The organism is Nocardia puris (assembly GCF_036051655.1).
Lineage (GTDB): Bacteria > Actinomycetota > Actinomycetes > Mycobacteriales > Mycobacteriaceae > Nocardia > Nocardia puris.
The window spans coordinates 1836637-1894307 of the sequence record NZ_CP107943.1 but is presented as its reverse complement, the minus strand read 5'-3'; the positions used below and the strand labels follow the sequence as shown (position 1 = coordinate 1894307).

Here is a 57671-nt window from a genome sequence, read left to right as displayed (position 1 = left end):
GCCGTCGCCGCACCCGCTGTCCTCGGAGTGGCGGCGATCGTCGCCGCCTCCTGGGGTCTCAGTTCGGCTCCGCGCACCGCGGACACGCAGCTCACCACCTCGGTCACGGAATGCCGTGACATGGTGACGATCTCGGTGGCGGGCCGCAACGACACCCCCGTCGAGGGGACCACGCGGATGCTGGTCGACGCGAACGGCAACCCGCTGCCCGCCGCCATGGCGGGCGACCACAACAGCCGCTGGGTGGACCCGGTGGTCAACGCGCCCGCCGACGACGTGGACCCCGGCTCCTACGCCGCGGTCTACATCGCCTACCCGGCGAACATGGCCACCTACGAGGACGCCGTGAACAAGGGCGTCGAGAACACCCGGCAGGTGATGCGGGAGATCTCGGCGGCCTGCCCCGACACCAAGTTCGCCATCGTCGGCTACAGCGAGGGCGCCGACGTGGTGCGCCGCGTCGCGATGGAGGTCGGCAACGGCGAACCGGACGCCGACGGCACCTACGAGGTGGTGAACCCGGACAACGTGGTGGGCGTGGTCATCCTCGCCGACGCGGGCCGCTCCTCGGGCGACGGGCCGTTCCCCGGTTCGGAGGACCCGCACCGCAACCCCGACGGGTTCGACCAGGCGTACCAGAACGGCTCGAACCCGGTGCCCGGCCAGGGCGCGCTGCCGGGGACCAGCGGCGACTTCGGCAAGCTGAACGGCAAGGTCGCCTCGTTCTGCTCCGACGGCGACCTCACCTGCTCGGCGCCGGAGAACATCTCGCTGCTGCAACTGGTCGTGAACGTGGGCAGGCAGATCAACGTCGACGCGCTCGAACGCGAGGGGCTGACCCCGGCGACCGGCCAGGATGTGGCCGTCACGCTGGGCCGCATCGCGCTGGCCGCGTTCGCCGACATCGCCGCCCAGGACAACTGGATGGCCAGCGACGAGACCTTCCTCGAGGTGCTGCTGCGGGTCTCCGATCCCGAGTACAAGCCGGGGGAGCAGCCGAAGGAACAGCCCGCGGCCGACGCCATCGCGGCCGATGACATGTCGCCGCTGGCGTACCTGCCGCAGAAGATCTTCAACGAGATCATCGGGCTCATCGTGACCAACCAGAACACCATCCCGGTCATCCTGAGCGACCCGTACAAGCAGACGCTGGGCCCCGACCACGAGGGCCACCACTTCGACTACTGGCGCGACGCCGACCCCGACAACGGCAGGCCGCTGACCTCGGCGGAGTACGCCGCGGCGTGGCTGACCCACCTGGCCAAGCAGGCGCAGGCGGGCAAGGAGGTCGACAAGAGCACCAAGCCCGACTCCTCGGATGTGGCCGCGGTGTTCGAGGCGGCGGCCGCCACCTCGGAGCAGCCCGCTCCGGATACCACGCAGAGCGCGACCCCGACGACCACCACCACGACAACAACGACCAGTGGTGAGCCCACGACGACCACGCCGGAGTCGACCACCGCGACCCCGTCCGAATCGTCCACCACCACGACCACTCCCGAGGTGACGCGGACGACGACCTCGGCCCCGTCCGAGATCGCGGACCCGGTCACCACCACCCCGCCCACCACGACGACGACCACCACGTCGGAATCGGCGGCGCCGACCACGACCGAGTCGACGACCACCACCACGGCACCGGCTCAGCGCTGAGCCGACCCGAGACCGCCCCGCCGGGATTCCGGCCGGGCGGTCTCGCCGTTTCCGGGCCGGCCCGTTCGGCGCTGCCCACCCTGGCAGGCAATCCGGCGGACCGTGCTGGGCTTTCCACTCACCGGTGGTTGCCCGACCAGCCCCACCCCGACAACGCCTACGCTGCCCGCATGGGGAACATCTCTGCGGACGAAGTCGGGGCCGCTTACGACGAAGTGGCCGAGTTGTACACCGATATGGCCCGGGACATCATGGCGGCCAAGACATTCGACCGGGCGATGCTCGACGCGTTCGCGGAGCTGGTGCCCGGCGGGCCGGTGGTGGAGCTGGGGTGCGGGCCCGGCCGGATCGCCGCCTACCTCGCGGCGCGCGGGCTCGACATCTGCGGCACCGACATCTCGGCGCGCATGATCGAGGTGGCGCGGCGCGAGTACCCGGGGTTGCGCTTCGAGGTGGGTTCGCTGGCGGAACCGCCCGCGGCGCCGGGCACGCTAGCCGGCATCGTCGCCTGGTATTCGCTCATTCACACGGCACCGCCGCAGGTTCCCGACATCCTGGACGGATTCCACCGCGCCCTGCGGCCCGGCGGCTACCTGCTGCTGGCATTCCAGGGCGCCGACGACGGGGTGGTGGAGTTCGACCACCGGGTGGCGCGCGCCTACCGCTGGTCACCCGATCGGCTCGGCGAACTGGCGCGGGACGCGGGGTTCACCGTCAAGACCAGGATGGTGTGCGCGCCCGATCCGGACGACCGCTTCGATCAGGGTTATCTGCTCGCCGTAAAACCTCCGGAGTCGGCCGGATCCACGCCGGGGACAACTCCTAGCGGGTAGTTTTGGTGCACCACACAGAATTGGCCACGGGTCGCACCCGGAGCCGGTAAGTTTGGTACAGCCGCGCAGGATCACCCCGGCGCGGCCGTTGCGGCGACAGCGAGGTCGGCAGTCCAGTACCCGCCAGTTCACTCCGTCGTCAGGGGGCGACACATCATGAAACTCATCGCACCGATCGATGCCATTTTCCTACTGGCCGAATCCCGCGAACACCCGATGCATGTGGGATCGCTGCAACTGTTCGAACCGCCGGAGGACGCGGGCCCCGATTTCGCGGCGCAGACCCATCGGATGCTGTTGTCCTGCAACGAGATACATCCGACGTTCCGCAAGCGCCCGGCCACCGCGCTCGGCTCGCCGCAGCTGGCCTGGACCCTGGCGGACGACGTCGACACCGACTATCACGTGCGCCGGGTCGCGCTGCCCGGGCCGGGCACCCAGGACCAGCTGGTCGACCTGATCTCGGGCTTGCACGGCACGTTGCTCGACCGGCACCGGCCGCTGTGGGAGGTGCACGTGATCGAGGGCCTGCGCGACGGCCGGTTCGCGATCTACTCCAAGATGCACCACGGCCTGATCGACGGCGTCTCGGCGCAGCGCCTGGTGCAGCGCACCCTCACCGAGGACCCGAACGCGACCGAACCGCGCATCCCGTGGAATCTGCCGCGCTCGGGGCGCCGCCGCGAACGCGAGGCGGGCGGCGGATTGCTCGGCGCCGCAAAGACTCTCGCGCAGGCAGCCGGTGGCGTGCCCGGACTGCTGCGCGCCGCGCGCACGGCACTGGTCGAGCAGCAGGCCACGCTGCCGTTCGCGGCCCCGCGCACGATGCTCAACGTCCCGATCGGCGGCGCGCGGCGCACGGCGGTGCGCTCGTGGCCGATGGAACGCATCAAGCAGGTGCGCAAGGCGACCGGCACCACCGTCAACGACGTGGTGCTGGCCATGTCGGCGGGCGCGCTGCGCACCTACCTCGCCGAACACGACGCGCTGCCCGACAAGCCGCTGGTCGCCATGGTGCCGATGTCGCTGCGCTCGCCCGACGACACCGCGACCGACGGCGTGAAAGTCGGTGCGCTGCTGTGCAATCTGGGCACCGACCTGGCCGACCCGCTGGCGCGGCTGCGGGTGGTGAGCGAGTCGATGCGCAGCAGCAAGCAGGTGTACGACGGATTGTCGCCGTTGCAGTCGATGGCGCTGTCGGGGTTGATGGTCTCGCCGATCGCGCTGAATCTGATCCCCGCGCTCATCCCGTGGACCACGCCGCCGTTCAACGTGGTGATCTCCAACGTGCCCGGCCCCCGCGAGCAGATGTACTGGAACGGCGCGCGGCTGGACGCGAACTTCCCGCTGTCCATCCCGTTCGACGGGCAGGCCGTGAACATCACGCTCACCACCAACGGCGGCAATCTCGACTTCGGCCTGGTGGGCTGCCGGCGCACGGTGAGCGATCTGCACCGCATCCTCGATCACCTCGAGACCGCGCTGGCCGAGCTGGAAGCCGCCGTCTGATCTGACTCCCCCGCGCACTATTGCCGGAAAACTAGAACGTGTTACTGTCGAGGTGACCGCCGGAGCCGACCGGGGACACCCCGCGCCACGATGGGGCGAGAATCGTGGTCAAGGGACGATTCGGCCGGCTCCGGCGGCGACAGCTCGCGCCGGGACCTGCGCGAGCACCATGCAACCCGTTCTACAACGAGAGCGGCCCGCGCCGAACCCTCACCGCCCGGCAGGAGACAGCATCCGATGCGTACCGAAATCTGCGACCGGCTGGGGATCGAATTCCCCATCTTCGCCTTCACCCACTGCCGCGATGTGGCGGCTGCGGTCAGCAACGCCGGCGGGCTCGGTGTGCTCGGCGCGGTGGGCTTCACCGCCGAACAGCTCGAGGTGGAGCTGGCCTGGCTCGACGAGCACGTGCACGGCGTCTACGGCGTCGACCTGGTGATCCCGTCCAAGTACGAGGGCAAGGGCATCGACGACCTCACCCCCGAACAGCTGGAAGCCAAACTGGCCGAACTGGTTCCGCAGGGCCACCGCGATTTCGCGGAGAAGATCCTGGCCGACCACGGCGTGCCGCCGCTGCCCGAGGGCGAACACCACAACCAGCTGCTCGGCTGGACCGCCACCACGGTCGCCCCGCAAATCGAGGTGATCCTGCGCCACCCCAAGGCCAAGCTGGTGGCCAACGCGCTGGGCACCCCGCCCGACGATGTGATCGCCCAGATCCAGGGCTCGGGCCGGCTGATCGGCGCGCTGTGCGGTTCGGTCAAGCACGCGCTCAAGCACAAGGCGGCGGGCCTGGACTTCGTGGTGTGCCAGGGCACCGAGGGCGGCGGGCACTGCGGCGAGGTCTCCTCGATCGTGTTGTGGCCGCAGGTGATCGACGCCGTGGGCGAGCTGCCGGTGCTGGCCGCGGGCGGCATCGGCGACGGCCGCCAGGTCGCGGCGGCCATGGCGATGGGCGCGGCGGGCGCGTGGACCGGTTCGCTGTGGCTGACCGTCGAGGAGGCCAATGTGCCGCCCGCGCAGATGCAGAGCTACATCGACGCCACCAGTCACGACACCGTGCGCTCGCGCGCGTGGACCGGCAAGCCCGCCCGGATGCTGCGCAACGACTGGACCGAGGCGTGGGAGTCGGCCGACAACCCCGATCCGCTGCCGATGCCGCTGCAGATGATGGTCGCGCTCGACGGCGTCAAGCGCGGCCACCGCTATCCCGAGGCCGCCAAGGACGTGAACTTCAACCCGGTGGGCCAGATCGTCGGGATGATGAACAAGGTCGAACGCTCGGCCGATGTGATGGCCCGGCTGGTCCAGGAGTACGTGGACGCCTGCGAGCGGCTGAACAAGCTCAACAGCTGAGCGCCGCTCAGCCGCCGAAGCGGATCTCGGTCTTCTTCAGCACCGGATCGGTGACCCCGCCCGAGCAGGCCAGCTGGTCGGCGTCCCAACCGGCCAGCTGGGAACCGGCGGCGTAGACCGACTGGAAGAACTCGAGTGCCGCGCCGACCGGGTCGTCGGCGCGGCGCGCCTCGTCGTAGGCGTAGTACGCGGCGTGCCCGGAACCCGACGTCACCCAGCGCGCGCCGGCCGGGCTCAGGGCGCGCCCGGTGAGCCCTTCGGGTTCGGGCGCGACGTAGGAGTAGAAGGTGGGTTCGGGCACGTTGTCGTCGCCGAACCAGAAGCCCGCGCTGATCACTTCTCGCGAATACGCCTCGCGGGTCACCGAATCCACCGACGCGGGCATCTCGATGTGGCGCGGTGAGAAGCGCTGCACGGCGATGTCGAAGGTGTGCCAGAAGACCTGGACGGGGCTGATCTTGCCGGAGTAGGTGGCGCTGAACTCCTCGAGGATCCGGCCCACCTGGCTCTGCACGCGGAACGCGGCGAGCGCCTGCTGCGGGTCGTAGCTCGCGTGTTCGGTGTCCTGTTCGAACGGGCGGTCGGCGTCGGGCAGGTCGAAGGGGTGCGGGTTGGGGATCACCACGTGGATGTCGAGGGCGCTGAGCGCGGCGAGCACGTCCTCGTAGAACTCGGCGACGGATTTGCCGGGCAGGTCCACCCGCACCTGCGCGCCGTCGTCGGTGGCGACGATCAGCGCGTGATCGAAGAAATCGAACGCGCAGGTGAACACGGGCCCGCTGCGGGCGGTGCCGAGCGGGACCGTGGTCCAGCCGCGCGCGGTGAGCCGGAAGGTCATATGCCACCAGTGATTGCGGCGGATGCCCTTGGCGAGGGCGACCTTGCCGACGACCTGGGCGAAGCGGTGCAGCGTCTCCTTGGTGGAGCGCCACGGCGCGAGGGGGAGGGCGGGCAGCGGTTCGACTGGCGCGGTCATACCGGCCACGGTACGGCCATCGTCGGCGTGGGCGTCGGCGAATCGCGGGCGCGCCCGCACGGCGTCGTGTGCGTCGATGCCCACGATCGACGTGCCCCGAGGGAGCGAGCCGCGTGCGACTCGCTTCCCTTACCGCAGGTGAGAGCGTCGCAGGTCAGGCGGTGGCGGCGTGCGCCTGCGCGGCGGGCAGGCCGCCGAGCAACTCCTCGAACTTCGCGACGACCTTCGCGTGGTACATGCCGAACAGGTCCTCGAACAGCGCGAGCTGCGCCTCCGACGGACCGGACCCGGATTCCCACACCGCCACCAGCGCGCGCCACACCAGCACGTGCAGGTCGGCGGCGCCCGCGAAGTAGGCCTCGATCGCCTCGGGCACCTCGAGCACCATCTCGCCGATGGAGTTGAGGATGGCGCGCTGCATGCTCAGCCCGAGCGCGGTGAGCAGCCCGCGCACCAGCGCGACCTCGAGCGCGAGGATCTGGCGGTAATCCGGAACCTCCAGCCGCGCAAGCCTTTCCAGCTCGTCGATGGCGGCCTTGAGTTCGGCCGGATCGATCGTTTGCTCGCTCGCGGTGTAGGCCAGCAGCGCCTCCATCACGATGCCGCGCTCCACGTCCACGATGTCGTGGAACATCTCGATCGCCACGTCCGGCATCGGCACCGAGAATCGGAAGAGGTGGCGGTACACGTCGATGCCGCCCGCCTCGCGCACGTCGCGAATGGTGAAACCTTTACCGCGCCGCGCCTCGACGAATCCGTACGATTCCAGCCGACCCAGGGTCAGCTGTGCCGTCGCGCGATTCATATCGAATTCTTCCGCGACCTGACGGACCGACGGCATCAAATCCCCCGGCTGATATTCCCCCGCGGCAACGCGGCGCGCCAGTTCGTCGGCGACGTCGGCGACTACCGTTTGGGACCCCATCGGATGCCACCTTTCGACTCTGTACACAATACGTCCCAGACAGTCTAAGCCCTCACCCGGCGCTCCGCACCCGGGTCGCGGCGATCCGCCCGCAGTGTGACTTGTCTCATGGGTCGGCGGCGACCGGCGTTGGTACCGATGATAATTCGACGTGGACTTTCGTTATCACGGGTAACACTCGCGGCGGGGCGGGCGGGTGCGCGCGAACCTCGGGAACCGGGACGGCCGGGGCCCGCCAGGGGGCGCGGGGCCGTCACCCGCGCGGACCGGGGCTCAGTCGGGGCTCGAGTCGGGGTGGGGTGTCGCGTCGCGAGTGGGGGAATGGTGATGCCACTACCGGCAATTTGCTGGCAACACGTGTGCAGTCGGTGCGGCGGCGTCAATTCGAGGCGCGCGGAGCAGCCCGCTGAATTTCGGTTCGCGGTATTTTTCGCTGCCGCGACGGCAACCCGTCCGGATGGAAAGAATGGGCCACGGAATGCTCGAGTGGCCGCATTTCCTCGGCGCTCCGGTATCGCACCGCCGATGGCGTTCGCGCACAAGAACATTCGCTCGCGACCGCGCCGGGCCCGCCGGAACCGCCGCGAACCCCGTCTGAGACGGAGTTTGTTCAGTCGGCCAGCCAGTCCAGCCACGCCGGGGTGACCAGGGCGGCGAACGCCTCGTAGCCACCCGCCGACGGATGGGCGCCGTCGCCCGCCCGCACCTCGCGCAGCCACACCTCGTCGGCGCGCAACTGCTCGTGGACGCGCACGAACGGCACGTGTTCCTCGGCGCATACGGACGCGAACCGGTCGCCCAACCGTGCGATACGGGTGTTGTGGGCGTCGTCATCGACCGGCGGCGGTTCGACCACCAGCGCCGACCAGCCGCGGTCGGCCGCCTGGCCCAGCATCTTGACCAGATTTGCGGCGGACGCGTCGGCGGGCACCCGCCGCACCCCGTCCTCTTCCATCGTGTCGTTCACGCCGAACGAGAACACGACCCGCCCGTCCACCCCGGACGGCAGCCGCTGCGCGCACTCCGCGAACCACCGCTTGGCGATATCCGTGGACGTCTGCCTGCGCACCCCGAGGTTGTACGCAGTCAGCGCGACCCCCGCACCGTGCGCGGCCGCCGCCACCCGCCCGGCCCACCCCGCGCACACCGGATCCCCCACACCGGCGACGAAGGAGTCACCCACGAAACACACCCGCACATCGGATCCACCCACCCCACCATGCTCCCACGCGGAAGAAGCCGCGAGAACACAGCTATCATCGGCCGGGTTGGTCCGGGAGGGAGTGACTGTGGCAGGGGAATCGGTGGGCCGGGCGCCGGCTTGGTTCACGGACTTGTTCGCACACCGGCGGTGGGTGCGCAGGACGGAACCGTTTCCGCACGTGTACGCGCGGGACGTGTTCGTGGACGACTTCTACAAGCGGCTGGCCGAGCACTACGAGCGGGTGCGGGCCGAGCAGGCGGGCAAGTTCAACAAGGTGGCGGCCAATTACGGGGCGAGCGGTGTGCCGCTCACGCAGTTGCGCGACGGCCCGCTCGCGCTGTTCACCTCGCGGGAGTGGCACGACCTGATCGCGGGTATCGCGGGGGTGCGCACCACGGGCGACGTGGAGGGCTCGGTGCACCATCATCCGCCCAAGAGCAAACCGGGTTGGGCCCACAACGATTTGAATCCGGCGTGGTTTCCCGGCGACGCCCCGCCCGCGCGTGGCGAAGTGCGCTTGCCGCATCCCACGGTCGACATCAAGACCGGCGCGCGCGGCACGGGTGTGGCGGCGCGCGAGACGATCCGCGCGGTCGCGGTGCTGTTCTATCTGAACAATCCCGGGTGGCAGGCCGGCGACGGCGGCGAGACCTGTTTCTACGCGAACGTGTCCGACCCGGCGCCCACCTTGGCGGTGCCGCCGTTGGACAACTCGATGGTGATCTTCGAGTGCACGCCGCGCACGTGGCACGCCTACGCGGGCCGCAACCGGCGCGACCGCAACAGCATCGTGATGTGGTTGCACCGTCCGAAGGACGAAGCCGTGCAGCGTTGGGGAGGAGACCGCATTGTCTACTGGTGAACGCCGGGTGTGCCTGCTGACCGGAGCGGGCGGCACGCTGGGTGACGCGTTCTGCCGCGAGTTGTACGGCGCGTACGACATCGTGGCGGTGTGCCGCACCCGCACACCGGCCGCGCCCTCGCAGCACGAGTGGTTCGTGGACCCGTTCGACCCGGACGGCGACGTGCCGGAGAACGCCTCGCGGGTGTTCCTGATCCGCGCCGACCTGACCCAGCCGGGCGAGGTGGAGCGGGTGGTGGATCTGGCGCTGGCCAAGTTCGGCGGCGTGGACCTGCTGGTCAACAATGCCGCGAGCCTGCAACTGCATCCGAACGGCCTCATCGACGGCGACAGCGCGCTGGACGATTTCGATCCGATGTTCGCGATCAACGTCGGGGTGCCGCTGCGCCTGGCGGCGCGGCTGGCGCAACGCAGCTGGCTGCACACCGACGCGAAGAACCGGGAGCGCAAGCGCAATATCGTCAACGTGTCGAGCCTGTCGGGGTCGAACGTCTACCCCGGTGGGCAGGCGCTGTATTCGGCGTCGAAGGCGGCGCTCAACCACCTGACCCGGCATATGGCGCGCGAATTCGGCGAGTTCGGCGTGCGCGTGAACGCGGTGTCGCCCAATAGTTTTCCCGCGCTGGTCCCCACCGAGCAGGTCCTGCGCGCCATCGTGGAGCTGGATGTGGGCACCAAAACCGGGGGCGTGTTCAGCATCGGCGCCGAGCCCGTCGCGACCGAGGCGGTCGCGGGCAAGCACACCCGCGGCTGACGGGTCGCCCCGCCATCGCGGCGCCGTCTCTGGCAAGGTGAACTGCGGCCGAGGCGGCACCGCGCGAGGTCGGTCCGCCGCGGCGTGTTGGTGCCGATCGACCGCGGCGACCTGCTGCATACTCACGACACGGGTGAGACAGGGGGTGGCCGAGCCAGCGCCAACCGATCCGAAAGTGCCGATACGACATGCGAGTCGACGGGCGGGAGATCCCGGTCACGGGGAGTCTCCTGCAGCCGCTGATCCGGCGGACCACGGACATCGTCCGCGTCATGCTCGCGGCGCTGTGGCTCGGCGTGGTGATCGCGGCGTCGGTGATCACGCGGCCGGAGTGGCTGGCACTGGAACAGTCGGTGTCCGATATCGTCGGCTTCCTCACGCCGGACCAGTCCAATCTGGTGTATCTGCTGTACGGCATCGCGATCCTGATCCTGCCGTTCGCGATTCTCATCGAGCTGGTCATCGGCAGGCAGTGGAAGCTGCTCGCGGGCTACGCGGCGGCGGGGATCATCGCAGGTCTGCTGCTGTCCATCACGGGAACGGGATTGTCGGCTCCGCAATGGCATCTGCAGGTGCCCGAGCGTCTCGACACGTTCCTGTCCCAGTTCCTCGACGATCCGCGCTGGATCGCCATGCTGGCCGCGGTGCTCACGGTGTCGAGTCCGTGGCTGCCGACCAAGCCGCGGCGCTGGTGGTGGTTCCTGCTGCTGGCGTTCGCGCCGATCCACCTCGTGGTCAGCACCGTGGTGCCCGCGCGGGCGATGTTCGGCTTGGCGGTGGGCTGGCTGGTCGGCGCGCTGATCGTGTGGGTGGTCGGCACGCCCGCGCTGGAGGTGCCGCTGGAGGCGGCCGTGCGGGTGCTGGCCCGGCGCGGGCACACGGTCACCGCGTTCACGGTGGTGCGGCCGGCCGGGTCGGGACCGCTGGTGCTCGCCGCCGAGATCGACGGGCCCGAGCGGGAACTCACCGTCGAGATGTACGGCAAGAACCAGCGCAGTCACGGCGCGCTGCGCATGGTGTGGCGCTGGCTGACGTTCCGCAGCAGTGAGACGGCGGCGCTGCACGGTTCGATGCATCGCGCCGTGGAGCACCGGGCGCTGATGACGATCGCCGTGGGTGAGACGGGGTTGTCGGGGCAGCAGGTGGTCGCGGTGGCCTCGCTGGATCGCGGCTGGATGCTGTACGCGCACACCGACGCCGACCTCACCCCCCTGAACGAAACCCCGGTCGAGCACCTGCCGCGGGTGTGGAAAGCGCTCGACGCGCTGCACAGCAACACGGTCGCGCACGGGGATCTGCGCCCCGACGACGTCGGCATCGCCGGGGACAAAGTGCTGTTCAGCGGGTTCGGCAGCGCGGAGTTCGGCGCCTCGGACACCCAGCTGCACACCGATATCGCGCAGTTGCTGGTCACCACCACCGCGATCTACGGCAAGGAACCCGCGGTCGGGGCGGCGATCGATGCGCTCGGCGAGCAGACGGTGTTGATCGCGACGCGCAGGCTCATCAAATCGGCCATGCCGTCGGGCATCCGGATGGCGATCCCGGAGTGGGGCTCGATCGTCGGCGAGGCGCGCGACGAGGTGCGCAGGCAGACCGGACAGGACAAGATCGAGGCCGATCAGATCACCCGGTTCTCCCGCAACCAGATCATCCAGCTGGTGCTGTTGATCGGCCTGGTGTACGTGGCCTACCCGTTCATCAGCGCGGTCCCGACCTTCTTCTCCCAGCTGCGCACCGCCAACTGGTGGTGGGCGCTGCTGGGGCTCGGCGTCTCCAGCCTCACCTATTTCGGTGCGGCGGCGGCGCTGTGGGCGTGCGCGTCGGGGTTGGTGAGCTACCGCAACCTGGTGATCATGCAGATCGCCAACACCTTCGCCGCCACCACCACGCCGGCGCGCGTGGGCGGTTTGGCGTTGAGCGTGCGGTTCCTGCAGAAGGGCGGGCTGGGGACGGTGCGCGCCACCGCCGCCGTCGCGCTGCAGCAGGCGGTGCAGGTGATCACGCACCTGAGCCTACTGGTGCTGTTCTCCATCGTGGCCGGGACCTCGGCGGACCTGTCGCACTTCGTGCCCGACCCCACCATCATCTACCTGGCCGCGGGCGTGGGCGTGGGCATCATCGGCACGTTCATGTTCGTGCCGAAACTGCGCCGCTGGCTGAACAATTCGGTGCGCCCGCAGTTGCAGGAGGTGCTGGGCGAGCTGGGGCAGCTGGCCAAGGACCCGAAGCGGTTCTCGATCATCATCGCCGGCTGCGCCGCCATCACGCTCGGCTTGGCCGGGGCGCTGTGGTGCAGCGTGCAGGCGTTCGGCGGCGGCACCACGTTCGTCACCGTCACCATCGTCACGATGATCGGCGGCACGCTGGCCTCGGCCGCGCCGACGCCCGGTGGTGTCGGCGCCGTCGAGGCCGCCCTGATCGGCGGCCTCGCGGCGTTCGGCCTGCCCGCCAGCGTCGCCGTCCCGTCCGTGTTGCTCTACCGCGTGCTCACCTGCTGGCTGCCGGTGTTCTGCGGCTGGTTCACCATGCGCTGGATGACGTCGAAGGAGATGATCTAGGCGCGCGCGCCGGGATCGTCGGCGAGCATCCCGTAGATCACGGTGTCGGTCCACTCGCCCTTGCTCCACCAGTCCTGGCGGAGGTGGGCTTCGCGGCGCATGCCGAGACGTTCGGCCAGGCGGGCCGACGCGGTGTTGCGCGCGTCCATCTGGGCGGTCACGCGGTGCAGGCCATAGGTGCGAAAGCCCAGGCGCAGCACCGCGCCCGCCGCCTCGGCGGCGTAGCCGCGGCCACCGGCGGCGGGGTCGAGCACCCACCCGATCTCGGCGACGCCGCGCTCGGCGTCGGTGGCCCACAGCGCGACGTCCCCGAGCACCACCGAGTCGGCCTCGATGACGAGCGCGAGGGCGTGCTCCTCGGTATCGAGGCCGGTCCTGGCCAGCCGCGCGGCGACCTTCTCCTCGGCGTCGCTCGGGGTCCACGGCTCGTCCAGCAGGAGGCGCGCGACCTCGGGCTGGCCGTAGATCCGTTGCAGCGCAACGGCATCGGCGGGCTCGTGCGTACGCAGGACGAGGCGTTCGGTTTTGATGGGGAGTTCTAGCGAGGACACGCCTCGATAGTACCGATCGGAACCACTCGCCCCGACCGGGGCGAGGCGCGTCGCTCAGTTCAGCGCGATGGTCAGGCCGTCCTTGGTGCAGCCCGCGGCGGCGCACTGCCAGCCCCGCACCGTCCTCGTGTCGGAATCGCTGATGGTGCTGACGAATTCCGTCGCGACGTCGATGGCCTCGGTGCAGCCCACTCGACCGGCGGCGGTGCCGACCGCGATGACGGTGCGGGTGCCGCCACCCGCGTCGGTGACCGGGCCGCAGTTCACGTCCTCGACGCTGTGCCCGGGGTCGGGTGCGGGCGGCTGGTCGGGGTCGACGGTGCGGATCGGCGTCGGCGCGGGCGGCGGCGGAGTCGCCGGACCGGCCTGGCCGCGCAGGCCGATGGTGAGGCCCTGGTTGACGCAGATGTGCGGAATCGTGGTGTCGGGCTGCGGTTCACACGTCCAGCCGTCGACGGTCTGGGCGTCGCCCGTGCGCGGCACGCCCACGTAGTCGGAGGCGACGGTGATCGCCTCGGTACAGCCCGCGCGACCCGCCGCGGAGGCGAACGCGATCACGTCGGCGGTGGCGCCGTTGGACCCGGTCACCGGGCCGCAGTTCACGTCGGCCAGCGGTTCGGGGGTCGGGGTCGGCGCCGGGGCGGGCGGATGCGTCGGACTCGGCGGTGGGAGCGGGGCGGCGCTCGGGCCCACGAGTTTGCGCGCGCTGGTGGGGGTCGCGGTGGCCGACGTGGTGGTCGACGTGGCGTGCGCCGCGTTCTCGGAATCGTCGTCGCTACCGCAGGCGGCGCCACCGGCAACCACCACCGCGGCCAGCCCGACCAGGACAGCACACCGCTTGGAATTCACGAATTCGCTCCTGACCTCGTTCGACAATGCCGAAGCCGAACAGCTTCAGCACGATTCACACGTAGCCGAGAAGTAGCCAGGGGAATTCAATCACAGCGGGAGCGGCCGGGGGACGCTTTCCGGCACAGCGCCGCCCGGCACGCGGCCGGGCGGCGCTGGAGACCTAGGAGCCGTGGTCCTTGCGCAGTTGCACCTTCACCACTTTGCCGCTGGCGTTGCGCGGCAGTTCCGGCACGAGCACCAGATCCTTCGGATGCTTGTAGCGGGCCAGGCTCTCGTTCAGGTACGGCTCGAGCTCCGCGAGCGTGAGGTCGCCCTCGGGATCGGCGAGCGCGACCACGGCCACCGGGACCTCGCCCCACTTCTCGTGCGCGCGGCCGATCACCGCGGCCTCGCGGATCTTCGGGTGCGCGAACAGGACGTTCTCCACCTCGGCGCAGTAGATGTTCTCGCCGCCGGAGATGATCATGTCCTTCTTGCGGTCCACCACCCAGACGAAGCCCTCCTCGTCCTGGCGCACCAGATCGCCGGAGTGGAACCAGCCGCCGGCGAACGATTCGGCGGTGGCCTCGGGCTTGTTCCAGTAGCCCTGCATGAGAGTCGGTCCGCGATAGACGATTTCACCGATCTCGCCGGGCGCCACGTCGTTCATCCCGTCGTCCACCACGCGAGCCTGGATCGTCGGGACGACCTTGCCCACCGAGCCCAGTTTGCGCAGCGCGTCCTTGCCCTCGAGCACGCAGGTGATGGGCGACATCTCGGTCTGGCCGAACACCGCGACGTTCTGCGCGTCGGGGAAGCAGTCGGCCATCGCGCGCAGCACCGTGTCGGAGGCGGGCGCGGCGCCCCAGCTCAGCATCCGCAGCGCCAGATCCCGCTGCTTGACGGTGGGTTCGGCGCAGATGAGCTGCCACTGCGCGGGCACGCAGAAGGCGGTGGTGGCGCGCTCGGCCTCCACCGCGTCGAGGAACTCGGTGGCGTCGAAGGCGCCCAGCGGATGCAGCACGGTCTTGCCGCCGAGCTGGAAATACGGTGCGAGACTGCCCAATCCGGCGATGTGGAACAGCGGCGAGGTACAGAAGCCGATGGAGTCGGGGCCGATGTCCATGGCGCGGATGCAGGTCAGCGCCTGGGCGTTCATGTTCGCGTAGGAGAGCACGGCGCCCTTCGGGCTGCCCGTGGTGCCCGAGGTGTACATGATCAGGGCGGGCGTGTCCTCGGGGATGTCGAGCGGCGTGTGCGGTGCGCCGTCCTCGGCGAGGGCGTCCTCGTAGGCGACCACGTCCTCGGCCGACTGGCCGCCGATCACCACACAGGTGGCCAGCGCGGGCGACTGCGCGCGGACGGCGGCGGCCAGCGGTTGCAGCGGGGCGTCGGTGACGAGGGTCGTCGCGCCGCTGTCGGCGGCGATGTAGGCGATCTCGGGCGGGGTGAGCCGGAAGTTGACCGGCACCGCGATCGCGCCGAGGGCGTTGATGCCGAACACGGCTTCCAGGTATTCGGGGTGATTCAGCGCGAGGATCAGCACCCGGTCGCCGAAGCCGACGCCGCGGCGGGCCAGGGCGTCGGCGAAGCGCTGGGAGCGCTCGTGCAGTTGCCGCCACGTGGTGTCGGCGCCGCGGAAGCGCAGGGCCACCGCGTCGGGGCGCATGAGCGCGTGGGTGGCGATCTGGTTGTTCCAGTGGTTGCGCCGGGACCTGATGGGCTCGTCGAGCGCCTGCGCGCCGGTGGTCATGCCGCCTACTCCTCTCGGGCCCGCCGCCGGGTCGACCACCGTGGTCGGCCGCGCATCGGAGCCTCGGAACGTGGGTGAGAATACCAACTAACTTAATTGATCATCAAGGGATGCGGGGCAGAATGGCGGTTCAGGCCAGCTTCTCGGCTTCTTGGCCTGTCTACTCGTCTTTACCAGGTGATTTGCCGAACACTGTAGGCATTTCCGGCCACATCAGTTTGCTCGAATCTGTGAATCGTCGCTTACTTATGACTTGAGCACGGGAGGATTCCCGTGTCACCATCGGTGGCGTGCGGGCGGAGCAGAACGCCCGCGAGAGCTGAGGAGAGAGCACCGTGCTGCGTACCAGGTTCACCGAGGAATTCGGCGTCGAGCACCCGATCGTGCAGGGCGGGATGATGTGGGTCGGCCGCGCCGAACTCGTCGCCGCCGTGGCCGAGGCGGGCGCGCTCGGCTTCCTCACCGCGCTCACCCAGCCCACCCCCGACGACCTGCGCCGCGAGATCGACCGCACCCGCGCGCTCACCGACAAGCCGTTCGGCGTGAACCTGACCATCCTGCCCTCCATCAACCCGCCGCCCTACGGCGAATACGTCGAGGCCATCATCGACAGCGGCATCAAGATCGTGGAGACCGCCGGCTCCAACCCCGAACCGTTCCTGCCGTACTACCGCGAGGCCGGCATCAAGGTGCTGCACAAGTGCACCAGCGTGCGGCACGCGCTCAAGGCGCAGAAGATCGGCGTCGACGGCGTGAGCATCGACGGATTCGAATGCGCTGGTCACCCCGGCGAGGACGACATCCCCGGCCTCATCCTGATCCCCGCCGCCGCGCGCGTGCTCGACATCCCGATGATCGCCTCCGGCGGCATCGCCGACGCGCGCGGGCTGGTCGCGGCGATGGCGCTGGGCGCCGACGGGGTGAACATGGGCACCAGGTTCCTGTGCACGCGGGAGTCGTGCATCGACCAGAAGGTCAAGGAGCAGATCGTCGCCAACAGCGAACTCGACACCCAGCTGATCTTCCGCACCCTGCGCAACACCGCCCGCGTGGCGGACAACGAGATCAGCCGCAAGGTGGTCGAGATCGAGAAGGCGGGCGGCACATTCGAGGACGTGCGCGAACTCGTCTCCGGCGCGCGCGGGCGCCGCGTGTTCGACGAGGGTGACCTGGACGCGGGCATCTGGTCGGCGGGCCTGGCGCAGGGGTTGATCCACGACATCCCGAGTTGCGGCGAACTCATCGAACGGATGGTGAGCGAGGCCGAGGAGCTGATCCGGGCGCGGTTGGGCGAGCTGATCGCCTGACCCCGGCCGGTCGCCGGGGTCGGCGGCAGGTCGTCGCTCGGCCGACACGCGAGGGTGTGCGGATGTGCTCGGCGTGTCGTGAAACCCTCAGTCGCCCAGCGGAAAACGGCCGCTTGCCGAGGCTCTCGGGTACGGCATAATCGCGGGGGAACCGTGCCGGGGCGCGGGGAGGGAGGACGCGATGCGGCCGAACGGGCGCGACGAGCACAGCGCGGGCGACGTCCGCGGGCGCCGGATCGTGCTCACCGAGGCCGCCGTCACCGCCATCGCCGAGCTGCTCGGCGTCGACCCCGGCGACGTGTCCACCACCACGCCGTTCGCCGAACTCGGCCTGAGCTCGCTGCAACTGGCCCGGCTCACCGCGCAGCTCGAGGACGCCATGGGCGTGGAAGTGTCGCTCGCGGCGCTCTACGACCACCCCGATATCGAACAACTGGCCGAGTTCCTCGCGATGCGATGACCACCCCCGAACCCCCTCCAGTGGCCATCGTCGGGATGGCGTGCCGGGTGCCCGGCGCGGCGGGCCTCGACGCGTACTGGCGGCTGTTGCTCGACGGGCGCGATGCCACGGGCGACCCACCGCCGAACCGCCCGCTCACCCGCCGGGCGGGCTATCTCGACGATGTCGAGTGGTTCGATAACGAGTGGTTCGCCGTCTCGGCCCGCGAGGCCGCGGCCATGGACCCGCAGCAGCGACTCGCCATGGAAGTGGCGGTGGAGGCGGTGGACGACGCCGGAATCGGCTACCGCACCAAGGGTTCCGACGCGGCCGTGGTGTTCGGCGCGTGCGGCTACGACCACGGCATCGCCACGCTGAGCGGCGGCGAGCGGGACGCGCCGTACGCGGTGACCGGGTCGGCGCTGAGCATCATCGCCAACCGCCTCTCCTACGCCCTCGACCTGCACGGGCCGAGCCTGGTGGTGGACAGCGCGTGCTCGTCGTCGCTGGCGGCGGTGGATCTGGCGCTGCGGCTGCTCGCCGACGGGACGGTGCCGTTCGCGCTGGTGGGCGGGGTGAACCTGACGTTGCTGCCGCACACCTCGGATTACTTGGCGCGCAGTGGATTCCTCGCTCCCGACGGGCGATGCAAACCCTTCGATGCGACCGCCGACGGATACACGCGCAGCGACGGGTGCGGTGTGATCGTGTTGCAGCGCACGGAAGACGCTCAGCGCGAGGGGAACCGGATCTACGCCGAAATCCTCGGCGCCGCCGTCGGTTCGGACGGCCGGTCCAACGGGCTGTACGCGCCGAACGGGCGGGCACAGAGCCGCACGGTGCTGGACGCCTGGTCGCGGGCCGGGCTGGAACCGGGCGCGGCGGGGTACCTCGAATGCCACGGCACGGGAACGTCTCTGGGCGACGCGGTGGAGGTCGGCGCGCTGGCGTCCGTGCTGCCGGAGGATTCGGGCGTGTGGATCGGGTCGGTGAAGTCCAATCTCGGGCACCTGGAAGCGGCGGCCGGGGTCGCCGGGCTCATCAAGACGGCGTTGTCGGTGTACCACGGCGTGATCGCGCCGACCATCCACTTCGAGACGCCCAACCCGCTGTTGAAGCTGGAGGAGCGCGGGTTGCGCGTTCCGACCGGCCCCGTCGACTGGAGCGCGGTGCCGCCCGAACTCCGGCTGGCGGGGGTGAGTTCGTTCGGGTTCGGCGGGACGAACGCGCACGTCGTGTTGCGGGGGTACGCGGAGCGGGCGCTCGATCAGGAGGAGTCGCCGGTTGTCCTCGCCGTGACGGGGCGTGACGTGGGGGCGTTGCGGGAGAATGCGCGGGAGTTGGCGGCGCGGCTCGATCCGGTGCGCGTGGGGGTCGGGCGCGCCGACGAGCCCGATCCGGCGCGCAACCCCCTGTCGCCGCCCGCACGCGCGGCGCGAAGCGAACGGTCCCCGGCATTCGCACAGGCGTCGGGGGACGATCCACCAACGGCCTTGCGCTCCTTCGCGGTGGCGACCGCGCGGGTGATTCCGGAGAACGCGCGGGCGGCGGTGGTCGCCGGTTCCGCCGACGAGGCTGTATCGGGATTGCTTGCACTGGCGGAGGATTCGCCGTCGAACGCAGTGTTTGGGCCGGTCACCCGTCGGCGGCGCGGTGGGGTCTTGTTCCTCTTCTCGGGGCAAGGCGGGCAGCACGCGCGGATGGGTCGCGCGCTGGCGGCACGGTATCCGGTGTTCGCGGGGGCGCTGGCGGAGGTATCCGATGCGATCGCGGCGCAGGGTGGGCCGCGAGTGTGGACGCCGCGCCGCGGGTTCGGGCTGGGCGCGGGGGCGGCGACCGAACAGGTGCAGCCAGCATTGTTCGCGTACCAAGTGGCGCTGGCCCGGCTGCTCGACTCGTGGGGCGTGCGGCCCGACGCTGTGGCCGGGCACAGTCTGGGTGAGGTCGCCGCGGCGGCGGTGAGCGGCGCGTTGAGCACGGCCGAGGCGGCGCGGGTGGCTGTGGTGCGCAGCCGGGTGCTGGCGCGTCTCGACGGGCGCGGGGCGATGGCCCTGCTGGAGTCGACGCCCGAGGAGGCCGATCGGCTGGTGGCGCCGATGCGTGAACACGTCGCGGTGGCGGCGGTGAACGGTCCACGGGCGGTCGTGGTTTCGGGGACGCCGCGCTATATCGACACGCTCGTGCGCCGGGCGAGCAGGCGGGGGTTGTTCGCGCGACGGATCGCGGTCGATTTCGCGGCGCACAGCCCGCAGGTGGGGGAGGTGCTACCGGAACTCACGGCCGGGCTCGAAGGGTTGACGCCGGCGGCGCCCTGGGTGCCGGTCTACTCGACCGCGCGGCGCGGAGCGGTACTCGACTCGGCGGCCATGGATGCCGAGTACTGGGCCGACAACGTCTCCGGCACAGTCGAACTCGCGGCCGCGCTCGACAGTGCCGCCGCCGACGGGCTCGGGACCGTCCTCGAATTGTCGCCGCAGCCCGTCCTCACGCCCGCCGCGCGCGAGCACCCCGATTTCCGCGAGAGCGCCTACCCGGTCGCCGCCCGCACCGACGAGGCGGCAGCTCTCCTCGACTGCCTAGCGCACCTGTATATCGAAGGGCGAGCGGTGAACTGGGCCGTACACGGCCGCTTCGACGGGCCCGCTGTCCGAAGGCATTGGCGGCGCCATCGTTTTCCCCTGCTCGGCATCGAGGAACCGGGCGCGCCGCACCTTCCCTATCGCGCCGAACCACTGGATGACCATGTGGTGCAAGGCATTCCGACGGTGCCCGCCGTGCACTGGGTCCGCCGACTGCTGCACACCGCCCATCGCGGCGGCGCGGGCACTCTCGCGGACTTCTTCGTCCACGAGCGCACCGACCTCGCCGCGCTGCCGACAGTCGTCCATCGACTCGACGGTGCGAGCGTCCGCGCGGAAACCACCGACGGTACGGTCCTGGCGGCCGCTCGCCCCGGTCCGTCGCCGACACCGGCCGATATCGTCGCGTGGATGCGCGCGGTCGACGCCAATCGCGCGGCCCGCCACCGGATGCGAGAAATTTCCGGCACCGACTTCTATGCGGCGCTGCACGATAGGGGCCTCGAGTACGGCCCACGGTTCCGGCCCCTGACGCACCTCTTCGCCACCACCGACGCCGCACTCGCCGACCTCGAGGCCGCCGAATTACACAGTGCCGCACCGCTGGACGGATGCTTGCACCTGCTCGCCGCAGCAGCCGGCGACCTTCCCGGCGACGCGCTCCCGCTTCCCATCGCGATGGACACCGCTTGGATCTCCACCGAACCGGGGCACACCCTGCACCAGGCCCACGCCATCCTGCGCACCCGCTCCCCGCACGGCGTCACCGCCGACGTGATCGGCACCGACCAGCACGGCGCGCCAGCGCTGGCGTTCCTCGGCGTCCAGGTGCGGTTCGTGGACGGGGGGCGTATCGCGAAGCGCATCGAACGCCGCGATACGACATCGGGCACGGTGGCGTACCACGAGCCGGCAACGGGCACAGCACCACAATCCGGCACGGCGCGCAGCAAGGCGATACCCGGCACCGGACCACACACCGGCACCGCGCCAACCGCACCACCCATCGCCACCGCACCACGCCACGAGCGGACACCTGGCGCAGCGCCAGGCACCAGCACAGGACAGAGACCCGGACTGTCACCGAACGCGACGCCATACACCGGAACCGCACCACGCGCCGGGCTCGCACCAAACACGTCGCCACTCCTCGACATCACGCCGAGCGCCGCTGCCGCGCACGCCGACACCTCCCCGCAGGTTGGGGCGACACCGAGCACCACGCCGGAGGCGACACACCCGGCGAGCCCCTTCTACACCGAAGCGTGGACACCGGTACCAACCGACGCTGAGACTCAGCAGAGCACGCTCGTCGGGCACGGTCGCTCGGCACCCTCGGTGCCGAAACGTGGTCTGGTCGTGGGGGAATCGCGGCCGGCGCGGGAGATCGCCCGTGCGCTCGAACGCACCTTACCCACGGAACGCCTTGCCCGGGATCCGGATTCGGCGACTGCCGTCTTCGAATCGGTATTGCTGGGACGCCCCGCCTCCGAGCGCACCGCCCTGGTGGTCGTCTGGCCGGAGGAACAGGACGGTCGCACACCGGTGGCTCGGGTGCTGGAATTGCTGCAACGAGCGCGGGCCCGTCCCATCATCGAGTCGATCACCGTGGTGCTGCCCGAATCCGCGCTGCGCGGGGGCGTCGTGGCGCAGGGGATCGCCGGACTGACGCGCACCTTGCAGCTCGAGTCGGGCCGGCACGTGCGTCTGGTGTGGTCCGACGAGGACGCTCGGTCGACGGCGTTGCTCACCGAGCTGATCGTGCGCGGGAACGCACCGGCCGGGGAAGTGCGGTTGCGGGCGGGGACCTGTGCGGTGCGCAGGTTCGTTCCGGTGCCGCCGGATGCCGAGCCGATCGAGATCGACCCGGCGGGCACGTACGTCGTGACGGGTGGGCTCGGCGCGCTCGGCGCGGTCGCCGTGCGCTGGCTGCTCGACTCCGGGGCGCGAGACGTGGTGGTGTTCACCAGATCCCCACGCCCCGTGCCGCCGCTGCTCGATGGCTTCGAGGACCGCATGGTGGTGGTGCGCTGCGATGTCGCCGACCGCAGCGATCTGGACAACGCGCTCGAGGACATTCGTGAATGCGGTTCCACCCTGCGCGGCATCGTGCACGCGGCGGGCGCGCTGGAGGACGCCGCGTTCGACACCGTCGACGCCGGCCAGCTGGCTCGCATGTTCGCCCCCAAACCGGCCGCGGCCGCCGACCTGCTCGCGCTCACCGCCACCGATCCGCTCGACTTCGTCTTCCTGTTCTCCTCCGCCACCGGCGCGTTCGGCGCGCCCGGCCAAGCCGCGTACGCCGCCGCGAACGCGGCCATGGACGCGATCGCCCACACCCCGCACAAGGGCGTGATCACCAGCATCGGCTGGGGCGCCTGGGCCTCGGGTCTGGCCGAAAGCGCGGGCGGGGCAACCCATCTGCGGCGCGCCGGGCTCACTCCCTTCGACCCGGACCGGGGTTCCGCACTGCTCACCGAGGTTTCCCGCTACCGACTGCCCTACCTCCTCGCCCTGGATTACACGCCCACGGACGATTCCTCACCCGTGGCCGCACGACTGCGCGAAATGCTTTCTCCCACCGAGCCGCAACCCGTCGCTCCGATTCCTCCACAGCCGTCCACAGGAAACTCTCGGTCCGAGGCCGGTTCCGGCCGCCCCACCGGCGACGTCGCCGACGCCGTGCGCCGGGTGCTGGCCGCCACACTGGAGCTGACCAGCGAACGCATCGGCCCGGACGACGATTTCAACGACCTGGGCCTCAGCTCACTGCTCGCCATCGAGGTGCGGCGGGGGTTGGAGGAGCGGCTCGGGATCGTGCTCTCGACGGCGGAGGTCTTCAAATATCCGACCGTCGCCGCGCTCGCGGCGGCGCTCACCGACCGGGTCGCCGCGCGCGACGAGCGGTGAGGTCGGCGCAGTGACGGAATGTGGTGAGGCGACATGACAGGATTCGGCGCGGTGCCCGGCGTGGCACGATCGGACACGCTGGCCGAGCGGGTGGCGGTGTGGGCAGGCACCCGGGCCGACGACGCGGCGTTCACCGAACTCGCCTATCGCGGAACGAAATGCGTGCCGACCACCCTCACGTACGGCCAATTGCATCGTGCGGCAGGCGAAGTCGCGCACCGGCTGCGGGTTGCGACCGCACCGGGTGATCGCGTCGCGATACTGACGGCGCACGGACTCGACTACGTGGTGGCATTCCTCGGCTGCCTGTACGCGAATCGCACCGCGGTGCCGCTCTTTCCGGTCTCGGGATCACGGAACACCGACCGGCTGGACGGCGTACTCGCCGACGCGGAACCGTCCGTGAGCCTGCTGTCGGCGGCGGACACGGTCACCGAACCGGCGATTGGCCGTGCGCTCGGCGAAATACTGCGACTACCCGATGATCTCACCCAGTCCACCACCACACCTGTGATCGATCCGATCGGGTCTTTTCCGGCTTACCTTCAATACACGTCCGGGTCCACCAAGGCGCCCGCCGGTGTGGAGGTCGGGCATGATCACCTCGCGGCGGCGCTCGGGCAGCTGTGGGGCGCGATCCCGGCGATCCGGGACCGGCCGATCGTCACCTGGCTGCCGTTCTTCCACGACATGGGCCTGGTGCTGGCGCTGTCCATGCCGCTCTACTCGTGTGTGCCCGGCGTGACGATGGCGCCCATGGATTTCGTCAAACGGCCGATCCGATGGTTGCGGGCCTGCTCGGACTACCGGGCTGGCGTGACAGGCAGCCCGAATTTCGGCTTGGCCCTGGCTATTTCGGCGACCACGCCCGAGGAGCGCGCCGGACTGGACCTCTCCGGGTTGGATGTCCTGTTCAACGGTGCCGAGCCGGTGCGCGCCGAGGTGCTGACCGAATTCACCGAGACCTTCGCGCCCAGCGGATTCCGGCACCACGCGCACACACCCGGCTACGGGCTCGCGGAAGCCACGCTCACGGTGACGGTTTCCGTCCAGGATGCCGAGCCCGTCACGAAGCGCTTCGATCGCGGCGCCCTCACCGAGGGCCGGGCCGTCGCGTCCGACGACGATTCCGTTCCGGCGCTGCCGCTCGTCGGCTGTGGCGCGCCGGCGGGGCAGCACGTGGCCGTCGTCGATCCCGCCGACCGCACCGAAGTCGCGGCGGGGACCGTCGGCGAGATCTGGGTGTCGGGGCCGAACGTGTGCGGCGGCTACCACGCCAACCCGGCCGCCACGGTCGAGACGTTCGCCGCCACCCTCACCGGACGCACCGAAAGATGGTTGCGGACAGGCGATCTCGGCTTCTGGCACGACGGGCAGCTCTATGTGGCCGGGCGACTGAAGGATCTCATCGTCATCGACGGCCGCAACCACTACCCCGCCGACATCGAATCCACGGTCGCCTCCGCCGCCCCCGAGATCCGGCCCGGCCACATCACCGCGTTCGGCACCGACGACGGGCAGCGCGAAGACCTGGTCGTCATCGCCGAACTCGCCACCGACACGGCCGAATCCGCCGTGCTCACCGATATCGCCCGCCGCATCCGCGGCGCCGTCGCCACCGCCCACGAAGTCATGCCCGGCTCCGTCGTCCTGGTCGAACCCGGACGCATCCCCAAAACCTCCAGCGGGAAACTCCGCCGCACCGAATGCCGCAGGCTCTACAACAGCGGCACGCTGCCGCGACTGCTCGCCGTGGGGAAGGTGCCACCCGCCGGGTGAGGTGCGCGCGCAAGCCGATCACGTCGAGTCCGCCGGGAGTACTCCGCGCACCGCCGCACCCGCCCGACCGCGCCGAGTCCACTCCGCGCTTCGATGTTGCGAGTGCGGGCTGGGCGCGACCTGGGCCGAGGAGACGATTGACCCCGGGCGCACGCACCGAGCGGTCTACGCGACCCGCCCGTGGGGCTGTCCACCGGGATACTCTCGCGCCGCGCGGTAACCCTGCCGCGCGATCCCGACCGCGCACAGGCAGGTTCGACAATCGGCTCGCACGAGCGACCGTGCGGTGCGACGCCGCGCGCGAAGCGGTCGGTACCGGCGTAGCCCCGGCCGGGCGGGTCGTTCGTCGATCGCGGCCCGTCCGTCCGATGATGGGGGGATGGTCAGACGATCGGCCGCGCCATGACGTTCTCGATGCTCGCGCTGGCGGTGGTGCTCGGGTTGTGCGGGCCGCTGCTCGCGCTGCGGCGGAGCTGGCATGTGCCGGTAATCCTCGGGGAGTTGGCGGCGGGAGCGGTGTTCGGGGCGACGGGTTTCGGGGTGCTGGACGCGAGCGATCCGGTCTTCACGTTTCTCGCGGATCTGGGGTTCGCGCTGGTGATGTTCGTGGCGGGCACGCATGTGCCGGTGCGCGATCCGCTGGTGCGCACGGCGCTGGGCGTGGGGGCGCTGCGGGCGGTGGTGGTCGGAATTCTCGCGGGCGCACTGGGTTTCGGAATCGCGGCGTGGTTCGAGACCGGGCACGGGGCGATCTACGCGGTGCTGATCGCATCCTCGTCGGCGGCGCTGGTGCTGCCGATCATCGACTCGGCCGGCTTGACAGGGAAACCGGTGCTGGCGCTGACGGCGCAGGTCGCGATCGCCGACACCGCCGCCGTGGTGGCGCTGCCCTTGGTGATCGATCCCGGCAACGCGGGACGGGCGGCGCTCGGCGCTATCGCGGTGGCGGCGTGCGCGGTGGGGCTGTTCCTGGCGCTGCGCGCGGTGGAACGGTCGGGTGTGCGCAAGCGGGTGCACCGGATCTCGGAGGACCGGCTGTTCGCGTTCGAACTCCGCGTCAGCCTGGCGCTGCTGTTCGCGCTGTGCGCGGTCGCCACCCAGACGCACGTGTCGATCATGTTGGCGGGCTTCGCCGCCGGGCTCGCGGTGGCGGCGGTCGGGGAGCCGCGCCGGGTCGCGCGCCAGCTCTTCGCCATCAGCGACGGCTTCCTCGCCCCGCTGTTCTTCGTCTGGCTCGGCGCCCGCCTGAACCTGCGCGAATTCGGCGAGCACCCCCGCCTGATCCTGCTGGGCGTCGCCCTCGGCGCGGCAGCGATCCTCGCCCACATCGCCCTGCGCCTGCTCGGCCAACCCGTCGGCTACGCCGCCCTCGCGGCGGCCCAGATCGGCGTCCCCGTCGCCGCCGTCACCGTGGGCGCCCAACTCCACGTCCTGCTCCCCGGCGAATCCTCGGCCCTCATGCTCGGCGCCCTCATCACGGTAGCCGCCTCCGCCCTGGCGGCCTCCCACCTCGCCCGCACCGCGGACCCTAGCCAAGGAGCCCTTCAGTAGCTGATTCCGGGCGTGGTGGCACGCCACGGATGCAGACTTCCATACCGTCCACCTGGCTACTGCGCCAAGACACCATAGCCTCGATCTATTGCGGCCCCACACGCAATGCTGTAGCTTGCTACCTGCGGACATTATATTTTAGGGGAACTGTCGTAAACAGTGCGGTCAGCGCGCACAAGGGGGTGTCATATGCATTCGAATCCGCGATGCAATAGAATCCATCGTCAGTGATCTGACATACTGCGCCATGAACTATAAGGAAGGTAGTTCCATCACCATGCCTTTCGGCAACGATCGCCAGATCATCGGTTCCTTCCAAGGTGGCAGCGCCAATCCCACCGAGGCATTTTACACGCTGCCACCGAAATCCTCATACATTGATGTCGAGTTAGGCACGGACAACTTGCCTGACGCCATCAAAGCGAGTCGCAATTGGCAGGCACAGTTCAGCGCCCATGAATACTCTGACTCGATAATGAGTGCATACATATTCGCCTTGCACGAACGCGCGATACGAACCTTCGAGTCAGGCGGCGAAACGCAGCATCGCGTGCCAACCATTTACCAGATAGCGCCAGCGCTTCTCAGGACGCGCCACACAGATGAGTATCGAGAGATCCAAGCTCGAATGCTGGGACCTTTCAACTACGTAGCACACGGACCTGGGCTGGACGAAGAAGATCAACCAACCGTGACGGTTTCCGCAAATGGGAGACGGATCACAGCAATAAGCATAGATCCGCAGTGGGCACAGGCCAGAGATTCGTTTACAATATGCCACGACATCGTCGAGTGTGCAAACCAGATTCGCGCAATGAAACCGGTCCTGAGGACCGATCCATACCTCGACCGAGAGCCTGAAGCGGAAGTCTACAAGAGGCTTGCCGAACATATTCACAGATTGGTGGATAGCGAGACCCCATGACCGATAACCTGTCAGTCGAACTGGAGCTCCTAGATAGAGCCTCCACAGCATGGTCGCAGACGGTGTATCAAGCGTTATACAAGGCCGCTGGTCAGATCGATCCACTTAAACTCTCCCAAGAGCAGTTCGGGATTTACCAGATACCCTGGGAAGAATACATACAGACTGCTTCTTATTTACAGGAACGCCTTCGGGAAGGTGGCGCAGAATCATCGGAGATGGCGTCCGGATTGCGCATTGTTGCGGCAACTTATCGCGGGCAAGACGAACAAAATGAAGATGACCTGAAGCGCCTGGAAGTGGACTTCAACATATGACAGATTCGCTGCAAGTCGAGGATTTGAATAGATCCATCGGCGACTTCGAAAAGGCGCAGAAGGAATGGGAAGAACTACCCGACAAATTGAACGATGAGATGGATTCTCTCCGGCTGAAGAGTCCGGTGCTATATCTCAAAGCTACGTCCAAAAGGGATGACATACAGGAGACATTCAAGGAGATCATCAACAAGTTCAAAGAGATATCTCAAGGCATCGCCGCACCATATTTATTTGTCAGATACGCAGCAGACTGGCAAGCCGTTGCCGCCACTGTTCGGGGAGCACACGCCACTCTGGAGGACCCCAATGTCAGCATGGAAGGCCACTGGTCAGGCTTGGCCAAAGAACGGTACAGCACTTCCGTCGCCGCTCAAATGAAGGCAATGTCAACAACGGTCGAGCTGTGCAACAACGTTCACGATGAATTGATATCACTTGCCAGGGCAGGTCATCTCTTGTATACCGAGATTGTCAAGGCGATTGCTGGATTCTACGCAAGTATTACGGAGGTTATCGTCGACGTCTCGACGGTATTCGGTGTGCTGGAGGCGCTGGGGGCAATCGGTTCCCTGGCAGCCAATACCATAAATTCGATGACGAGCATATTCACAACGTACGTAGGAAACTTGCAAGAGCAAGGCATATCAGCAAACAAGCTAAAAAATCTGAGAAACAATCCGTTCGGCATGCCGAACAATAGGTGGCCCCAGGCCCTGGGCAAGGATTTCAACGACCCCAAACTGTGGGAACTGGCAACCTCGTGACCCCGCTATGGAACTGTGACGACGACTGAAAGAGGGTACTACTATGGCGGCTGGTCTGTAACTGTGCGGCGATTGTATCATTCACTAATTCCATCGTCCCCGCGATCATGTTCTCCTGAATTGAGGCGCCGCCATTGCCGCGGTCTAATCGCTGTCGTTGCATCCATAAGCAGCGCAACAATCGTTGGCTGCGGTGATACTACAACGACATCGACCCCATCCGCCGCTGTATCCGTGACGTCCGCCGCTGCTTCGAGCGTTCTCTTGAAGACGTCACCTTGTCTGCCGGCGCGGGTTATCGAGGAGCCCGAGCTCGCTGCCGTATCCACTGAACTCGAACTCCCCGCCGGGGCCGAGCTTTTCGATTTACGCTTCAGCGTGGGTCCGGACAAAAGTGGGATGAAAATCGTGCTCGCTGACCTTTGTGTTCCAGACGCTAATACAGTAGATGACCTCCGTTCGGCCGCGTCCTTTGTTGCGCGTTCGGTAAAAGACAGTCAGGTAGGGAAGCACGTCGGGACAATCTATGTGACCGGACTCGGCAGTCCAGAGATAAAATACAGATCCTATCTGGTCGACGAGAATTTCCAAGTCAACCCGTGGGACAATTCGGTGTCCCAGAGTGACGGGCTACTCCTTTGGGAAATTTATGAACAACCCTGATTTCAACAGATATTGTGCATGACACCCCGTGCTCGCGTCTTCACGAATGGCCAGCAACACACTCCAACCGACGGTTGACTTTGGATGATGACCGGCTCATAGATTGTTCTGCAGGCGCAGAATATCAACCCTCGCAACTGCCCGAACAATGACAGCGGCGTGCTCGGAAGCGGGTGCGGCGCCGGGTACATTTATTCGCCTGATTCAGAACGGTGGAAGCCGGAGTGAGATCGAGCGCATCTCTCGCCTTATTCGTGTTGGACTCGCCCCGATCCGTTCAGGCGTGCGTCCGCGTCGAGGGGAGGAACGGCCGCAGCAGGTTCTCCTCGGTGGACGGCCCGATCTGCCATTCGGCGATCCACGGCCCGGTGCCCTCGCTGGGGTCGAAGACGCCGTCCTCCAGCCAGGTGTAGCGCCCGTCGAGAACGTTGCGGGTGACGGTGCGGTCCTCGTCGTCGGTGTTCTCCCACAGCGCGTCGAACAACTGCCGCACCCGGATGCGGGACTGCCGGCAGAACGTGTCCGCCAGCTCGGCCGCCGCGTGCCCTTCCGGCGCACCGGCTTCCAGCAGCGCCTTCGCGCGCACGCAGGAGGCCGACATGGCGAACAGCTCCGCGCCGATGTCGACGATGCGGCCCAGGAAGTTCTGCCGGTACTCCAACCCGGCCTGCCACCGCGCCATGCCGTACATGAGCGAGCGGGCCTGCTTGCGCGACGTGCGCTCGACGAACCGCAGATGCCGTGCCAGCGTGCCGAATTCGCTGTAGGAGCCGGTCACCGTGCCCGCCCCGACGGCCAGTTGCGGGAACCACTTGGCGTAGAAACCCGTCGCGCCCACGGCGGCCTTGGCCTTGTCCTTCAACTCCGCCTTGCGGTCCACCAGTGCACCCGCCGCCGCCATGTGCGCGTCGGCCATCTCGCGCGCGATCAGCAGCCGCATGATCTCGCTCGACCCCTCGAAGATGCGGTTGATCCGCAGATCGCGCAGCAGTTGTTCGGCGGCGACCGCGCGTTCCCCGCGCGCCGCGAGCGAGGCGGCGGTCTCGTAGCCGCGCCCACCGCGGATCTGCACCAGCTCGTCGGCGATCTCGCAGCTCATCTCGCTGGCCCACAGTTTGGCCAGCGCGGCCTCGATGCGGATGTCGTTGCGGTCCTCGTCGCACATGGCCGCCGAGAGATCCAGCGCCGCTTCCAGCGCGTAGGTGGTGGCGGCGATGAAGGAGATCTTCTCGCCCACCGCGGCGTGCTCGCCGACCGGCCTGCCCCACTGCACGCGCGCCGCGCACCATTCCCTGGCGATCTTCAGCGACCATTTCGCGGCCGCCGTGCACATCGCCGGGATCGCGAGGCGCCCCGCGTTCAGCGTGGTCAGCGCGATCTTGAGGCCGTCGCCTTCGCGGCCGATGAGGTTGCGTTTGGGCACCCGCACGTCGTGCAGCCGGGTCACGCCGTTCTCGATGCCGCGCAGTCCCATGAACGCGTTGCGCCGCTCCACGGTGATGCCCGGCGAATCGGCCTCCACCACGAACGCGGAGATGCCGCCCCGATGGCCCTCGCTCTTGGGCACCCGCGCCATCACGACCAGCAGTTCGGCCACCACGCCGTTGGTCGTCCACAGTTTCACGCCGTTGAGCAGGTACGCCTCGCCGTCCTCGGTCGGGGTGGCGGTGCTGGCCATCCGCGCCGGATCGGAACCGACATCGGGTTCGGTGAGCAGGAACGCGCTCACCGCGCCCGCCGCGCAGCGCGGCAGGAACTCCGCCTTCTGTTCGGCGGTGCCCGCCAGCTTCAACGGTTCGGGCACGCCGATGGACTGGTGCGCCGAGAGCAGCACGCCCAAGCTGGGGTGCGCCGAACCGACGAGCATCAGCGCGCGGTTGTAGCCGAACTGGGAGAGTCCCTGCCCCCCATGGGATTCGGGGATCTTCAAGCCGAAGCAGCCGAGTTCGGCCAGGCCCTTGACGTACTCGTCGGGAATGCGCCCCTGCTCCTCGATCACGCCGCCGTCGATGCTCTCGCAGAACGGGCGCAGCCTGGCGAGGAAGGCCTCGGTGCGCGCGGCGTCCTCGGGTCCGGGCGTCGGATAGGGGTGGATGAGGTCGAGCCGGAAGCGTCCGAGGAACATCTCTTTGGCGAACGACGGCTTGGCCCAGGTGGTTTCGCGGGACTCCTCGACCAGTGCCCTGGACTGTTCTTCGGTGGCGTCGACTTTCGCTGTGGTCGCCATAGCAGGTCCTCCTCGGAGGTGATCGGCATCACATTCGAGTGTAGGAAAGATGGTTACCCGCCGGTAGGAGTTCGGCTGAGGGATTTCTATCGATTTCTAATGATCTTGATAGACAGGAGAATATCGAGCAATCACACGCTGCGCAGATAGCGCCCGAAATGCGGGACCGTGAACCCGATGGTGCCGCGCTCGGCCGAATAGATCAGCCCCTTCTTGATCAACCCGTCGCGCGCGGGCGAGAGCGAGGCGGGCTTACGCCCGAGCTCAGCCGCCACGGCGGCGGTGGCGACCGGGCCGTCATCGCCCGCGAGGTCGGCCATGGCGCGCATATACTCCCGCTCGGCGGGAGTTGCCCGCTCGTAACGAGATCCGAAGAATCCCACCGCCAGCTCCTCCTCGGCGGTGGGTGAGGCCACCTCGACGTCTTCGGCGGAGATCGGTGTTTCCGGCGCCTGATCCCACGCGGCTTTCCCGTAGGCCTGCACGAAATAGGGGTAACCGTCTGCCTTCTGGTAGAGCACGTCGAGCGCGTCTTCGGTGAATTTCACTCCTTCGCGCTCGGCGGGCGCGATCAGCGCCTGATCGGCCGACTCCCGATCCAGCCGGTCGATGCGGTGATAGCTGAAAAGGCGCTCCGAATAGCTCTTCGAGGCCGAGAGCACCGCGGGCAGGTGCGGCAGGCCCGCGCCGACCACGATCAGCGGCGCGGCGTCCTGGCTCAGCTCGTGGCACGCCCCGCAGATGGCCGAGACGTCGGCGGGCCCCAGATCCTGCATCTCATCGATGAAGATCGCCATGCCCACTCCGATGTCGCCGGCCAGGGCGGCCGCCTCCTTCAGCAACTCCACCAGGTCGATCTCGATATCGCCGGAATCGGCGCGGCCCGAGACCGCGGGCACGTCGATGCCCGGTTGCCAGCGCTCGCGCATGCCCTTGTCGGCGGTCGCGCGCAACGCGAAAGCCTTGAGGATGCCGAGGAAGTCGTCCACGCGCTCGGGATTGCGGTGCGCCATCGCGATCGCGCGGGTGGCCATGTGCAGCGCGGAGGACAGCGGGCGGCGCAGATCCTGGTCGGGGCGCGCCTCGATCTTGCCGGTCCCCCAGCCGCGCGAGACCGCCGCCGAGCGAAGTTGGTTGAGCAGCACGGTCTTTCCGACGCCGCGCAGGCCCGTCAGCATCACGCTGCGCTCCGGCCTGCCCCGCGCGATCCGCTCCAGCACGATGTCGAAGGCGGTGAGTTGTTTGTCGCGCCCGGCGAGTTCGGGCGGGCGCTGGCCCGCTCCGGGTGCATACGGGTTGCGCACGGGGTCCATGCCCCGAAACCGTAGCGCGTTCCGGTAGAAGAATCTTGCTTTGTCTAGACGATGTCGTAGACATGTGTAGTCGGGCCTTGTCTTCCGGAGGGAAATCTCTACGCTGAGGGCGTCCGGGGGCGGCGGAGCGGAGGGTCATGTCGGAGGAGTTCATGGAACCGGAGGAGCCGGACGTGCCCGGCGGTGTCGCCGAAGTCGTCGAGTCCTGGACCGTTCCGGAGCGGGCCGTGCAGGCCAAGCTGATCCGGGCCAATATCCTCGCCGCCATCGAACAGGGCTTCGACGATCCCCAGCTGGTGGCCGACCTCGCGGTGGGCCCGCTGGTGATGGCGCTCGGCAAGCTCGAGGTGGGGCTGGCCGACGCGAACCGCCGCATCGCCGAGCTCGAGCGGGCGCTGCGCGAGCGATCTTGACGTGCCCGGTTCGTGACGCGCCCGCGGCGCCGAGACCCGGCCGTGACACTCGCGTGTCGCCGGTATTCGCCCTGCTTGTCCAGTGAGTTTTCACAAGCCCCCGAAATCCCTGGTCTGTGCGCTGGACAACACCGCTCCGGCGTCGTAATCTTCTCGTGACTTCGTGGAGGATGTCGTTTCGGCGGAGAAGCGGCGCCATGGAGTCACCGCCTAAACGGCTGTCGGGGCCAACGGATCTCGGCTGTCGTGCCGGGGACCCACAGGTTCGTCTGGGGTGAATCCGCGAAGGCCCCGTGTCTTCGTGGTAGGGCCGATCTTCCCGGCCCGAACCCGTCAGCTAACCCGGTCGGCGGGAGAGCAGGAAGATCGGAGACTCAGCTCGGTGGGTAAACACAGCTTGCAGCGGGAATCGCGACTGCCGAATTCCGTGAAGGGTGCACTCGTCATGGGTGCGGTGGCCGCGACGACGGGCGCGATGCCCGCGGTACCCGCGATGGCCGCCACGCTCAGCATCCCCGGTGTCGGTGATTTCGACGTCCCCGTGCCGCAGGAGTTCGAGCAGCCCGTGCAGCAGCTCAACGAACAGCTTCAGCAGGCGCTGAACTCGCCGCAGGCTCCGCTGGCCGCGCCGCAGCTGCCCAGCATCCAGTTCGAGAACCCGATGGTGCAGCAGGGTCCGGCCGAGATCGCCCTGGACGCCGCCAAGACCAAGGTCGGCGCCATGTACTCCTGGGGCGCCGCGGGCCCGTCGAGCTTCGACTGCTCCGGTCTCGTGAAGTGGGCCTACAAGCAGGCCGGAATCGAGCTGCCCCGCACCAGCTTCGAGCAGTCCCACGTCGGCGCCCCCGTCGCGTTCAGTGACCTGCGGCCCGGCGATATCGTCGTCACCAACGGCGGCGGCCACGTCGGCCTGTACGCCGGCGACGGCAAGCTGCTCAACGCGGTCCAGTCGGGTCAGCCGGTGTCCTACACCCCGCTGCGCCCCGACATGGTGGTGACCGCCCGCCGCATCGCGGCCTAATCTGGACGGGTGCCACCCGCAGGTTCCGCCACCCCCGGCCAAGCCAGGGTCGATTCCTGGACTTGGTCGGTTCGGCTGTTCAAGACCCGCTCCGCCGCCGCGGAAGCGTGTCGCGGTGGCCACGTCCGCGTCAACGGCAGTACCGCCAAACCCGCGCAGCCGGTCCGTCCCGGCGACGAGATCCGCATCCGGGTGGGCGGTGTCGAGCGCATCGTGATCGTCGAGCGTATCGTCACCAAACGCGTCGGCGCCCCCATCGCCGCCCAATGCCTCATCGACCGCAGCCCGCAGCCGCCCCCGCGCGAACTCCTGGCCGCCATGCCCCGCCGAGACCGAGGCAGCGGACGGCCCACGAAACGTGAACGGCGCGAAACGGATCGACTGCTGGGGCGCACTGTCGACTGATCGCGTGACCCGGCTCGCGGCTGGTGACGCCTCCTCCGCCTACCGCACCGCCTGGTGGAACAGTCCGCCTGCGGCCGCGTTCGACCGACCTACACCTGAGGCACCGGATCGCCGTTCGAAGATATACATCAGTATTTGATTTCTCATATACAGGTATAGATACTCGCAGCGCCCCAACGAGGCGCATTGGTTGCCGAATCTAGCGGCGTCTAGCAGCTTTTACAGAATCGACGATACTCAGCCATCCACACCCGGTCAGTGAAATATTAGTATGTGTATGAAATTTACTAGATATAAGTAGACATACCCAGACCTCGGGGCGACCCCCCCACCGGCACCTCGCCGGACTCGGTTGGACAACATGTGGATAACGCCCGGTATGGGCCGCTAACGGCGCGGAAATGGATATCGACACGCGGAGACAAGTACTCCGCACCCGGTGTCCCCGCCAGGAGGGCTCATGTCGACGACGATCGCCCGCCGCGCCGCCGATTTCGACGGCCATCGCGTCACCGTGTCGGCCGACGACGGCGTCCCGATCTCGGTCCGCACCTTCGGCGCCGACGACGCACCACTGACCGTCGTGTTCGTGCACGGACACTGCCTACGCGTCGAATCGTGGTCGGACCTGCGCGACCAGCTGCTGCGGCAGTGGGGACACGACACCAGGATGGTGTTCTACGACCACCGCGGCCACGGCGAATCCGGCGCGGCCGACCCGGCCACCTACACCATCGACCAGCTCGGCCGCGATCTCGACACCGTGCTGCGCACCATGGCGCCCGCCGGGCCGGTCGTGCTCGTGGGGCACTCCATGGGCGCGATGGTGCTACTGGCCTACGCCCGTATGTTCCCCGAGTCCATCGGCGCCCGCGTGGTGGGCCTCGGCCTGATCGCGGGCGCGGCCAACGGCCTCACCGACGTGGGCCTGGGCCGGTTCCTGCACCGGTACGCGGTGAACTCGCTGCGGGTCGCGGTGTTGCGCGCGCCGCGGGTGATGCAGGCGTCGAAGCGGTTCTCGCGCCGCCTCTTCGAACCGATCCTGCGCGAGGCGATGTTCGGGGAGCGCAAGATCAACCCGCGCGTGGTCGCGCTGGCCACCGCCATGCTGAACGAGACACCGCTGCCGACCATGGCGGGCTTCCTCGGCTCGCTCATCACCTTCGACGAGACGGCCTCGCTGCACCGCCTCGGCGGCATCCCGGCGCTGGTGCTCGCCGGGTCGGCCGACATCGTGGTGCCGTTCGCGCATTCGGTGGTGCTGGCCTCGCAACTCACCGGTTCGGAGCTGGTGCGGGTGGAGGGCGCGGGTCACAGCGTCATCCTGGAACGGGCGGAGGAGGTGGCGTCCTCGATCGTCGCGCTGGTGAATCGCGCCGTAGCCGCCATGACCGACACCGGGCCCGACTACGCCGCCGCTGGCTGATCGCGCAATCGCAGGGCAAACCTGAGAATCCGCTCGCCGACGAGCCGAAACCCATAACTTTCTGTACTGTGTTGTAGATCACGTTGTGTGGTGGGTCACACGACTCGGTGGCTTGCGGTCCCGGACGGATTCCGGTGCCGCGATCCGCGTAGCCGGGGTCGCAGAGTCCACCGAGGAACCCAGGAGGTCACGATGACACGCAGCGATATCGAGCAGCTCCGCTACGCGGTCAACCAGCTCCGGCAGTCCATCGGCGCACTGCGGTCCCACTACGGCGACGCGGGCGTGGTGCGCCGCCTGGAGAACGATCTGGAACGGCTCCTGATCGACACCGAGGAGTTCGAGAGCGCACCGCCACCCGAAGTGGTGCGCGGCAGGCAGGACAAGATCTACGTCCCGGACAGTAAATCCGACGAAGCCGCGTGGATGGGGGCCCAGGACGAAGGCCTGGGGTTCCACTCCCGCCCGCGCACCAAGTAGACCCGCCCCGGCGCGGTGCTCGTCCGTCGCAGGGCGAGCACCGCCACGGCGCCGAGCGCACCGCATCCGGCGCGGCGCACGAATCGACCTCAGGCGGCGCGGTGCCGCCCGGCCCGGCGCGATTTGCGCGCGCCGTGGAAGCGCGCGCCCCTGGGGACTTCCACCTCCGGCTCCAGCCCCGCCGATTCGAACAGCGCGGCGATGCCGTGATCGCGGCCCAGCGCGATCGCCTCGAGCCCGAAGCGCCCGCCGGAGCGGCCCAGTTCGTGCAGCATCGTGGTCATGATCCGCAGTCCGGTCGCGCCGACGGGGTGGCCGAGCGCGATGGACGAGCCGTTCACGTTGAGCCGCTCACCCGGGTCGAGGTCCCACTCCCTGGCCAGCGCCAGCACCTCCACGGCAAACCCTTCGTCGACCTCGAGCAGATCGATGTCGTCGAGACCGAAACCGGTGCGCCCGAGCAGTTTCGAGACCGCGGGCGCCGCGCCCAGGGTGACCGCGCCCGCGTCGCAGCCCGCTGCCGCCCAGCCCACCAGATAGGCCAGCGGGGTGAGGCCGAACTCGTCGAGCCGGTCCTCAGCCACCACCAGGCAGGCCGAGGCGCCGTGCCGGTGGGCGCTCATATTGCCCGCGGTCACGACGCCGTCGGAGATCAGCGGACGCAGGGTGGCCAGCGTGCGGGCGGTGACGTCGTCGCGCACGCCCTCGTCGCGCAGGATGCGGTGGCCGCCGGTGTCCTCGTCGGGCATCTCGTCGGCGAGCACGCCGACCGGGATGACCTCGGCGCCGAAGGTGCCCTGCCGCCACGCCCGCGCGGCCTTGCGGTGACTGGCGACGGCGAACTCGTCGGCCTCCGCGCGCCGGATGCCGTAATACCTGGCCAGTTCCTCGGCGTTGGCTACATCGCCCGGCCTGGGTCGCAGCGGTTCGGCGGCGGCCTCGACACCGCCGGCGACCACCACGTCGACGGCGCCGGTCTGCACCATCATCGCGGCGGTGATGACGGCTTGCAGTCCGCTGCCGCCACTGCGGTCGGTGAGGAAACCCGGCACCGCGAACGGCAGTCCGGCCCCGCGCGCGGCGAGCCTGCTCAGGTCCGGCGCGGCGGTCAGTCCGCCGTCGGCACAGGCCATCGCGACGTCCTCGATCCGCCACGGGTCGATGCCGGACCGTGCGATGACGGCGTCGAGCACCGTCGCGGCCAGCCAGTGCGGCGACATTCCCGACAGCGCGCCGCCCTCGACCCCACTCGGGGTTCGGACTGGCGCGACGATCGCGGCACGTCTCATCTCGGTGGCTCCTTCCCCCGGCCGAGTCCGGGCGCGCGACGGCGCAAACGCGCACGTCAGCGGGTGAATCTCTGAGGAAAGGGGAACACAGGATTGTTGCCTGCGTGTGACGCCCCGGGGGAGTTATGCGCACCCCATTTCGCGGCCTCCGGAGATCGATCGCGAATGTCGTTCTGTATCTCCGCAGTTCGCCCGGCGGGGGCGTTTACGCGAGGGCGCGGCGGGAACGCGCGCGCGAGGCGAGTGTGGCGCAAATCATAGTCTGAGCAGGTGTCCGGAATTGGCGGGACCCCGCTCGCGCCATAGCTACGGTGCCGTATGGTGGCCAGCATCACACCGGATCGCGAACGGTATCGATGCCGTCCGCCGAAGCGAACCAAGCGAGGCGTCCTCCTGTGAGTGCCGCACCGACCGCCACACCCGCCACGGGCACCGGCGTTTTCAGCAAGACCAGGGCCAGGATCTCCGACCGCACACTGCGCACCGACCGCTGGTGGTTACCGCCGCTGCTCACGGTGCTCGGCCTGGGCACCTTCGTGGTGTACGCGACCGTCAGATCGTTTGCGCGAACGGCGTATTGGGTCCCGGACTACCACTACCTCACCCCCTTCTACTCCCCGTGCCTGAGCGCGTCCTGCGTTCCGGGCTCCAGCCATTTCGGGCAGCCGTTCGGCGAACTGCCGATGTGGATTCCGCTCGGCTTCGTGGTGCTGCCGCTGCTGCTCGGCTTCCGCCTGACCTGCTACTACTACCGCAAGGCCTACTACCGCGCGGTGTGGTTCTCCCCGCCGGCCTGCGCGGTCGCCGAACCGCACGCGAAGTACACCGGCGAGACCCGGCTGCCGCTGATCATCCAGAACGCGCACCGCTACTTCTTCTACGCGGCCGCGCTCATCTCCGTGATCAACACCTACGACGCGCTGGCCGCGTTCAACACCGCCGACGGGTTCGGCATCGGGCTGGGCAATCTGATCCTGCTGGGCAACGTCACGCTGCTGTGGGCCTACACGCTGTCGTGCCATTCGTGCAGGCACATCGCGGGCGGCAGGCTCAAGCACTTCTCCGCGCACCCGGTCCGGTACTGGTTCTGGACCCAGGTGTCCAAGCTCAACACCCGGCACATGCAGCTGGCCTGGGTGACGCTGGGCACCCTCATGCTCACCGACTTCTACGTGATGTTGGTGGCCAGCGACACCATCTCGGACCTGCGGTTCGTCAACTGATCCGCCTCGACTTCAGGAGTATTCGCTCACCATGCCAGAAGTGGAACGGCACAACTACGACGTCGTCGTCATCGGTGCCGGGGGCGCCGGGCTCCGCGCGGTCATCGAGGCGCGCGAACACGGACTCTCGGTCGCGGTGGTGTGCAAATCGCTGTTCGGCAAGGCACATACGGTCATGGCCGAGGGCGGTTGCGCCGCGTCCATGGGCAATGCCAACGAAAAGGACAGCTGGCAAACACATTTCAAGGACACCATGCGCGGGGGGAAATTCCTCAACAACTGGCGCATGGCCGAATTGCACGCCCAGGAAGCACCGGAACGCGTCTGGGAACTGGAAAGCTATGGGGCACTGTTCGATCGGACGCCCGACGGCCGAATCAGCCAGCGCAACTTCGGCGGTCACACCTATCCGCGCCTGGCGCACGTGGGCGACCGCACCGGACTCGAGATCATCCGCACCATGCAGCAGAAGATCGTCTCGCTGCAACAGGAGGATTTCGCCGAGACGGGCGATTACGAGTCGCGCATCAAGGTTTTCGCCGAATGCACCATCACCGAACTGCTCAAGGACGGCGACCGCATCGCGGGCGCGTTCGGCTACTGGCGCGAATCGGGCAAGTTCATCCTGTTCGACACACCCGCGGTGGTGCTCGCGACCGGCGGCATCGGCAAGTCCTACAAGGTGACCTCGAATTCCTGGGAGTACACCGGCGACGGACACGCGCTGGCCCTGCGCGCGGGCGCCACGCTGATCAATATGGAGTTCCTGCAATTCCATCCGACCGGCATGGTGTGGCCGCCGAGTGTGAAGGGCATCCTGGTCACCGAGGGCGTGCGCGGCGACGGCGGCGTGCTCAAGAACACCGACGGCAAGCGGTTCATGTTCGACTACATCCCCTCGGTGTTCAAGGGCCAGTACGCCGAGAGCGAGGCCGAGGCCGATCAGTGGCTGAAGGACAACGACTCCGCCCGCCGCACCCCCGACCTGCTGCCCCGCGACGAGGTGGCGCGCGCCATCAACGCCGAGGTCAAGGAGGGGCGCGGCACCGAGCACGGCGGGGTGTACCTCGACATCGCCTCGCGCCTGCCCGCCGAGGAGATCCGGCGGCGGCTGCCCTCGATGTACCACCAGTTCAAGGAACTCGCCGACGTCGACATCACCGCCGAGCCCATGGAGGTGGGTCCCACCTGCCACTACGTGATGGGCGGCATCGAGGTCGACCCCGACACGGGCGCGGCCGTGGTGCCCGGCTTGTTCGCGGCGGGCGAGTGTTCCGGCGGTATGCACGGCTCCAACCGGCTCGGCGGCAATTCGCTCTCGGACCTGCTGGTCTTCGGCCGCCGTGCCGGGCTGGGCGCCTCGACCTACGTGCTGCACATCGGCGAGCGGCCCCGGGTGTCCGACGCCGACGTGGCCGCGGCGGCGCGGGCGGCGCTCGCGCCGTTCGACCCGCCGGCCGACGGCGCGGGCGAGAACCCCTACACCCTGCACACCGATCTCCAGCAGGCGATGAACGACCTGGTGGGCATCATCCGCCGGGAGCGCGAACTCGAGCAGGCCATCGAGCGGCTCGACGCGCTGCGGGCGCGTTTCGCGCACGTGGTGGTGGAGGGGCACCGGCAGTTCAACCCCGGCTGGCACCTGGCGCTGGATCTGCGCAACATGCTGCTGGTCAGCGAATGCGTGGCGCAGGCCGCGCTGCTGCGCACCGAGAGCCGCGGCGGGCACACCCGCGACGACCACCCGGCCATGGATCCGGTGTGGCGCGGCACGCTGCTGGTGTGCTCGGCCGACCCCGCCGACGCGGGCGCGGCGGTGCCGGGGGTGCGCGTCACGCGGGCGCCGCAGAAACCGATGCGCGAGGACCTGCTGGCGCTGTTCGACATCTCCGAACTCGAGAAGTACTACAAGCCGGCCGAACTCGCCGCCCATCCGGCGAGCTCGGTATCGGCCACGGAAGGTGAGGCGTAGCAATGGGTTACGACGCCGAATTCCGCGTGTGGCGCGGCGATCAGGACGGTGGGGCGCTGGAGGACTTCACCGTCGAGGTGAACGAGGGCGAGGTGGTGCTCGACATCATCCACCGCCTCCAGGCCACCCAGGCGCCCGATCTGGCGGTGCGCTGGAACTGCAAGGCGGGCAAGTGCGGCTCGTGCTCGGCGGAGGTGAACGGACGGCCGCGGCTGCTGTGCATGACCCGCATGTCGACGTTCCGGCCCGACGAAGTGGTGACCGTGACGCCGATGCGCACCTTCCCGGTGATCCGGGACCTGGTGACCGACGTCTCGTTCAACTACGAGAAGGCCAGGCAGATCCCGTCGTTCACCCCGCCCGCCGACCTCAAGCCCGGTGACTACCGGATGCGGCAGGTGGACGTGGAGCGCTCGCAGGAGTTCCGCAAGTGCATCGAGTGCTTCCTGTGTCAGAACACCTGTCACGTGGTGCGCGACCACGAGGAGAACAAGGAAGCCTTCGCCGGGCCGCGCTTCCTGATGCGGATCGCGGAACTGGAGATGCACCCGCTCGACACCGCCGACCGGCGGGAGCTGGCCCAGGACGAACAGGGCCTGGGATTCTGCAATATCACCAAATGCTGCACCGAGGTGTGCCCGGAGCACATCAAGATCACCGACAATGCCCTGATCCCGCTGAAGGAACGGGTGGCGGATCGGAAATACGATCCGCTGGTCTGGCTCGGAAACAAACTGTTCCGGCGCTGAATCCGCGCCGGGCGCGAATCGTCCGCCGGTCGGGTATCACCCGGCCGGCGAGACGCCGATCACAGCATCGCGACGACGCCCACGGCGACCAGCCACACCAGCACGCCGACGAACAGCGCCGACAGCAATGAGCCGGTCAATACGAATACCCCCACCGAGGACACCGCGAAGAGCAAACCGACGATCAGCCATTCGACCCAATCGCCGGGGCGCAACTTCCTGTACCGGGGTGGGGCGTTCTTCAACCCTCGGTCCACAAGAAGTGGGCTACCCGGCGCCGGGAATCGTAAACACGATTCCGTTGTCGAATGTGCGTCGTTTCGTGATCTTCCCCGGCGCGATTCGACGCGGGTCCGATGCGTCACACCGGACCCGCGGGCCGGTCACCGCGGCCGGTCGAATTCGCCGTCGTCGACGCCGGCGGTGAAAGCGGTCCACTCGCCGGGGGTGAACACGAGCACCGTGCCCTCCGGATCGGCGGCGTTGCGCAGCGCGACGTGTCCCTCGGCCAGCAGGGCCACCTCGACCGCGCCCTCGCCCGCGTCGGGCGCCCGGCGCCACTGCGCGCCCGCCAGATCGACGTCCACGCCCTCGTTGATGCTCATGCCTCGATATCCTTTCTCGTGAATCGGGCCCCGGCCACACCGGCGGGGGTCAGGCGGCGCACTCTTTGGCCAGCTGCCGCAGCAGCAGCCTGCTCTGCTGGGGTTCCAGGGCGGCGGCCCGCAATCTCTCGTGTGCCAGGTGGTAGCGGTGGATGTCGTCGGCGCTCTCCAGGTACAGGTCGCCGGTCAGCGCGGGCACGTACACGATGGGCGGGTCCAGCTGTCGTCCGCGGCCGTCGGTGCCGAAGTCGAGCATGGTGTAGGACCACGGCGGATGGCCCAGCGGGACACCCGCCGAGTGCGGCAGAACGCGCAGCGCCACAGTGGGTCTGGTGCTCCAGTCGGCCAGTTGGCGCAGCTGGGCGGCCATCGCCTTGGGCCCGATCACCAAGTGGCGCAACGCCGATTCGTGCAGCACCGCGTCGAGAGTGGCGGGCTGGACCTTGCGCAGGATCAGCGCCTGCCGCTGCACCCGCGCCTGCACCCGCTGCTCGACCGCGTCGTCGGTGTCACCGGGGTGGCGTAGTCGCAGCAGGGCGCGCGTGTAGTCGGGGGTCTGCAACAGGCTCGGCACGATCTCGCCGTGGTAGAGGTGCACCTCGCGGGCCGCGGCCTCCAAACCCGTGTACACGTCGAAGGATTCGGGGATCGGATTGCCGTGCGCGTGCCACCAGCCCTGCGTCGCGACCTGCTGCGCCAGGCCGACGAGCGCATCGCGCAGCTCGTCGGGAATGCCGTAGAGGCGGCACAGCGCCCGGACGTCGACGGTGCGGATGCGGTCGGCCTGGCCCTTCTCCAGCCGTTGCAGGGTGGTGGCGCCCCATTCCATCAGGCGGGCCGCCTCGGCGATGGTGAGACCGGCCTGGGTGCGCCAGTCCCGCAGGTACCGGCCCAACTGGCGGCGCGGGAGGGTGGAGGACGCTGAATTAGCTGACACGCCTACGCTCCGTTCTGTTCTCGGACTCCCACCCGAGACGATCACGCGGGCATACCCTCCAGCTCGGTTTCCCCACGACTTCGCTTGGGTAGTAAGGGCAATGGGCTCGGCGACCCCGACTTCGGCCACCACTGCCGTCATCCAGTATGGAGAATCTCGCGCTCCGTCGTGGATGTATTGCTGGGAAATCGCGCGAAATCTTCCGGATATCGGAAAAGGTCCCGTCACGCGGGGGTTGCGGATGGTGTGCTGGGAGTCTGCCCGGGGCGTATCGGACCGGACCCCTCCCCGGCCGAGAGGCCCCGGGCACCCAGTGTTCACGTCGGCGCTCGCTCGACTGCGGAACCACCCGAGCGCCGCACCCGGGATTCGCACGCAGGAACGAGGAGTCATGGCTGTACACGTCATAGGGTCGTCGTTGATGACCAGCGATCTGACCCCGCACCGCGCGCGCAGCGTCGGGCAGAACGGGTGGGTGGTCTCCTACCTACCCGGCCGCACACTCACCTGCGCTCAAGCGGTGGCGGCGCTGCGGGTTGCCGAAGTGGTGCCGAGTTTGCTGGACACCGTCGCGGAGCTGGCCGACGAAGTGGGCCTCACCGCACTCGAGGCCGTCGGGATGGCGGTGCACCAGGCGCCGTGGGACGAGGTCCCCGCGCCCGGCCGGCCCCGCCTGCGCGAGCGGGTCGGGGTGGCCTGATGCAACTCACCAATCTGCACATGCACGTCGCGGGGCTGCTGGTCTGCGGATCCGATCCGGGGGTGATGACCGACGAACAAGCCCACGCCGCAATGCAATTGCACATCGACTGCACGGTGGACCGGTGTCTGGTGCGCCGTCGGGCCCGCACCACGCTGGTGGAATCCGGCAAGTGCGTGCTCGACCAGCGGGCCCAGCGCATTTGAGGCAGCGCCGCGCGCGACGACCGATATCTGCTGACCGTGAGGTGGCGAGGCGCGGGCGACCGAGTCGCCGCCCCTCCATACCCGGCAACTGCGCCGCTGCCGACAGCGAGGTGGGCGTTGCGCTCAGCGACCGTGTCGCGCTGCCGACAGTGGAGGAGGCGCCGCGCGGTCAGTGCCAGGTGTGATCGACCAGCGGGGTGCGGGGGCCGAACTTGGGGCGGTGCGCGAGGCCGCTTATCTCGAGCAGGCGGATGGCCCGATAGCGGTGTGGGCGAAGGGGTTCCAGGTACTCGACCATCGCGTCGTCGTCCATCGGCTCGCCCAGCAGGGTCCAGCCGACCGTGGCGGCGAGGTGGTAGTCGCCCACCGAGAGGGCGTCGGCGTCGCCGTACGCGCGCTGGGCGATCTCGGCGGCCGTCCACACGCCGATACCGAGCATCGACTGGAGGCGGCGCGAAGCCTCGGCGGGGTCCACACCGGCCGTGCGTTCCAGCGCGTCGGCGACCCGGGCCGCGCGCACGATGGTGCGTGACCGTTGCGGATCGACGTTGGCCCGGTGGTAGACCCACGACGGGATGCGCCGCCAGGTCTCCGCGTCGGGCGGCAGCGTCAAGCCGTCCGGCGCCGGGCCGGGTGCGGGTTCGCCGAAGCGCCGCACCAGCTTTCGCCACGACGCGGTGGCGGAGACGGTGTGCACACGCTGCTCCAGCACGGCGGGGACCAGCGCCTCGAACACCAACCCGGTGCGCAGCATGCGCAGGCCGGGGAAGCGGCGGTGCGCCTCGCGGACCTTCGGATGGGCGGGGGCGAAATCGTCCACGTCCTCGTCCAGGCACAGCATGTGGTCGAGGCGGTCCAGGAACTCCTCGGCGCCCGGACCCCACGCGCGGGCGTGCACCGTGCGCGGGTCACCCTGGGCGAGCCGGTAGGTGACGGGCCCGCTCGACATCCGGGACGCGCGCCAGTGCGCGCCGTCGGGGGTCACGCGGTGGCAGGGATCGCCGACGCCGCGGCGCAGGGGCGAGAGGGTGTGCGCGAGATCGATGGGGCGCGCCGACGTCACCGTCCGGGACGAGGCGTCTGTAGCTGAAGGTTCGCGCACCGGTCCATTGTGCTCGCCTCGGCTAGCCGCGATCCCGGCGGCCGGGCTCCGCGGGCGGCATTCGCTGCGCGGGGCGCCCGAAATCGGCCGCACTCGCGAGCACCGTCATCACAAGATCGGGGATCTCGGCGCCCGCGGGCGCGTCGCCCCTGGCGACGTAGGACTGGACCATCAACCCGTCGACCAACGCGATCACCAGTGAGGAGATTCCGCGTACGGAGTCGACCGGGGTCTGCGCGGGCAGCAGGTCTCGGACCGACTCGGCGACGCGATCACGTTGGCGGTTGTAGTGCTCGGCCAGCTGCCGCTCGAGCTCCGGCGAGTGCGCGCTACGCGCCAGCGCCGCAATGAAGGCCTGGTAGAAGGGCCGCACACCGTCCTGGTTGTCGAGAATCCGCCGCACGGCGTTGATCAGGGCCGTCGGCCCGTCGTCGGCGGTGTCGCGACCCGCGTCGATCGCCGCTTCGCTCCACTCCTCCAGCGCGAGCCCGATCGCGGCGTTGAGCAGCGCCTCCTTGGACCCGAAGTGATATCCGATCGAGCCGAGATTGGTTCGGGACGCGCTCACCAGGTCCCTGGCGGTGATCGTTCCGTAGTCCCGCTCCCGCAGCAGTGCGCGTGCCGCGCTCAACAGCCGTTCCCGGTGCGAATCCCTGGCTTCGGTAGACGCGTCCATCTCGGCAGCATATCGTTATACAACGTCTTATACATTGTATAAGTCACTTGATGGGAGACGAGAATGCAGACGTCCGGACGAACGCGGGATTCGACAGACGCCCGGATCGATGCGCTGTCGATCATGGCCGCGCGATTCGCCGAGTTGACCGCCGACGCATCCGACCTCGATCGCGAAGTCACGGCTACCCCGGGGTGGTCGGTCTCCGATGTGCTCGGCCACGTGGCGATGGAGCCATCGCGCTACAACCAGCTGGCTCTCGGCGGAGGCACCTGGCCTCGACGGGTGACCGACCTGCCCGCGTTCAACGCCGAGCAGATCCGCACCCTACCGACCCGCGATCCCGCCGCGCTGGCGGCCAAGCTCCGCGCGGATACCGACGAACTCGGCCGCACCGTACGCGGTTTCGGCGGCGCCGTGCCGCTGATGAACTTCGACGGCGATCAGCGGATCCGACCGGACCGGGCGCTGGGCACTCTGCTCGGCGAGTTCACCGTCCACGGATACGACATAGCCCGCACCCTGCGCAGGCCCTGGCCGATCGACCCAGCCTTCGTACCTCTCATCATGGACGGGCTTCATCAGGTGCTGCCCGGCTGGCTCGACCCGGCCCGGGCGGCCGGGCACACCGCCACCTACGCGATCCGGCTGCGTGGCCTGGGTACGGAATACGTCTATCGATTCGACGACGGCCGGCTCGTCGTGGACCCGCCCGGACCCACCCGTCCCGACGTGCGTTTCAACGCCGAGCCGATCACCTGGCTGCTGCTGGCGTACGGACGGCTCTCGCCGCTGGTGCCGGCGCTGACCGGGCGTGTGCTGGCGACGGGCCGCAAGCCGTGGCTCGCGCCGAGGTTCGCCCGGCTCTTCCACGCCGCGTGACAGTCGCGCAGTGGTGCGCCCCAGGGTGACGCGGCGGTCCGTCGCCGCCGACTCGCGCGCATGCCGGGCTCGAGTGCCGCCGCCGAGACCTTTTCGTAACGAAACCGTGGCGGGTGGCGATTATCGGGATCGAGTGACAGATGTTGCCGGGTCGGGTCGACGGAGGAATTCATGATCACCAATGCGCTCAACTGGTTGCTCGATGTGTGGGGCAGCATTTTCGCGGGCAGCTCCGGCTACCACATCCCGCCGGGCCGGTTGCCGTTCGGCAGCTGACGTTTTCGCGCCCGCCGCGGTCCGCCCCGCGGCGAGCACGAAAAGTTCAGTCCGGCAACAGAAGTCGCACCAGGTGTTGAGCGCGGCGATCCGCCAGCTGCGCGGCCTGCGTGCGGCACGAGAAACCATCGGCCACGACCACCGCGTCGTCGGGAGCGGCGCGCAACGCCGGTAACAAACCGTTCTCCGCCACCGCTACGGAAATGTCGTAGTGGCCTTTCTGCATTCCGAAATTCCCCGCGAGGCCGCAGCACCCCGCGACCTCGGTCACCTCGACGCCCATTGTCGCCAGTAGCGCGCGATCGGCGTCGAAGCCGAGGACGGCGTGCTGGTGGCAATGCGGCTGCACGACCGCCGTGCGCCCGGAGCGGCGCGGCGGCTGCCAGTCCGGCCGGTCGGCCAGGAACTCGGCCAGCGTGCGCACCGCCGCCGCGGTCGGCGCGGCGCGGCGGTCGTCGGGGAGGAGTTCGGGCAGGTCGCCGCGCAGGGCGGCGGTGCACGAGGGTTCCAGTCCCACCACCAGCCCGCCCCGGCGGACATGGTCGTCGAGGGCGTCGAGGGTGGAGCGGAGCCGCTTGCGCGCGCCGTCCAGCTGGCCGGTGCTGATCCAGGTCAACCCGCAGCACACCCGCTTACCCGGGATCCGCACCCGGTAGCCGAGCGATTCCAGCAGGTCGACGGCGGCGTGCGCGATATCGGGATCGAACGCGTCGGTGAACGTGTCGACCCACAGCATCACCTCGCGCGCGGTGCCGGCTGCCCGATCCCGCGAGACATCGCGGGCCGGGCCGGGTACGCACCGTGGCTCGCTGCCGGTTTCGTCGGCATCACCGACTTCGGGCGGGTCCGATGGCGCGAGGAGTTGCCGAGCGCGTGCCGAGCGCCGGAATGGGGTCGGGGCGAATTCGGGAATCTCGCGGCGCGGGTCGATTCCACTGGCGCGCATGCCGATTCGCCGGAGCGCTCCGGCGCGGGAGAGGGCGTTGGCGACACGTGGGGCGCGGCCCGCCAGGGCGAGCCAGCGGGGGAGCCAGCCGAGGGCGTAGTGGTCGGCGGGGCGGGGCCGGCCCCGGTAGCGGCGGTAGAGGGCTTCGGATTTGTAGGTGGCCATGTCGACGCCGGCCGGGCAGTCCGAGCCGCAGGCCTTGCAGGATAGGCACAGGTCGAGGGATTCGGCGACGGCCGGGTCGGACCAGGGCAGCGCGCCCCGCACCACCTCTTGCAGGACTCGGGCGCGGCCGCGGGTGCTGTCCTTCTCGTCGGCGGTCGCCAAGTAGGACGGGCACATGAATCCGCCCGCCGCGGAATCGTCGGCGCGGCATTTGCCCACACCCACGCACCGGTGGACCGCGGTGGCGATATCGCCGTTGTCGTGTGGAAAGGCGAAGCCCGCCTTGGGGATCGGGGCAAGACCTGCGACGCGCAGGTCGTCGTCTACGGGACGTGGGTCGACCAGCACGCCGGGGTTGAGCACGTTCTCGGGGTCGAAAAGCGCTTTGTACCCGGCGAATACGTCGAGTACGGCCTTCGAGTACATGACGGGCAGCAGTTCCGAGCGCGCCCGCCCGTCACCGTGTTCACCGGAGAGCGAACCACCATGGCGCACAACCAGTTCGGCGGCGTCGAAGAGGAAGGCGCGAAAGCGCTTCGGCGCGTCGGTGATCGGCAGGTCGAGGCGCACGTGGATGCAGCCGTCACCGATGTGGCCGTAGAGCAGGCCGTCCACGTCGTGCGCGCGGGTGAGGTCGGCGAAGTCGCGCAGGTAGGAGCCGAGGCGCTCCGGCGGGACGGCCGCGTCTTCCCATCCGGGCCAAGCCGGTTCGCCCGCCGTCGTGCGGCCGGCCAGTCCCGCCCCGTCGGCGCGAATTCGCCAGAGCGCGGCGGCTTCGGCGGGGGCGGCGACTATCCGGGAATCCAGCGCATGCGCTGTGCGGCAGAGGGATTCGGCGGCCGCGATCGCTTCCTCCCGGCTCGCGCCCGCCGTCTCGACGAAGAGCCAGCCGCCACCGCGCGGCAGCTCGGGGACGGTGCCGCGATGGGCGCGGACCACCTCGACCAGGCGGGCATCGATGCCCTCGACGGCGATCGGCGCGCACGCCAGCACGGCGGCGACATCGTCGGCGGCCGTGGCGATATCGGGGTAGCCGAGCACCGTGAGGATCGTGGCGCGCGGCAGCTCGACCAGCTCTACCTCGGCCTCGAGCAACAGCCCGCAGGTGCCCTCCGTGCCGACGAACGATTTCGCGACCGACGAATGCCGTTCGGGCAGTAGATGTTCCAGCCCGTAGCCGGAGGCCTGCCGGTCGAAGCGACCGAGGTCGGTGCGCAGCACGGCGAGGTGGGCGCGGGTGAACTCGGGCAGGCCCGGCAGGACGCCGAGGTCGTTCGCGAGCGTGCGCTCGGTGCCCGTTCCGTCGAGAACGCGCAGGGTGCGGACCGTATCCGAGGTGCGCCCCCACGCCACGGCGTGCGGCCCGCACGCGTTATTGCCGATCATCCCGCCCAGCGTGCAGCGGTTCTGCGTGGACGGGTCCGGCCCGAACCGCAGCCCGTGCGGGCGCGCCAGCCGCTGCAATTCCGACAGCACCACACCGGGCTGCACCCGGGCCGACCGCCCCTCCGGATCCACCGACAGCACCCGGTTCATATGCCGACTGAAATCCAGCACCAACCCGGTGCCGATCGCATTGCCCGCGACCGACGTGCCCGCACCCCGCGCCGTCACCGCCAGCCCGTTCTCCCGCGCGAACGCCAACGCCCGCGCCACGTCCTCGTCCCCCCGCGGAAACACCACCGCGTCCGGCACCACCCGATAATTCGACGCGTCCGAGGAGTACTCCGCCCGCCGCCGCACCGACGCATCGACCTCCCCATCGATCCGCCCACGCAGCGCCGCCACCATCCGCTCCTGGACCACGTGGCCAGCCTAGGCGCGGTTGTCGGATGGGCGCGGATGACATACCCCGACCCGGAAACAACCAGCTGAACCGGTCTCGTTCGCGCACCATTTCCGGTGCTCGAGCGCACCATTCCGCGGATATACCTGGTCACGACACCCCCGTGCGGTAAGACGGAGGTGTGCCCAGGTGGCTGCTGCACGTCGATCTCGACCAGTTCCAGGCGGCGGTGGAATTCCGCCGTCACCCCGAGCTGCGCGGCAAGCCGGTCATCGTCGGCGGAAACGGCGATCCGAATGAGCCCCGCAAAGTGGTGACCTGCGCGTCCTATCCGGCGCGGGCATACGGCGTGCGTGCCGGCATCGCATTGCGCACCGCGCTGCGGAAGTGTCCCGACGGTATTTTCCTTCCGCTCGACATGGCGGCCTACGAGGACGCTTCCGACGAGGTCATGGACGTCCTGCGCAGCTTCCCCGGACAGGTCGAGGTGTGGGGTTGGGACGAAGCATTCCTCGCCGCCGACACCGACGACCCGGAAGCCCTCGCCCGCGAAATCCGCGCCGCCATAGCCGAATTGGACCTGACCTGCTCGATCGGCATCGGCGACAACAAACTCACCGCGAAGCTCGCGACAGGTTTCGCGAAATCGGCGGGTAAATCGTCCGACGCGCCGGGGGCGGGTGCCGCCGACGGAATGTTCCGCTTGACCGCCGCGAACTGGCGCGACGTAATGGCCGACCTGCCCACGAACGCCCTCTGGGGCGTCGGCAATCGCATAGCCGCGCGGCTCGCCGAACTGGACATCCACACCATCGCCGACCTCATGGCCTCTGATCGCCAAAGGCTCGCCTCCGCCTTCGGCCCCACAACAGGCCCCTACCTCTGGGTCCTCGCCCACGGCAAGGGCGACACCGAGGTCACCACCGAACCCCGAATCCCCTTGGGCCGCAGCAAATCCGAAACATTTCCCCACGACCTCACCGATCCCGACGAGATCCGCGCCCAGGTCGCCCGCATCGCCACCGAAGTCGCCGAAGAGATGGCCGAGGCCGGCCGCATCACCCTGCGCGTCTCCGTCACCGTCCGCACCAACACCTTCTACACCCGCAGCAAACAGTCCAAACTCCCCCACCCCACCGCCGACATCCCCACCATCACCGCCGCCGCCCTCGACATCATCGATCGCTTCGACCTCACCCGCCCCACCCGCCTGCTCGGCGTCCGCCTCGAACTCGCCCCCCAGGAGTGAGCGGCTCGCCCGCGCTCATCGATCGGCCCCGAGACAATGCGAAAGCCGGGTGCCTGATTCCATCAGGAGGCCCGGCTTCACTTCCGCACCCCAGGAACGCGGCAATCCCAGTATCGCTTCGTCCCCCGACAAGCGCCGAATCGCTCACTCGGTGCCCCAGGCGGAGTCAGGCGTGACTGTGCACTTCCTCCCGCGCGGGCGTTCGGGCTCGTATGCTCGAGCGCATGGAGTTCTGGGCGATGGTCGCACACGAGTCGGACGGCGGGGTCGTGCTCACCCGGCAGGAGGTGAACGAGGAGTTCCTCGCACCGGGCGCGGTGACGATCAAGGTGCACTACTCCAGTGCGAACTACAAGGACGGCCTGGCGATCACGCCCGGTGGCGGTGTGGTGCGCAAATACCCGATCGTGCCGGGCATCGATATCACCGGTGAGGTGGTCGCCTCCGACACCGACGAGTTCGCCCCGGGCGACCAGGTGGTGGCGCACGGCTACGAGATCGGCGTCTCCCAGAACGGCGGGTTCGCCGAGTACGCGCGCGTGCCCGCGGAGTGGGTCGTCAAGCTCGAGCGGCTCAGCACCCGCGACGCCGCCGCCCTCGGCACGGCCGGTTTCACCGCCGCGCTGAGCGTGCGCGCCCTGCTCGACCACGGCCTCACCCCCGACGACGGCGCCATCCTGGTGACCGGCGCGACCGGCGGTGTCGGCAGCGTCGCCGTCGACATCCTGTCCGGTCTGGGTTTCGAGGTGATCGCCTCCACCGGCAAGACCGACTCGGCCGACCTGCTCTCCGAGATCGGCGCCAACGAGATCATCGGCCGCCTCCCCGAGGATCCCGACGCCAAACCGCGCCCGCTGTCCAAGGCGCGCTGGGCGGGCGCGGTCGACAGCGTCGGCGGCAAATCCCTCGCCTACATCCTGAGCTCCATCGGCTACGGCGGCGCGGTCGCCGCGAGTGGCCTCACCGGCGGCCACGACCTGCCCACCACCGTGATGCCGTTCATCCTGCGCGGCGTCTGCCTGCTCGGCATCGACTCGGTCAACCATCCGATCGAGAAGCGCCGCGACACCTGGGCCCGCCTCGCCGGCGACTTCCGCCCCCGCCACCTCACCACCCTGGAGAACTTCGCACCGATCACCGACGTGGAGAAGGTGCTGCACTCCATCAAGAACGGAACCCATTCGGGGCGTACGGTTCTCGGCGTCGCGGGGGAGTTCTGAAACGGCGCGCCCCCTACGCCGCGATCCGCACCGGTTCCTCGGCGAACTGCGTGCGGTACAGCTCGGCGTAACGTCCACCCGCCGCGAGCAATTCGGTGTGGGTGCCGCGTTCGACGACGCGTCCCTGCTCCAGGACCAGGATCTGATCGGCGGCGCGGATCGTGGACAGGCGGTGGGCGATCACCAGGGCCGTCCGTCCTTCGAGCGCTTCGGAAAGGGCTTCCTGCACAGCGGCTTCCGAGGTGGAGTCCAGGGACGCCGTCGCCTCGTCGAGGATGACGACGCGCGGTTGCTTGAGCAGCAGGCGGGCGATGGTGAGGCGCTGGCGTTCACCGCCGGAGAGGCGGTAGCCGCGTTCGCCGACCACGGTGTCCAGCCCGTCGGGCAGTGAGGAGATCAGCTCGTGCAGCCGGGCGCGGCGCAGCGCGTCCCACAGTTCGTCCTCGTGCGCCTCGGGTCGGGCCAGCAGCAGATTCGCGCGGATGGTGTCGTGGAACAGGTGCCCGTCCTGGGTGACCAGGCCCACCGTCTCGCGCAGCGCTCGCGCGCTCACCTCGCGTACATCGGTGCCGTTCAATCGCACCGCGCCGGAGTCCACGTCGTACAGGCGCGAAACCAGTTGCGCGATGGTCGATTTGCCCGCGCCGGAGGAGCCGACGAGTGCGACCAGCTGACCGGGCTCGGCGCGCAGCGACACATCGTGCAGCACGTCCACACCGCCGCGCGTGTCCAGCGTCGCCACCTCCTCGAGCGAGGCCAGCGACACCTTGTCGGCCGACGGGTACCCGAACGTCACGCCGTCCAGCTCGACCGAGACCGGGCCCTCCGGCACCGGCTTCGCGTCGGGCGCGTCCTCGATCAACGGCGTCAGATCCAGCACCTCGAACACCCGCTCGAAGCTCACCAATGCCGCCATGATCTCCATGCGCGCGTTGGCCAGCGCGGTCAGCGGCGCGTACAACCTGGCCAGCAGCAGCGAGAGCGCGACCACCGCGCCCGCGTCCAGCAGCCCGCGCAGCGCATACCAGCCGCCCAGCCCGTACACCAGCGCCACGGCCAGCGCCGACACCAGCGTGAGTGAAGTGACGAACACCGTCTGCAGCATGGCGGTGCGCACCCCGATGTCGCGGACACGGCGGGCGCGCAGCGCGAACTCGTCGGACTCCTGCTCGGGCCTGCCGAACAGCTTCACCAGGGTCGCGCCGGGCGCGGAGAACCGCTCGGTCATCTGGGTGCTCATGGCGGCGTTGAGGCGCGCGGCCTCGCGTTGCAGGTCGGCGAGGCGGTTGCCCATGCGCCGCGCCGGGATCACGAACACCGGCAGCAGGACCAGCGCGAGCAGGGTGATCTGCCAGGAGATGCTCATCATCACGGCGAGGGTGAGCAGCAAGGTCACCAGGTTCGCCACCACGCCCGACAGCGTGTCGCTGAACGCCCGCTGCGCGCCGATCACGTCATTGTTCAGCCGGCTCACCAGCGCGCCGGTGCGGGTCCTGGTGAAGAACGCGACCGGCATCCGCTGCACGTGGTCGAACACCGCGCGCCGCAGGTCCAGGATCAGACCCTCGCCGATCCGCGCCGACAACCACCGGATCACCAGGCCGAACGCCGCGTCCAGCACGGCCAGCACCGCGATCGCCGACGCCAGCAGCACCACCACGCGCGCGGCGGCCCCGCCGACGATCCCGTCCACGATCCGCCCCGCCAGCACCGGCGTCGCGACCGCCAGCAGCGCCGACACCACACTGAACGCGAGGAACACCCCGATCCGCGCGCGATGCGGTGCCGCGAACCGCGCGATGCGCCGCGCCGTCGCCATCCGGAAGGCCCGCTTCTCCTCCGGCGCGTTCATGCGCCGATACATCTGGCTCCACGCCACCGACTCGATACTCACAACCGTTTCCTCTCGCCGCGGCTGATTAAACGCCGCACCGCCGACACTAAAACCTCAACGATGGTTAGGGTCAACGATCTTCCGAGAGAGATTCACCTGCCAGCGAAAAGGGGCCGGGATCGGCGCGAGCACGGCGGCTCTCCTCGCGAAGACGTGCGCGTCCGTGGTTGGAGCGGGCAAGGTGGGGGTTATGACGGAGAGGGCGAACCTGTGCGGCGGTGGTTGCGGCTCGAGCACACGGAGCCGAGGAGGGCTCGCGGATGAGCGGCGGTGATGCGTCGAAGCGGATATCCGGAGGGCGGGCGGGGGATCTTCCGGACTCGCACGTCGGCGCCGACGCGCCGGCGAACCTGCCTGCGCCGCTTCCGGACTCGCTGCCCGATGTGCGGGCGGGGGATGCGGAGCGGGAGGTGGCGGCGCGGCGGTTGCATATCGCGCTGGAGGAGGGGCGGCTGGATCTCATGGAGCTCGACCGCAGGTTGATCGCGGTGTACGCGGCGAAGACCCGCGCCGAGCTGGCCACCGTGACCGCCGACCTGCCCGATATCGGGGCGGCCGAACCGATCGAACTGCGCACCAAGAGCGGCAGTCTCGACAAGCGCGGGCCGTGGACGGTGCCGACCGAGATCACGGCGGAATGCCGGTCGGGCACGATCAAGATCGACTTCACCAGCGCGTGGTGTCCGCATCGGGAGGTGCGGGTGCACGCGGACGTCGGGTCGGGGAACCTGGTGCTGATCGTGCCCAACGGGTGGCAGGTGGATCTGGACGCGGTGCGGGTGGGCAGCGGCTCGGCGCGGAGCAAGGTGCGCGGACTGCCGGTCGCGGGGACGCCGCGGATCAGGGTGGACGGGCGCGTGGGATCGGGTACGGTCAAGGCGCGCTCGCCGCGGCGCGGGTTCTGGTCCTGGGTGCGCGGACGACCGATGTGAGTTCCGGAGGGGGTGACGCCGCATCCCCATCGCGTGCGATTCCGTAGCCGTGAGCATCTCTCGTCAGGGCCGAGTGCCCTCACTATGGCGGTGGTACGCGCGTTCGCCCGACCAGCTGCTCCCGCCCGGAATCGGGTAGGCGCGCGCCCGGTCCGCGCTCGATCGACGCCCAGGAGCGGATCGCTCGGCTCGTTCGCGCCGGGAACGGGGGTTGCGCCCGCCCTCGAAACAGAATTTAATTCTGGTTGTGAAGATTCGGGATCGGTTGCTGCTCGCGGCCGAACGCCAGTTCGCCGAGGTGGGCGCGCTGGAGACCACGCTCGCGCAGATCCGCGAGGCGGCCGGGGCCAGCGTGGGGGCGCTCTATCACCACTTCCCCGACAAGGCGGATCTGTACCGGCAGGTGTGGGCGCACGCGCTGGAGGACTACCAGCAGCACTTCTGGGTCGCCGTCAGCGCGAGTTCCGATGCGCGCGAAGGGGTTACCGGCGGAGTTCGTGAGCATCTGCGCTGGGTGACCGAGAATCAGTACCGCGCAAAGGTTCTCATGTCCGCGCGCCCACCCGGCGTGCGCGAGAGCGAAACCAATCGGCGCTTCCTGACCGATATCTCGCGGTGGTGGCGGACTCACGCGAACTACGGGGCGGTGCGCGATCTGAGCCTGGATCTGGTCTACGCACTGTGGCTCGGTCCCGCGCAAGAGTATTCGCGACAGTGGGTGGACGGCGCCGTGCGCGCCGCGCCCATCGAGGTCGGCAGCGAACTGGCGGACGCCGCGTGGCTCACGCTGGGGACGGAGGGACGATGAACGCCATCGACATCGAGTTGGCCAGGAAGGTCCTCGCGGCCCAGGCCTTCGCGGGACTGGTCGGCACCGAGATCGCCGAATTCGGCGATGGCACCGCCACTTTGGTGATCCCGATCCGTCCCGAACTGGCACAGCAATTCGGCTTCGTGCACGGCGGGGTGCTCGCCTACGCCGCCGACAACGCGCTCACCTTCGCCGCGGGCACGGTGCTCGGCGCGAACGTGCTGACCGGCGGATTCAGCATCACCTACCTGCGCCCCGCCGCGGGCGACCGCCTGCGCGCCACCGCGACCGTCACCGGCGCCACCCGCCGCCAAGCGGTCGTGAGCTGCGAGATCTACGCCGAGCGGGCCGGGGAGGACCCGGTGCTGTGCGCCGTCGCGCAGGGCACCACCCGCGCCGTGGAGCGCGCGCTCGCCGACACCTGAACCGATGAATTCCGCCGCCCCGCACCGTCCACATCAGGGAAGGAAGGAGTCGAAGTGACGGAGTTCGTGAGTTCGGCCGACGGCACCCGTATCGCGTTCGACCGCGTGGGCTCGGGGCCGCCGTTGGTGCTGGTGAGCGGCATATTCTGCGCGCGTCCGACGACCGCGGGCTTGGCGGAGGCGCTGGCCGGGCGGTACACGGTGATCAACTATGACCGGCGCGGGCGCGGCGAGAGCGGGAACACTGCGCCCTACGAGGTCCGGCGCGAAGTGGAGGATCTGGCGGCGTTGATCGAGGCGGCGGGCGGCTCGGCCGCGGTCTACGGGCACTCGTCGGGCGCGGGACTGGTGGTGCGCGCGCTGGCGGCCGGGTTGCCGATCACGCGCGCCGTGCTGCACGAACCGCCCTACAGCGAGAACGACGAACGCGGCAGGGCCGAGGCCCGCGCGCTCGCCGAACAGGTGCGCGCCGCGCTTGCCGACGACCGGCGCGGCGACGCGGTGAAACTCTTTCTCGCCGAGGCGGGTATGCCGCCGGAGATGGTCGAGGGCGCCGCGCACGATCCCGGCATGCTCGCCGTCGCGCCGACGATGCTGCACGACCACCTGGTGATGGACGACTTCGACTCCGGTGGCGCGCTTCCGGACGACCTGGTGCGCACCATCACCACCCCCACTCTGGTCCTGCTGGGCGGGGCGAGTCCCGAGTTCTTCGCGAGCGCGGCGAGGCGATTGGCGGCGCTGCTGCCGGACGCCCGGCTGCGGGTGCTCGACGGGCAGGACCACGGCGCGCCCGCTGAGCACGTCGCGCCCGCGGTGCGCGAATTCCTGTCCTGACTCTGTCGGCTTCTGGCGCGATGGGCCACACACCACCCGCTCCCTCCGGGGGCGGGTTCACCTTTTCCCGACAACGCCGAGAGCCGGGCACATTCCGTGCCCGGCTCCCGTCCTGATCAGGCCGTAGCCGCGAACGGCCGCGAGTCCAGCGCCGGTTCGGCGACCGGTTCGATGGCGTAGGCCAGGATGTCCGCGACGTCGGCGACGGGTCGCACGTCCAGGGCCTCGAGGACCTCGGCCGGGACCTCGTCCAGGTCGGGCTCGTTGCGGGCCGGGATGAAGACGGTCTTCAGTCCGGCGCGCTGGGCGGCGAGCAGCTTCTGCTTGACGCCGCCGATGGGCAGGACCCGGCCGTTGAGGGTGACCTCGCCGGTCATGCCGACATCCGCGCGCACCTGGCGGCCCAGTGCCAGCGACACCAGGGCGGTGACCATGGTGACGCCGGCCGAGGGGCCGTCCTTGGGCACCGCGCCCGCCGGGAAGTGGATGTGGATGTCGC

The 57671-nt window shown here is 69.1% G+C and carries 50 protein-coding genes and 1 riboswitch (2 of these 51 only partly in view); of the genes, 33 read left to right on the top strand and 17 right to left on the bottom strand.

The genetic code is table 11. The features are described from left to right. From OHB21_RS08340 to OHB21_RS08325, 4 genes are all read left to right on the top strand, one after another. Nucleotides 1-1653 carry the 3' portion of a cutinase family protein gene (locus OHB21_RS08340; RefSeq protein ID WP_067503062.1) on the top strand. 42 nt of this gene lie to the left of the window's left edge, so the window shows 1653 of its 1695 coding nt (coding positions 43-1695); its start codon lies beyond the left edge, outside the window; it ends in the stop codon at nucleotides 1651-1653. Nucleotides 1654-1823: 170 nt separating this feature from the next. Further along, on the top strand, nucleotides 1824-2486 hold the full coding sequence (locus OHB21_RS08335; protein WP_067503059.1) for a class I SAM-dependent DNA methyltransferase: 663 nt from the start codon (nucleotides 1824-1826) through the stop codon (nucleotides 2484-2486). Nucleotides 2487-2642: 156 nt separating this feature from the next. Continuing rightward, the gene (locus OHB21_RS08330) at nucleotides 2643-3995 is read left to right on the top strand and encodes a WS/DGAT/MGAT family O-acyltransferase (RefSeq protein WP_067503056.1); all 1353 of its coding nucleotides are present in this window, start codon (nucleotides 2643-2645) and stop codon (nucleotides 3993-3995) included. 237 nt (nucleotides 3996-4232) lie between these two features. Continuing rightward, nucleotides 4233-5351 (top strand): NAD(P)H-dependent flavin oxidoreductase, encoded by a 1119-nt coding sequence (locus OHB21_RS08325; protein ID WP_067503052.1) that lies wholly within the window; start codon nucleotides 4233-4235, stop codon nucleotides 5349-5351. Nucleotides 5352-5358: 7 nt separating this feature from the next. Here the strand turns inward: OHB21_RS08325 and OHB21_RS08320 are convergent, their stop codons facing one another. The 3 genes from OHB21_RS08320 to OHB21_RS08310 form a co-directional block, all read right to left on the bottom strand. Next, a complete protein-coding gene (locus tag OHB21_RS08320; protein WP_067503376.1) occupies nucleotides 5359-6327 on the bottom strand; it encodes a DUF5996 family protein in 969 nt (322 codons plus the stop codon). A gap of 154 nt (nucleotides 6328-6481) precedes the next feature. Further along, nucleotides 6482-7252: a FadR/GntR family transcriptional regulator gene (locus OHB21_RS08315; RefSeq protein WP_067503050.1), complete on the bottom strand. Its 771-nt coding sequence runs from the start codon at nucleotides 7250-7252 to the stop codon at nucleotides 6482-6484. Nucleotides 7253-7862: 610 nt separating this feature from the next. Beyond that, nucleotides 7863-8465, bottom strand: a complete 603-nt coding sequence (locus OHB21_RS08310) for a DUF459 domain-containing protein (RefSeq protein ID WP_195125033.1) — start codon at nucleotides 8463-8465, stop codon at nucleotides 7863-7865. 142 nt (nucleotides 8466-8607) lie between these two features. Between OHB21_RS08310 and OHB21_RS08305 the strand changes: the two genes are divergently transcribed. From OHB21_RS08305 to OHB21_RS08295, 3 genes are all read left to right on the top strand, one after another. Continuing rightward, nucleotides 8608-9318, top strand: coding sequence for a 2OG-Fe(II) oxygenase (locus OHB21_RS08305; protein ID WP_232331614.1), 711 nt, complete (start codon nucleotides 8608-8610; stop codon nucleotides 9316-9318). Continuing rightward, nucleotides 9305-10072 carry an SDR family NAD(P)-dependent oxidoreductase gene (locus OHB21_RS08300; RefSeq protein ID WP_228789774.1) on the top strand — a complete coding sequence of 256 codons (768 nt, stop codon included), beginning with the start codon at nucleotides 9305-9307 and terminating at the stop codon, nucleotides 10070-10072. The genes OHB21_RS08305 and OHB21_RS08300 overlap by 14 nt, the downstream gene beginning before the upstream one ends. Nucleotides 10073-10260: 188 nt before the next feature. After that, nucleotides 10261-12633, top strand: a complete 2373-nt coding sequence (locus OHB21_RS08295; RefSeq protein ID WP_067503037.1) for a lysylphosphatidylglycerol synthase transmembrane domain-containing protein — start codon at nucleotides 10261-10263, stop codon at nucleotides 12631-12633. Here OHB21_RS08295 and OHB21_RS08290 read toward each other — a convergent pair. From OHB21_RS08290 to fadD5, 3 genes are all read right to left on the bottom strand, one after another. Next, nucleotides 12630-13184 (bottom strand): GNAT family N-acetyltransferase, encoded by a 555-nt coding sequence (locus OHB21_RS08290; RefSeq protein WP_067503034.1) that lies wholly within the window; start codon nucleotides 13182-13184, stop codon nucleotides 12630-12632. The genes OHB21_RS08295 and OHB21_RS08290 overlap by 4 nt on opposite strands. Before the next feature lie 54 nt (nucleotides 13185-13238). Next, on the bottom strand, nucleotides 13239-14033 hold the full coding sequence (locus OHB21_RS08285) for a hypothetical protein (protein ID WP_147265830.1): 795 nt from the start codon (nucleotides 14031-14033) through the stop codon (nucleotides 13239-13241). Between the two features lie 163 nt (nucleotides 14034-14196). Beyond that, the gene (fadD5, locus tag OHB21_RS08280) at nucleotides 14197-15768 is read right to left on the bottom strand and encodes a fatty-acid--CoA ligase FadD5 (protein ID WP_067503028.1); all 1572 of its coding nucleotides are present in this window, start codon (nucleotides 15766-15768) and stop codon (nucleotides 14197-14199) included. Nucleotides 15769-16103: 335 nt separating this feature from the next. On the opposite strand from fadD5, the gene OHB21_RS08275 reads away from it, so the two are divergent. The 9 genes from OHB21_RS08275 (at nucleotide 16104) to OHB21_RS08235 (ending at nucleotide 29005) form a co-directional block, all read left to right on the top strand. After that, nucleotides 16104-17075 carry an NAD(P)H-dependent flavin oxidoreductase gene (locus OHB21_RS08275; protein ID WP_195125032.1) on the top strand — a complete coding sequence of 324 codons (972 nt, stop codon included), beginning with the start codon at nucleotides 16104-16106 and terminating at the stop codon, nucleotides 17073-17075. Between the two features lie 181 nt (nucleotides 17076-17256). Next, on the top strand, nucleotides 17257-17535 hold the full coding sequence (locus OHB21_RS08270; RefSeq protein WP_067503025.1) for an acyl carrier protein: 279 nt from the start codon (nucleotides 17257-17259) through the stop codon (nucleotides 17533-17535). After that, nucleotides 17532-23003 carry a type I polyketide synthase gene (locus tag OHB21_RS08265; protein WP_195125031.1) on the top strand — a complete coding sequence of 1824 codons (5472 nt, stop codon included), beginning with the start codon at nucleotides 17532-17534 and terminating at the stop codon, nucleotides 23001-23003. Before OHB21_RS08270 ends, OHB21_RS08265 begins: the two co-directional genes overlap by 4 nt. A gap of 33 nt (nucleotides 23004-23036) precedes the next feature. Then, nucleotides 23037-24782: a fatty acyl-AMP ligase gene (locus OHB21_RS08260; protein ID WP_195125030.1), complete on the top strand. Its 1746-nt coding sequence runs from the start codon at nucleotides 23037-23039 to the stop codon at nucleotides 24780-24782. 402 nt (nucleotides 24783-25184) lie between these two features. Then, a complete protein-coding gene (locus OHB21_RS08255) occupies nucleotides 25185-26333 on the top strand; it encodes a cation:proton antiporter (RefSeq protein WP_195142221.1) in 1149 nt (382 codons plus the stop codon). Between the two features lie 247 nt (nucleotides 26334-26580). Continuing rightward, entirely contained in the window at nucleotides 26581-27258 is a 678-nt protein-coding gene (locus OHB21_RS08250; RefSeq protein WP_195125028.1) for a hypothetical protein, read from the top strand. Then, nucleotides 27255-27575, top strand: a complete 321-nt coding sequence (locus OHB21_RS08245) for a type VII secretion target (RefSeq protein WP_195125027.1) — start codon at nucleotides 27255-27257, stop codon at nucleotides 27573-27575. Before OHB21_RS08250 ends, OHB21_RS08245 begins: the two co-directional genes overlap by 4 nt. Continuing rightward, entirely contained in the window at nucleotides 27572-28342 is a 771-nt protein-coding gene (locus tag OHB21_RS08240; protein ID WP_195125026.1) for a hypothetical protein, read from the top strand. Before OHB21_RS08245 ends, OHB21_RS08240 begins: the two co-directional genes overlap by 4 nt. A 234-nt stretch (nucleotides 28343-28576) precedes the next feature. Continuing rightward, nucleotides 28577-29005, top strand: a complete 429-nt coding sequence (locus tag OHB21_RS08235) for a hypothetical protein (protein WP_195125025.1) — start codon at nucleotides 28577-28579, stop codon at nucleotides 29003-29005. Between the two features lie 277 nt (nucleotides 29006-29282). On the opposite strand, the gene OHB21_RS08230 is transcribed toward OHB21_RS08235, so the two are convergent. Together OHB21_RS08230 and OHB21_RS08225 are read right to left on the bottom strand one after the other, a co-directional pair. After that, nucleotides 29283-31232 (bottom strand): acyl-CoA dehydrogenase family protein, encoded by a 1950-nt coding sequence (locus tag OHB21_RS08230; protein WP_195125024.1) that lies wholly within the window; start codon nucleotides 31230-31232, stop codon nucleotides 29283-29285. Nucleotides 31233-31363: 131 nt separating this feature from the next. Continuing rightward, the gene (locus OHB21_RS08225) at nucleotides 31364-32545 is read right to left on the bottom strand and encodes an ATP-binding protein (protein ID WP_067503003.1); all 1182 of its coding nucleotides are present in this window, start codon (nucleotides 32543-32545) and stop codon (nucleotides 31364-31366) included. A gap of 137 nt (nucleotides 32546-32682) precedes the next feature. Between OHB21_RS08225 and OHB21_RS08220 the strand changes: the two genes are divergently transcribed. The 5 genes from OHB21_RS08220 (at nucleotide 32683) to OHB21_RS08200 (ending at nucleotide 36290) form a co-directional block, all read left to right on the top strand. Then, nucleotides 32683-32958 carry a hypothetical protein gene (locus OHB21_RS08220; protein ID WP_067503002.1) on the top strand — a complete coding sequence of 92 codons (276 nt, stop codon included), beginning with the start codon at nucleotides 32683-32685 and terminating at the stop codon, nucleotides 32956-32958. A 197-nt stretch (nucleotides 32959-33155) separates the two neighbouring features. Further along, nucleotides 33156-33325, top strand: a riboswitch (cyclic di-AMP (ydaO/yuaA leader). Nucleotides 33326-33403: 78 nt separating this feature from the next. Beyond that, the gene (locus OHB21_RS08215; RefSeq protein ID WP_195125197.1) at nucleotides 33404-33979 is read left to right on the top strand and encodes a C40 family peptidase; all 576 of its coding nucleotides are present in this window, start codon (nucleotides 33404-33406) and stop codon (nucleotides 33977-33979) included. A 9-nt stretch (nucleotides 33980-33988) separates the two neighbouring features. Then, nucleotides 33989-34384: an RNA-binding S4 domain-containing protein gene (locus tag OHB21_RS08210; protein ID WP_067503000.1), complete on the top strand. Its 396-nt coding sequence runs from the start codon at nucleotides 33989-33991 to the stop codon at nucleotides 34382-34384. 460 nt (nucleotides 34385-34844) lie between these two features. After that, nucleotides 34845-35810: an alpha/beta fold hydrolase gene (locus tag OHB21_RS08205; RefSeq protein WP_195125023.1), complete on the top strand. Its 966-nt coding sequence runs from the start codon at nucleotides 34845-34847 to the stop codon at nucleotides 35808-35810. Nucleotides 35811-36002: 192 nt separating this feature from the next. Next, nucleotides 36003-36290 (top strand): hypothetical protein, encoded by a 288-nt coding sequence (locus OHB21_RS08200; RefSeq protein ID WP_067502995.1) that lies wholly within the window; start codon nucleotides 36003-36005, stop codon nucleotides 36288-36290. 89 nt (nucleotides 36291-36379) lie between these two features. Here OHB21_RS08200 and OHB21_RS08195 read toward each other — a convergent pair whose 3' ends face one another. Beyond that, nucleotides 36380-37579 carry a thiolase family protein gene (locus OHB21_RS08195; protein ID WP_084537283.1) on the bottom strand — a complete coding sequence of 400 codons (1200 nt, stop codon included), beginning with the start codon at nucleotides 37577-37579 and terminating at the stop codon, nucleotides 36380-36382. A gap of 395 nt (nucleotides 37580-37974) precedes the next feature. Here OHB21_RS08195 and OHB21_RS08190 point away from each other — a divergent pair, with 395 nt between their 5' ends. From OHB21_RS08190 to OHB21_RS08180, 3 genes are read left to right on the top strand one after another with little or no spacing between them, the layout of a single operon-like run. Then, on the top strand, nucleotides 37975-38802 hold the full coding sequence (locus OHB21_RS08190; protein WP_195125022.1) for a hypothetical protein: 828 nt from the start codon (nucleotides 37975-37977) through the stop codon (nucleotides 38800-38802). 31 nt (nucleotides 38803-38833) lie between these two features. Continuing rightward, complete coding sequence (locus OHB21_RS08185; protein WP_067502986.1) at nucleotides 38834-40774, top strand: fumarate reductase/succinate dehydrogenase flavoprotein subunit; 1941 nt, start codon at nucleotides 38834-38836, stop codon at nucleotides 40772-40774. 2 nt (nucleotides 40775-40776) lie between these two features. After that, nucleotides 40777-41523 (top strand): succinate dehydrogenase/fumarate reductase iron-sulfur subunit, encoded by a 747-nt coding sequence (locus tag OHB21_RS08180; RefSeq protein WP_067502982.1) that lies wholly within the window; start codon nucleotides 40777-40779, stop codon nucleotides 41521-41523. Between the two features lie 59 nt (nucleotides 41524-41582). Here the strand turns inward: OHB21_RS08180 and OHB21_RS08175 are convergent, their stop codons facing one another. The 3 genes from OHB21_RS08175 to OHB21_RS08165 form a co-directional block, all read right to left on the bottom strand. Further along, entirely contained in the window at nucleotides 41583-41780 is a 198-nt protein-coding gene (locus OHB21_RS08175) for a hypothetical protein (protein ID WP_067502978.1), read from the bottom strand. Between the two features lie 126 nt (nucleotides 41781-41906). After that, nucleotides 41907-42128, bottom strand: coding sequence for a DUF397 domain-containing protein (locus OHB21_RS08170; protein WP_067502975.1), 222 nt, complete (start codon nucleotides 42126-42128; stop codon nucleotides 41907-41909). Between the two features lie 49 nt (nucleotides 42129-42177). After that, nucleotides 42178-43065, bottom strand: coding sequence for a helix-turn-helix domain-containing protein (locus OHB21_RS08165; protein WP_324192165.1), 888 nt, complete (start codon nucleotides 43063-43065; stop codon nucleotides 42178-42180). Nucleotides 43066-43486: 421 nt separating this feature from the next. Between OHB21_RS08165 and OHB21_RS08160 the strand changes: the two genes are divergently transcribed. Beyond that, complete coding sequence (locus OHB21_RS08160) at nucleotides 43487-43765, top strand: hypothetical protein (protein ID WP_324192166.1); 279 nt, start codon at nucleotides 43487-43489, stop codon at nucleotides 43763-43765. Next, the gene (locus OHB21_RS08155; protein WP_067502966.1) at nucleotides 43765-43971 is read left to right on the top strand and encodes a hypothetical protein; all 207 of its coding nucleotides are present in this window, start codon (nucleotides 43765-43767) and stop codon (nucleotides 43969-43971) included. Before OHB21_RS08160 ends, OHB21_RS08155 begins: the two co-directional genes overlap by 1 nt. Nucleotides 43972-44140: 169 nt before the next feature. On the opposite strand, the gene OHB21_RS08150 is transcribed toward OHB21_RS08155, so the two are convergent. Beyond that, complete coding sequence (locus OHB21_RS08150; RefSeq protein WP_067502963.1) at nucleotides 44141-45073, bottom strand: DNA-3-methyladenine glycosylase family protein; 933 nt, start codon at nucleotides 45071-45073, stop codon at nucleotides 44141-44143. Between the two features lie 22 nt (nucleotides 45074-45095). Continuing rightward, on the bottom strand, nucleotides 45096-45749 hold the full coding sequence (locus OHB21_RS08145; protein WP_067502958.1) for a TetR/AcrR family transcriptional regulator: 654 nt from the start codon (nucleotides 45747-45749) through the stop codon (nucleotides 45096-45098). Nucleotides 45750-45872: 123 nt separating this feature from the next. On the opposite strand from OHB21_RS08145, the gene OHB21_RS08140 reads away from it, so the two are divergent. Next, entirely contained in the window at nucleotides 45873-46631 is a 759-nt protein-coding gene (locus OHB21_RS08140; protein ID WP_113975108.1) for a maleylpyruvate isomerase family mycothiol-dependent enzyme, read from the top strand. Between the two features lie 322 nt (nucleotides 46632-46953). On the opposite strand, the gene OHB21_RS08135 is transcribed toward OHB21_RS08140, so the two are convergent. Continuing rightward, nucleotides 46954-49809 carry an FAD-binding and (Fe-S)-binding domain-containing protein gene (locus OHB21_RS08135; protein ID WP_067503364.1) on the bottom strand — a complete coding sequence of 952 codons (2856 nt, stop codon included), beginning with the start codon at nucleotides 49807-49809 and terminating at the stop codon, nucleotides 46954-46956. Between the two features lie 176 nt (nucleotides 49810-49985). On the opposite strand from OHB21_RS08135, the gene OHB21_RS08130 reads away from it, so the two are divergent. Both OHB21_RS08130 and OHB21_RS08125 read left to right on the top strand, forming a co-directional pair. Then, nucleotides 49986-51053, top strand: coding sequence for a DNA polymerase IV (locus OHB21_RS08130; protein WP_067502951.1), 1068 nt, complete (start codon nucleotides 49986-49988; stop codon nucleotides 51051-51053). A 224-nt stretch (nucleotides 51054-51277) separates the two neighbouring features. Beyond that, the gene (locus tag OHB21_RS08125; protein ID WP_195125021.1) at nucleotides 51278-52273 is read left to right on the top strand and encodes an oxidoreductase; all 996 of its coding nucleotides are present in this window, start codon (nucleotides 51278-51280) and stop codon (nucleotides 52271-52273) included. Between the two features lie 13 nt (nucleotides 52274-52286). Here the strand turns inward: OHB21_RS08125 and OHB21_RS08120 are convergent, their stop codons facing one another. Next, nucleotides 52287-54167 (bottom strand): ABC transporter ATP-binding protein, encoded by a 1881-nt coding sequence (locus OHB21_RS08120; protein WP_195125020.1) that lies wholly within the window; start codon nucleotides 54165-54167, stop codon nucleotides 52287-52289. A 260-nt stretch (nucleotides 54168-54427) separates the two neighbouring features. On the opposite strand from OHB21_RS08120, the gene OHB21_RS08115 reads away from it, so the two are divergent. The 4 genes from OHB21_RS08115 to OHB21_RS08100 all read left to right on the top strand — a co-directional run bounded on the left by OHB21_RS08115 (nucleotide 54428) and on the right by OHB21_RS08100 (nucleotide 57172). Continuing rightward, nucleotides 54428-55099: a DUF1707 SHOCT-like domain-containing protein gene (locus tag OHB21_RS08115; RefSeq protein WP_084537281.1), complete on the top strand. Its 672-nt coding sequence runs from the start codon at nucleotides 54428-54430 to the stop codon at nucleotides 55097-55099. Nucleotides 55100-55346: 247 nt separating this feature from the next. Continuing rightward, complete coding sequence (locus OHB21_RS08110; RefSeq protein WP_067502946.1) at nucleotides 55347-55907, top strand: TetR/AcrR family transcriptional regulator; 561 nt, start codon at nucleotides 55347-55349, stop codon at nucleotides 55905-55907. Beyond that, entirely contained in the window at nucleotides 55904-56335 is a 432-nt protein-coding gene (locus OHB21_RS08105) for a PaaI family thioesterase (protein ID WP_195125019.1), read from the top strand. The genes OHB21_RS08110 and OHB21_RS08105 overlap by 4 nt, the downstream gene beginning before the upstream one ends. Nucleotides 56336-56389: 54 nt before the next feature. Next, the gene (locus OHB21_RS08100) at nucleotides 56390-57172 is read left to right on the top strand and encodes an alpha/beta fold hydrolase (RefSeq protein ID WP_198161661.1); all 783 of its coding nucleotides are present in this window, start codon (nucleotides 56390-56392) and stop codon (nucleotides 57170-57172) included. A 116-nt stretch (nucleotides 57173-57288) separates the two neighbouring features. Here OHB21_RS08100 and lon read toward each other — a convergent pair whose 3' ends face one another. Further along, nucleotides 57289-57671, bottom strand: the 3' portion of a protein-coding gene (gene lon / locus OHB21_RS08095; RefSeq protein WP_228790004.1) for an endopeptidase La. The gene runs 1984 nt beyond the window's last position; 383 of the gene's 2367 nt are visible here — the last part of the coding sequence; its start codon lies beyond the right edge, outside the window; it ends in the stop codon at nucleotides 57289-57291.

Coding starts and splice junctions, on each gene's coding strand:
- OHB21_RS08245 (WP_195125027.1), top strand. CDS start 27,255: ATGACCGATAACCTGTCAGTCGAACTGGAGCTCCTAGATAGAGCCTCC.
- fadD5 (WP_067503028.1), bottom strand. CDS start 15,768: ATGACCACCGGCGCGCAGGCGCTCGACGAGCCCATCAGGTCCCGGCGC.
- OHB21_RS08140 (WP_113975108.1), top strand. CDS start 45,873: ATGGCCGCGCGATTCGCCGAGTTGACCGCCGACGCATCCGACCTCGAT.
- OHB21_RS08200 (WP_067502995.1), top strand. CDS start 36,003: ATGACACGCAGCGATATCGAGCAGCTCCGCTACGCGGTCAACCAGCTC.
- OHB21_RS08155 (WP_067502966.1), top strand. CDS start 43,765: ATGCAACTCACCAATCTGCACATGCACGTCGCGGGGCTGCTGGTCTGC.
- OHB21_RS08135 (WP_067503364.1), bottom strand. CDS start 49,809: ATGGTGGCGGCGCTGCGTGGGCGGATCGATGGGGAGGTCGATGCGTCG.
- OHB21_RS08170 (WP_067502975.1), bottom strand. CDS start 42,128: ATGAGCATCAACGAGGGCGTGGACGTCGATCTGGCGGGCGCGCAGTGG.
- OHB21_RS08180 (WP_067502982.1), top strand. CDS start 40,777: ATGGGTTACGACGCCGAATTCCGCGTGTGGCGCGGCGATCAGGACGGT.
- OHB21_RS08265 (WP_195125031.1), top strand. CDS start 17,532: ATGACCACCCCCGAACCCCCTCCAGTGGCCATCGTCGGGATGGCGTGC.
- OHB21_RS08225 (WP_067503003.1), bottom strand. CDS start 32,545: ATGGACCCCGTGCGCAACCCGTATGCACCCGGAGCGGGCCAGCGCCCG.
- OHB21_RS08205 (WP_195125023.1), top strand. CDS start 34,845: ATGTCGACGACGATCGCCCGCCGCGCCGCCGATTTCGACGGCCATCGC.
- OHB21_RS08320 (WP_067503376.1), bottom strand. CDS start 6,327: ATGACCGCGCCAGTCGAACCGCTGCCCGCCCTCCCCCTCGCGCCGTGG.
- OHB21_RS08185 (WP_067502986.1), top strand. CDS start 38,834: ATGCCAGAAGTGGAACGGCACAACTACGACGTCGTCGTCATCGGTGCC.
- OHB21_RS08325 (WP_067503052.1), top strand. CDS start 4,233: ATGCGTACCGAAATCTGCGACCGGCTGGGGATCGAATTCCCCATCTTC.
- OHB21_RS08195 (WP_084537283.1), bottom strand. CDS start 37,579: ATGAGACGTGCCGCGATCGTCGCGCCAGTCCGAACCCCGAGTGGGGTC.
- OHB21_RS08315 (WP_067503050.1), bottom strand. CDS start 7,252: ATGGGGTCCCAAACGGTAGTCGCCGACGTCGCCGACGAACTGGCGCGC.
- OHB21_RS08260 (WP_195125030.1), top strand. CDS start 23,037: ATGACAGGATTCGGCGCGGTGCCCGGCGTGGCACGATCGGACACGCTG.
- OHB21_RS08295 (WP_067503037.1), top strand. CDS start 10,261: ATGCGAGTCGACGGGCGGGAGATCCCGGTCACGGGGAGTCTCCTGCAG.
- OHB21_RS08215 (WP_195125197.1), top strand. CDS start 33,404: ATGGGTGCGGTGGCCGCGACGACGGGCGCGATGCCCGCGGTACCCGCG.
- OHB21_RS08250 (WP_195125028.1), top strand. CDS start 26,581: ATGAACTATAAGGAAGGTAGTTCCATCACCATGCCTTTCGGCAACGAT.
- OHB21_RS08145 (WP_067502958.1), bottom strand. CDS start 45,749: ATGGACGCGTCTACCGAAGCCAGGGATTCGCACCGGGAACGGCTGTTG.
- OHB21_RS08105 (WP_195125019.1), top strand. CDS start 55,904: ATGAACGCCATCGACATCGAGTTGGCCAGGAAGGTCCTCGCGGCCCAG.
- OHB21_RS08115 (WP_084537281.1), top strand. CDS start 54,428: ATGAGCGGCGGTGATGCGTCGAAGCGGATATCCGGAGGGCGGGCGGGG.
- OHB21_RS08330 (WP_067503056.1), top strand. CDS start 2,643: ATGAAACTCATCGCACCGATCGATGCCATTTTCCTACTGGCCGAATCC.
- OHB21_RS08255 (WP_195142221.1), top strand. CDS start 25,185: ATGACGTTCTCGATGCTCGCGCTGGCGGTGGTGCTCGGGTTGTGCGGG.
- OHB21_RS08335 (WP_067503059.1), top strand. CDS start 1,824: ATGGGGAACATCTCTGCGGACGAAGTCGGGGCCGCTTACGACGAAGTG.
- OHB21_RS08230 (WP_195125024.1), bottom strand. CDS start 31,232: ATGGCGACCACAGCGAAAGTCGACGCCACCGAAGAACAGTCCAGGGCA.
- OHB21_RS08160 (WP_324192166.1), top strand. CDS start 43,487: ATGACCAGCGATCTGACCCCGCACCGCGCGCGCAGCGTCGGGCAGAAC.
- OHB21_RS08240 (WP_195125026.1), top strand. CDS start 27,572: ATGACAGATTCGCTGCAAGTCGAGGATTTGAATAGATCCATCGGCGAC.
- OHB21_RS08220 (WP_067503002.1), top strand. CDS start 32,683: ATGTCGGAGGAGTTCATGGAACCGGAGGAGCCGGACGTGCCCGGCGGT.
- OHB21_RS08125 (WP_195125021.1), top strand. CDS start 51,278: ATGGAGTTCTGGGCGATGGTCGCACACGAGTCGGACGGCGGGGTCGTG.
- OHB21_RS08270 (WP_067503025.1), top strand. CDS start 17,257: ATGCGGCCGAACGGGCGCGACGAGCACAGCGCGGGCGACGTCCGCGGG.